At 68.4% G+C, this 54,497-nt stretch carries 56 protein-coding genes (2 of these 56 only partly in view); 36 read left to right on the forward strand and 20 right to left on the reverse strand.

Translation table 11 applies throughout. The features are described 5' to 3' along the window. On the reverse strand, positions 1-478 hold the 5' end (the start) of the coding sequence (locus HWX07_RS21750; protein WP_175877631.1) for a sulfate ABC transporter substrate-binding protein. Its footprint begins 542 nt before the window's first position; the window shows 478 of its 1,020 coding nt (coding positions 1-478); its start codon is at positions 476-478; its stop codon lies off the left edge, out of view. 451 nt (positions 479-929) lie between these two features. On the opposite strand from HWX07_RS21750, the gene dapA reads away from it, so the two are divergent. Next, entirely contained in the window at positions 930-1,823 is an 894-nt protein-coding gene (dapA, locus tag HWX07_RS21760; RefSeq protein ID WP_175877632.1) for a 4-hydroxy-tetrahydrodipicolinate synthase, read from the forward strand. Between the two features lie 56 nt (positions 1,824-1,879). On the opposite strand, the gene HWX07_RS21765 is transcribed toward dapA, so the two are convergent. From HWX07_RS21765 to HWX07_RS21775, 3 genes are all read right to left on the reverse strand, one after another. Then, the gene (locus tag HWX07_RS21765; RefSeq protein WP_175877633.1) at positions 1,880-2,260 is read right to left on the reverse strand and encodes a type II toxin-antitoxin system VapC family toxin; all 381 of its coding nucleotides are present in this window, start codon (positions 2,258-2,260) and stop codon (positions 1,880-1,882) included. Next, positions 2,260-2,469 (reverse strand): hypothetical protein, encoded by a 210-nt coding sequence (locus tag HWX07_RS21770; protein WP_175877634.1) that lies wholly within the window; start codon positions 2,467-2,469, stop codon positions 2,260-2,262. The genes HWX07_RS21765 and HWX07_RS21770 overlap by 1 nt, the downstream gene beginning before the upstream one ends. A 116-nt stretch (positions 2,470-2,585) precedes the next feature. Continuing rightward, positions 2,586-3,638, reverse strand: a complete 1,053-nt coding sequence (locus tag HWX07_RS21775; RefSeq protein WP_175877635.1) for a LysR substrate-binding domain-containing protein — start codon at positions 3,636-3,638, stop codon at positions 2,586-2,588. A 106-nt stretch (positions 3,639-3,744) separates the two neighbouring features. On the opposite strand from HWX07_RS21775, the gene HWX07_RS21780 reads away from it, so the two are divergent. Continuing rightward, positions 3,745-5,028 carry an MFS transporter gene (locus HWX07_RS21780; RefSeq protein WP_175877636.1) on the forward strand — a complete coding sequence of 428 codons (1,284 nt, stop codon included), beginning with the start codon at positions 3,745-3,747 and terminating at the stop codon, positions 5,026-5,028. Positions 5,029-5,104: 76 nt separating this feature from the next. Here HWX07_RS21780 and HWX07_RS21785 read toward each other — a convergent pair whose 3' ends face one another. Then, positions 5,105-5,743 (reverse strand): glutathione S-transferase, encoded by a 639-nt coding sequence (locus HWX07_RS21785; protein WP_011546356.1) that lies wholly within the window; start codon positions 5,741-5,743, stop codon positions 5,105-5,107. Between the two features lie 111 nt (positions 5,744-5,854). Here HWX07_RS21785 and HWX07_RS21790 point away from each other — a divergent pair, with 111 nt between their 5' ends. Further along, positions 5,855-6,775, forward strand: coding sequence for a LysR substrate-binding domain-containing protein (locus HWX07_RS21790; protein WP_175877637.1), 921 nt, complete (start codon positions 5,855-5,857; stop codon positions 6,773-6,775). Between the two features lie 21 nt (positions 6,776-6,796). On the opposite strand, the gene HWX07_RS21795 is transcribed toward HWX07_RS21790, so the two are convergent. Genes HWX07_RS21795 through HWX07_RS21805 form a run of 3 tightly spaced genes read right to left on the reverse strand, consistent with a single transcriptional unit; the run spans position 6,797 to position 10,797 of the window. Beyond that, entirely contained in the window at positions 6,797-9,022 is a 2,226-nt protein-coding gene (locus HWX07_RS21795; protein ID WP_175877638.1) for a xanthine dehydrogenase family protein molybdopterin-binding subunit, read from the reverse strand. Further along, entirely contained in the window at positions 9,019-10,020 is a 1,002-nt protein-coding gene (locus tag HWX07_RS21800; protein WP_175877639.1) for a xanthine dehydrogenase family protein subunit M, read from the reverse strand. Before HWX07_RS21800 ends, HWX07_RS21795 begins: the two co-directional genes overlap by 4 nt. 18 nt (positions 10,021-10,038) lie before the next feature. Beyond that, positions 10,039-10,797 carry a 2Fe-2S iron-sulfur cluster-binding protein gene (locus tag HWX07_RS21805; protein WP_175877640.1) on the reverse strand — a complete coding sequence of 253 codons (759 nt, stop codon included), beginning with the start codon at positions 10,795-10,797 and terminating at the stop codon, positions 10,039-10,041. A gap of 554 nt (positions 10,798-11,351) precedes the next feature. On the opposite strand from HWX07_RS21805, the gene HWX07_RS21810 reads away from it, so the two are divergent. Further along, complete coding sequence (locus HWX07_RS21810; RefSeq protein WP_175877641.1) at positions 11,352-11,636, forward strand: hypothetical protein; 285 nt, start codon at positions 11,352-11,354, stop codon at positions 11,634-11,636. 259 nt (positions 11,637-11,895) lie between these two features. Here the strand turns inward: HWX07_RS21810 and HWX07_RS21815 are convergent, their stop codons facing one another. Beyond that, positions 11,896-12,519: an alpha/beta hydrolase gene (locus HWX07_RS21815; protein ID WP_012329348.1), complete on the reverse strand. Its 624-nt coding sequence runs from the start codon at positions 12,517-12,519 to the stop codon at positions 11,896-11,898. A 347-nt stretch (positions 12,520-12,866) separates the two neighbouring features. On the opposite strand from HWX07_RS21815, the gene HWX07_RS21820 reads away from it, so the two are divergent. The 4 genes from HWX07_RS21820 to HWX07_RS21835 are packed head-to-tail and all read left to right on the forward strand — an operon-like array spanning position 12,867 to position 15,506. Then, on the forward strand, positions 12,867-13,808 hold the full coding sequence (locus HWX07_RS21820) for a glyoxylate/hydroxypyruvate reductase A (RefSeq protein ID WP_175877642.1): 942 nt from the start codon (positions 12,867-12,869) through the stop codon (positions 13,806-13,808). Positions 13,809-13,837: 29 nt separating this feature from the next. Next, complete coding sequence (locus tag HWX07_RS21825; RefSeq protein ID WP_175877643.1) at positions 13,838-14,770, forward strand: hydroxymethylglutaryl-CoA lyase; 933 nt, start codon at positions 13,838-13,840, stop codon at positions 14,768-14,770. A 26-nt stretch (positions 14,771-14,796) separates the two neighbouring features. Continuing rightward, the gene (locus HWX07_RS21830) at positions 14,797-15,303 is read left to right on the forward strand and encodes a YbaK/EbsC family protein (protein WP_175877644.1); all 507 of its coding nucleotides are present in this window, start codon (positions 14,797-14,799) and stop codon (positions 15,301-15,303) included. After that, positions 15,300-15,506, forward strand: a complete 207-nt coding sequence (locus HWX07_RS21835; RefSeq protein WP_175877645.1) for a DUF1289 domain-containing protein — start codon at positions 15,300-15,302, stop codon at positions 15,504-15,506. The genes HWX07_RS21830 and HWX07_RS21835 overlap by 4 nt, the downstream gene beginning before the upstream one ends. Before the next feature lie 254 nt (positions 15,507-15,760). On the opposite strand, the gene HWX07_RS21840 is transcribed toward HWX07_RS21835, so the two are convergent. After that, positions 15,761-16,663, reverse strand: coding sequence for a DMT family transporter (locus tag HWX07_RS21840; protein WP_175877646.1), 903 nt, complete (start codon positions 16,661-16,663; stop codon positions 15,761-15,763). A 112-nt stretch (positions 16,664-16,775) separates the two neighbouring features. On the opposite strand from HWX07_RS21840, the gene HWX07_RS21845 reads away from it, so the two are divergent. Continuing rightward, on the forward strand, positions 16,776-17,267 hold the full coding sequence (locus tag HWX07_RS21845; protein WP_175877647.1) for an Lrp/AsnC family transcriptional regulator: 492 nt from the start codon (positions 16,776-16,778) through the stop codon (positions 17,265-17,267). Between the two features lie 63 nt (positions 17,268-17,330). On the opposite strand, the gene HWX07_RS21850 is transcribed toward HWX07_RS21845, so the two are convergent. After that, positions 17,331-18,227, reverse strand: coding sequence for an alpha/beta hydrolase (locus tag HWX07_RS21850; RefSeq protein WP_175877648.1), 897 nt, complete (start codon positions 18,225-18,227; stop codon positions 17,331-17,333). 239 nt (positions 18,228-18,466) lie between these two features. Here HWX07_RS21850 and HWX07_RS21855 point away from each other — a divergent pair, with 239 nt between their 5' ends. Next, entirely contained in the window at positions 18,467-19,426 is a 960-nt protein-coding gene (locus tag HWX07_RS21855; RefSeq protein WP_175877649.1) for a nitronate monooxygenase family protein, read from the forward strand. 124 nt (positions 19,427-19,550) lie between these two features. Here HWX07_RS21855 and HWX07_RS21860 read toward each other — a convergent pair whose 3' ends face one another. The 3 genes from HWX07_RS21860 to HWX07_RS21870 form a co-directional block, all read right to left on the reverse strand. Continuing rightward, a complete protein-coding gene (locus tag HWX07_RS21860; protein WP_006477616.1) occupies positions 19,551-20,513 on the reverse strand; it encodes a LysR family transcriptional regulator in 963 nt (320 codons plus the stop codon). Between the two features lie 195 nt (positions 20,514-20,708). After that, a complete protein-coding gene (locus HWX07_RS21865; RefSeq protein ID WP_175877650.1) occupies positions 20,709-21,785 on the reverse strand; it encodes a porin in 1,077 nt (358 codons plus the stop codon). A 345-nt stretch (positions 21,786-22,130) separates the two neighbouring features. Then, positions 22,131-22,616 (reverse strand): peptide-binding protein, encoded by a 486-nt coding sequence (locus HWX07_RS21870; protein WP_175877651.1) that lies wholly within the window; start codon positions 22,614-22,616, stop codon positions 22,131-22,133. A 346-nt stretch (positions 22,617-22,962) separates the two neighbouring features. On the opposite strand from HWX07_RS21870, the gene HWX07_RS21875 reads away from it, so the two are divergent. From HWX07_RS21875 to HWX07_RS21900, 6 genes are all read left to right on the forward strand, one after another. Continuing rightward, on the forward strand, positions 22,963-23,994 hold the full coding sequence (locus HWX07_RS21875; RefSeq protein WP_175877652.1) for a bile acid:sodium symporter family protein: 1,032 nt from the start codon (positions 22,963-22,965) through the stop codon (positions 23,992-23,994). A 331-nt stretch (positions 23,995-24,325) separates the two neighbouring features. After that, positions 24,326-26,167 (forward strand): phosphodiesterase, encoded by a 1,842-nt coding sequence (locus HWX07_RS21880; protein WP_175877653.1) that lies wholly within the window; start codon positions 24,326-24,328, stop codon positions 26,165-26,167. Positions 26,168-26,549: 382 nt separating this feature from the next. Then, the gene (locus HWX07_RS21885; protein ID WP_175877654.1) at positions 26,550-27,569 is read left to right on the forward strand and encodes a LacI family DNA-binding transcriptional regulator; all 1,020 of its coding nucleotides are present in this window, start codon (positions 26,550-26,552) and stop codon (positions 27,567-27,569) included. After that, positions 27,566-28,846, forward strand: a complete 1,281-nt coding sequence (locus tag HWX07_RS21890; protein WP_027809428.1) for an AGE family epimerase/isomerase — start codon at positions 27,566-27,568, stop codon at positions 28,844-28,846. The genes HWX07_RS21885 and HWX07_RS21890 overlap by 4 nt, the downstream gene beginning before the upstream one ends. Continuing rightward, entirely contained in the window at positions 28,843-29,751 is a 909-nt protein-coding gene (locus tag HWX07_RS21895) for a carbohydrate kinase (protein ID WP_175877655.1), read from the forward strand. The genes HWX07_RS21890 and HWX07_RS21895 overlap by 4 nt, the downstream gene beginning before the upstream one ends. 123 nt (positions 29,752-29,874) lie before the next feature. Continuing rightward, positions 29,875-30,096 carry a hypothetical protein gene (locus HWX07_RS21900; protein WP_006484657.1) on the forward strand — a complete coding sequence of 74 codons (222 nt, stop codon included), beginning with the start codon at positions 29,875-29,877 and terminating at the stop codon, positions 30,094-30,096. Between the two features lie 49 nt (positions 30,097-30,145). Here HWX07_RS21900 and HWX07_RS21905 read toward each other — a convergent pair whose 3' ends face one another. Then, on the reverse strand, positions 30,146-30,340 hold the full coding sequence (locus tag HWX07_RS21905; RefSeq protein ID WP_011546377.1) for a DUF2905 domain-containing protein: 195 nt from the start codon (positions 30,338-30,340) through the stop codon (positions 30,146-30,148). A 32-nt stretch (positions 30,341-30,372) separates the two neighbouring features. Further along, positions 30,373-31,563 carry an SAM-dependent methyltransferase gene (locus tag HWX07_RS21910; protein ID WP_175877656.1) on the reverse strand — a complete coding sequence of 397 codons (1,191 nt, stop codon included), beginning with the start codon at positions 31,561-31,563 and terminating at the stop codon, positions 30,373-30,375. 13 nt (positions 31,564-31,576) lie between these two features. Between HWX07_RS21910 and HWX07_RS21915 the strand changes: the two genes are divergently transcribed. The 9 genes from HWX07_RS21915 (at position 31,577) to HWX07_RS21955 (ending at position 38,706) form a co-directional block, all read left to right on the forward strand. Then, entirely contained in the window at positions 31,577-32,320 is a 744-nt protein-coding gene (locus HWX07_RS21915) for an SDR family oxidoreductase (protein WP_175877657.1), read from the forward strand. 75 nt (positions 32,321-32,395) lie between these two features. Then, complete coding sequence (locus tag HWX07_RS21920) at positions 32,396-32,800, forward strand: dihydroneopterin aldolase (protein WP_012329363.1); 405 nt, start codon at positions 32,396-32,398, stop codon at positions 32,798-32,800. Further along, positions 32,797-33,792, forward strand: a complete 996-nt coding sequence (ttcA, locus tag HWX07_RS21925) for a tRNA 2-thiocytidine(32) synthetase TtcA (RefSeq protein WP_175877658.1) — start codon at positions 32,797-32,799, stop codon at positions 33,790-33,792. The genes HWX07_RS21920 and ttcA overlap by 4 nt, the downstream gene beginning before the upstream one ends. A gap of 134 nt (positions 33,793-33,926) precedes the next feature. Then, on the forward strand, positions 33,927-35,288 hold the full coding sequence (gene glmU / locus HWX07_RS21930; RefSeq protein WP_175877659.1) for a bifunctional UDP-N-acetylglucosamine diphosphorylase/glucosamine-1-phosphate N-acetyltransferase GlmU: 1,362 nt from the start codon (positions 33,927-33,929) through the stop codon (positions 35,286-35,288). A gap of 52 nt (positions 35,289-35,340) precedes the next feature. Continuing rightward, the gene (gene glmS / locus HWX07_RS21935) at positions 35,341-37,158 is read left to right on the forward strand and encodes a glutamine--fructose-6-phosphate transaminase (isomerizing) (RefSeq protein WP_175877660.1); all 1,818 of its coding nucleotides are present in this window, start codon (positions 35,341-35,343) and stop codon (positions 37,156-37,158) included. A 130-nt stretch (positions 37,159-37,288) separates the two neighbouring features. Continuing rightward, positions 37,289-37,654 (forward strand): type II toxin-antitoxin system RelE/ParE family toxin, encoded by a 366-nt coding sequence (locus HWX07_RS21940; protein ID WP_175877661.1) that lies wholly within the window; start codon positions 37,289-37,291, stop codon positions 37,652-37,654. Then, positions 37,647-37,967: a helix-turn-helix domain-containing protein gene (locus HWX07_RS21945; protein WP_006477596.1), complete on the forward strand. Its 321-nt coding sequence runs from the start codon at positions 37,647-37,649 to the stop codon at positions 37,965-37,967. The genes HWX07_RS21940 and HWX07_RS21945 overlap by 8 nt, the downstream gene beginning before the upstream one ends. Positions 37,968-38,035: 68 nt before the next feature. Continuing rightward, positions 38,036-38,488: a hypothetical protein gene (locus tag HWX07_RS21950; RefSeq protein WP_175877662.1), complete on the forward strand. Its 453-nt coding sequence runs from the start codon at positions 38,036-38,038 to the stop codon at positions 38,486-38,488. Continuing rightward, the gene (locus HWX07_RS21955; RefSeq protein ID WP_006477594.1) at positions 38,488-38,706 is read left to right on the forward strand and encodes a hypothetical protein; all 219 of its coding nucleotides are present in this window, start codon (positions 38,488-38,490) and stop codon (positions 38,704-38,706) included. Before HWX07_RS21950 ends, HWX07_RS21955 begins: the two co-directional genes overlap by 1 nt. Positions 38,707-38,787: 81 nt before the next feature. Here HWX07_RS21955 and HWX07_RS21960 read toward each other — a convergent pair whose 3' ends face one another. Further along, entirely contained in the window at positions 38,788-39,624 is an 837-nt protein-coding gene (locus tag HWX07_RS21960) for an FTR1 family protein (protein ID WP_175877663.1), read from the reverse strand. 12 nt (positions 39,625-39,636) lie between these two features. Next, positions 39,637-39,969, reverse strand: a complete 333-nt coding sequence (locus tag HWX07_RS21965; RefSeq protein ID WP_006477592.1) for a cupredoxin domain-containing protein — start codon at positions 39,967-39,969, stop codon at positions 39,637-39,639. Positions 39,970-40,299: 330 nt separating this feature from the next. Here HWX07_RS21965 and HWX07_RS21970 point away from each other — a divergent pair, with 330 nt between their 5' ends. Further along, a complete protein-coding gene (locus HWX07_RS21970; RefSeq protein WP_006477591.1) occupies positions 40,300-40,500 on the forward strand; it encodes a heavy-metal-associated domain-containing protein in 201 nt (66 codons plus the stop codon). Between the two features lie 59 nt (positions 40,501-40,559). On the opposite strand, the gene HWX07_RS21975 is transcribed toward HWX07_RS21970, so the two are convergent. Both HWX07_RS21975 and HWX07_RS21980 read right to left on the reverse strand, forming a co-directional pair. Next, positions 40,560-42,050 carry an aldehyde dehydrogenase gene (locus tag HWX07_RS21975; RefSeq protein ID WP_175877664.1) on the reverse strand — a complete coding sequence of 497 codons (1,491 nt, stop codon included), beginning with the start codon at positions 42,048-42,050 and terminating at the stop codon, positions 40,560-40,562. 88 nt (positions 42,051-42,138) lie between these two features. Beyond that, the gene (locus HWX07_RS21980; protein ID WP_175877665.1) at positions 42,139-42,690 is read right to left on the reverse strand and encodes a cupin domain-containing protein; all 552 of its coding nucleotides are present in this window, start codon (positions 42,688-42,690) and stop codon (positions 42,139-42,141) included. Positions 42,691-43,144: 454 nt separating this feature from the next. Here HWX07_RS21980 and HWX07_RS36995 point away from each other — a divergent pair, with 454 nt between their 5' ends. From HWX07_RS36995 to HWX07_RS22025, 10 genes are all read left to right on the forward strand, one after another. Continuing rightward, entirely contained in the window at positions 43,145-43,327 is a 183-nt protein-coding gene (locus HWX07_RS36995; RefSeq protein ID WP_006488040.1) for a hypothetical protein, read from the forward strand. A 283-nt stretch (positions 43,328-43,610) separates the two neighbouring features. Continuing rightward, positions 43,611-44,396: a gamma-glutamyl-gamma-aminobutyrate hydrolase family protein gene (locus HWX07_RS21985; RefSeq protein ID WP_175877666.1), complete on the forward strand. Its 786-nt coding sequence runs from the start codon at positions 43,611-43,613 to the stop codon at positions 44,394-44,396. Positions 44,397-44,424: 28 nt separating this feature from the next. Further along, the gene (locus HWX07_RS21990) at positions 44,425-45,762 is read left to right on the forward strand and encodes a glutamine synthetase family protein (RefSeq protein WP_011546392.1); all 1,338 of its coding nucleotides are present in this window, start codon (positions 44,425-44,427) and stop codon (positions 45,760-45,762) included. 35 nt (positions 45,763-45,797) lie between these two features. Then, on the forward strand, positions 45,798-47,240 hold the full coding sequence (locus HWX07_RS21995; RefSeq protein WP_175877667.1) for an aspartate aminotransferase family protein: 1,443 nt from the start codon (positions 45,798-45,800) through the stop codon (positions 47,238-47,240). Positions 47,241-47,302: 62 nt separating this feature from the next. Further along, positions 47,303-48,418, forward strand: a complete 1,116-nt coding sequence (locus HWX07_RS22000; RefSeq protein WP_006477585.1) for a polyamine ABC transporter substrate-binding protein — start codon at positions 47,303-47,305, stop codon at positions 48,416-48,418. A 188-nt stretch (positions 48,419-48,606) separates the two neighbouring features. Next, the gene (gene potA / locus HWX07_RS22005) at positions 48,607-49,761 is read left to right on the forward strand and encodes a polyamine ABC transporter ATP-binding protein (protein ID WP_175877668.1); all 1,155 of its coding nucleotides are present in this window, start codon (positions 48,607-48,609) and stop codon (positions 49,759-49,761) included. 10 nt (positions 49,762-49,771) lie between these two features. Next, positions 49,772-50,758, forward strand: coding sequence for an ABC transporter permease subunit (locus HWX07_RS22010; RefSeq protein ID WP_175877669.1), 987 nt, complete (start codon positions 49,772-49,774; stop codon positions 50,756-50,758). Further along, on the forward strand, positions 50,755-51,594 hold the full coding sequence (locus tag HWX07_RS22015; RefSeq protein ID WP_006477582.1) for an ABC transporter permease subunit: 840 nt from the start codon (positions 50,755-50,757) through the stop codon (positions 51,592-51,594). Before HWX07_RS22010 ends, HWX07_RS22015 begins: the two co-directional genes overlap by 4 nt. A gap of 116 nt (positions 51,595-51,710) precedes the next feature. Further along, positions 51,711-53,303 carry a DUF3138 family protein gene (locus HWX07_RS22020; protein ID WP_175877670.1) on the forward strand — a complete coding sequence of 531 codons (1,593 nt, stop codon included), beginning with the start codon at positions 51,711-51,713 and terminating at the stop codon, positions 53,301-53,303. Positions 53,304-53,402: 99 nt separating this feature from the next. Continuing rightward, positions 53,403-54,497 carry the 5' portion of an FAD-dependent oxidoreductase gene (locus HWX07_RS22025; RefSeq protein ID WP_175877671.1) on the forward strand. The gene runs 210 nt beyond the window's last position, so the window shows 1,095 of its 1,305 coding nt (coding positions 1-1,095); the start codon lies at positions 53,403-53,405; its stop codon lies beyond the right edge, outside the window.

Genomic DNA, 54,497 nt, shown 5'->3' on the forward strand with positions numbered 1-54,497 from the left:
TGCCCGATGTCTTGGGGTTCGCGATGATCACCTGAACGCCCGGCTTCGCGAGATCGCTCCAGTCCTTGATCGCCTTCGGGTTGCCCTTGCGCACGAGAAACACCATCGTCGTCGAGTACGGCGAGCTGTTGTCCGGGAAGCGCGCGCGCCAGTCCTTCGGCAGCAACTGGCCGCGCTCGGCGAGCAGGTCGATGTCGTTCGGCTGGTTCATCGTCACGACGTCGGCCTGCAACCCCTGCAGCACCGACAGCGCCTGCGCGCTCGATGCGCCGTGCGACTGCTTGATCGTGACCGTCTCGCCGGTCTTTTGCTTGTAGGCGGCGGCAAAGCTCGCGTTGATGTCCTTGTACAGCTCGCGCGTCACGTCGTACGACACGTTCAGGATCGACGTGTCCGCCTGCGCGGCCGTCGCCGCCACGACCAGCGCCGCCGCCGCGCCCGTGTGCAGCCAGCGGCCGATCCCCTTGATGCTTGCCATCGTGATATGCCCCGTTTCCAGTGGTGGTGAATGTGCGTGACCGCACGCGTACGCGCTGTCATCGAAACGTAAGCGGGCATTCTAGCGGCCGGCCGCGGCACGCCTTCCAATCAGTCGTGGAAAGCAAAGCTCGAATTCTGCTAAACGGCGGCCGAGGCTCGCGCGCGCCGCCGCCCCGGTGTTAAGATCGCCGCTCAGCCCACTCACGATTCATCCATGTCCGCTCTCCTGCGCTCGCCCTCGATCCTCGCCGCCGTCGCGGCAGGTGCGCGCACGGCCGGGCTGAAACTGAAAAAACGACTCCTCGACTGACGGGGACGTCGCGTCCCGTCAGGCGAATGCCGGACGGGATGCCCGCAGGTCGTTTCATTCTCCTTGCACGCACGCCTCGCTCCGGCACACCGCCGGCGGAACGGTTCCTTCCCACTCCGTTTCCACCATGAGGCTTTGCATGAACACACGTTTCGAAGGTATCTGGCTGCCGATCATCACGCCGTTTCATCATGGCGAGGTCGACCATGCAGCGCTCGCGCGGCTCGCGCGCCACTATGCGGCCGCGGGCATCGCAGGCTTCGTCGCGGGGGCGACGACCGGTGAAGGCGTGCTGCTCGACGCGCGCGAACAGGACGCGGTGTTCGCGACGCTGCGCGACGCGGCGCCCGCGCTGCCGATCGTCGTCGGGCTGACCGCGAGCGCCACGCACTTCGCGGCCGCCCGCGCGCGCGAACTCGCGGCGCTGCGCCCCGACGGGCTGCTCGTCACGCCGCCCGTCTACGTACGGCCGACGCAGGACGGCATCCGCCGCCATGTCGAAGCGATCGTCGACGCGGCCGACCTGCCGGTGCTCGTCTACAACATCCCGTACCGCACCGGCGTGAACGTCGAACTGGACACGCTGCAGGCGCTCGCGCGCGACTCGCGCGTCGCCGGCATCAAGGAATGCGGCGGCACGCTCGACCGGATGAGCCGGCTCGTGCACGACACGCCGCTTGCGATCCTGTCCGGCGACGACAACCAGAACTTCGCGGCGATGTGCGCGGGGGCGCACGGCGCGATCGCGAGCAGCGCGCACGTGCTGCCCGAATGGCATGTGCGCATCCATGCGCTACTGCGCGACGGGCGGCTCGCCGATGCGCGGCGCCTGTCGGTCGCGCTGCAGCCGCTCGTCGCGGCGCTGTTCGCGGAACCCAACCCGGCGCCGGTGAAGGCCGTGCTCGCCGCGCAAGGGTGGTGCGAGGACGGGCTGCGGCTGCCGTTCGTGCCGGCGAGCGACGGGTTGCGGGAGCGGTTGGCAGAGATTTGCGCGACGCTGGAAGCAATCGAGCCGGACGTCGCCACAGCATAGGCCGCTACGTCGCGAATGGCGCCGGCGGCAGATGAATCCCGACCCGACGAATTATTTCAAACTGTCAGAACCAGAGACAGGCCGTACCGAGCCAGATGCGCGTCCGCCGTCATGAGTCGAAGCGGTTCATGTCGCGCCTGCGCAACCAGAAATCGATCGAAAGGATCGCAATGGTGGTGAGGTAAATCGCGCACCGCGGCTCCATGTACGGCCCGAACCGGCAACTCGCGAATCCCGCTTGCGCCGATTGCGCGGATCAGCTTGCCCACGTCGATGTCGAGCTTTCCCAGGCCGGCCTTGATCGCAGCCTCCCAGATACTCGCGCTGCTGACGAAGCGTTCGTCAGCAGCCGAGATCAGTCTGCGCACACGCGTGCTGAGCCTGGGATCGTTGGTCACGATCCACAAGAAGATGTGCGTATCGAGCAACAGGCGCATCACCGTCCTTCGAAAGCATCCAGCAGATAATCGGGCAGTGGCGCATCGAAGTCGTCCGCGATCCAGACCTGTCCTTGCAGGAGCCCAAACCGAACGGGTAGCGAAGCAGGGGCGGAGTGATCGGCGGATTCTCCGTCACTGCGGATCGAAACATCCGTCCGTTGCGCGGGATCAATCGCGCCGGTACCGGGAATGTTCGCTTTTTGCATGATGACCTCCGTTTCGGATGACCATCACTGTAGTCAGGTTCGCCCGATCGATCCATTCAGCCGATCGGCAGAAGGGTATCGAATGACCGCGTGCAGCGACCATCTCGAATGTGTCGTCAAGCCGCCAATGCGGCGCCGCGCCCCTCCGTCGCCTCCCCCACCGCCTGCGTCACGATCCGCGCGAGCCGATCGACCGTCGGTGTCGCCGACGACGTGCGCCGCAGCAGAATCAGCGGCAGGCTCGGCAGCGCCGGCAGCCCATACGACGCCGCATCGAGCACGCGCACCGACGCGGGCAACCCGTAATGCGAGCGCACCGTCAGCCCGAGGCCGGCCGCCGCGGCCGCCCAGAGCCCGGCCAGGCTCGGCGTCGTGAACGCGACGCGCCACGGCATACCCGCGCGGTCGAGCGCATCGGTCGCCGCGCCGAAGAACCGGCACGGCCGGTCGAATACGACGAGCGGCAACGGCTCGCCCGTCGCGCCCCCGGCACGGCCGGCGGTTTCGCCGCCCCCGCCCTCTCCACCTGGTTCCGCACTGCCATCCGGCACCCCGACATCCCCGCCCGCCACCGCGCCGATCCATTGCATCGGCACCTGCGCGATCACCTCGCTGTCGACGCCCGCCCGCGACACGAGCGCCGCCGACGCCGGATCGCCCCACACGAGCGCCAGATCGAGCTGGTTCGCATCGAGCCGGTCGAGCAGATCGGCGTTACGCGCCACGCGCGCCTCGATCTTCACCTTCGGATGCGCACGCGCGAACCGCCCGAGCACGTCGGGCAGGATCGCCTCGCCGAAATCTTCCTGCAGCCCGACCCGAACCCAACCGTCGAGCTTCACACCACGCACGGCCGCAGCCGCCTCGTCGTTCAGCTCGATCATCCGCCGCGCGTAGCGCAGCATCGCGTCGCCGGCGTCGGTCAGCGCGAGGCCCCGCCCGGCCTTCACGAACAGCGGCGTGCCGGCCTGCTCCTCGAGCTTGCGGATCTGCGCGCTCACCGCCGACGACGAGCGCGCGACACGGTCGGCCGCCTTCGCGAAACTGCCGAGATCCACGCCCGCGACGAGGCTGCGCAGCGCCGCGACGTCGAAGTTGGGCCGCGCCAGCGCGGCATCGGCCCCCGCGAGCGGCTCATCGCCGTCGCGCGGAATGTCTTGTCCGGGCATCTCAATCATCCTGTTTTATCGAACGATTCATCAAAAACTTTCCGATTTTCAGGATGAATGTAGGCCGCCAGACTATGGACGTCAACATCGAACCGGGCTTGTCGCCATGGATACCTCGTGCATCGCTTCTCCCTCCTCGCCGGTCCGCGACGTGCGCGGGCCCGCCCATCGCTGGCGCGTGCTGGCGGCCGGCGTCGCCGCGAACATGAGCTTTTCGGCCGCCGCGGCCGGCATTCCGACCACGGCCGTGTGGATGCGCTCGGCCTATCACCTCGACAACGGCGCGCTCGGCCTCGTGCTCGGCGCGCTCGGCTTCGGCGTCGCGCTGTCCGAGCTGCCGTGGGGAATCGCCGCCGACCGCTTCGGCGACCGCCGCGTGCTGCTGACCGGGCTCGTCGCGACGGCCGCGATGCTCGCGCTGATGGTGTGCACGATCGTCCCGACCGCACACGCGGTGCCGCCGCTGATGCGCGTGGTCGCGGCAATGTGCTGCGTCGGCCTGCTCGGCGGCAGCGTGAACGGCTCGAGCGGGCGCGCGGTGATGCGCTGGTTCGGCGAACGCGAACGCGGGCTCGCGATGAGCATCCGCCAGACGGCCGTCCCGCTCGGCGGCGGCCTCGGCGCGGCGCTGCTGCCGTCGCTCGCGTCGCATGCCGGCTTCGCCGCGGTGTTCGGTGCGCTGATGCTGCTGTGCGCGGGATCGGCCGCGCTCACCTGGCGCTGGCTGCACGAGCCGCCCGCCGAGCCGGCCGCGGCGCACCTCGCCCCCCACGTCGCCACGCCTCGCGGGGCCCAACGGCCGCACGCCGCCAGCCCCGCGCGCAATCCGCTCGCGAGCGGCTCCGTATGGCGCATCGTGCTCGGCATCGGCCTGTTGTGCGCGCCGCAGTTCGCGGTGCTCACGTTCGCGACGGTGTTCCTGCACGACTTCGGCCGGCTTGGCCTCGCCGGCATCAGCGCGGCGATGGTGGCGCTCCAGCTCGGTGCGATGGCGATGCGCGTCTGGAGCGGCCGCCATACCGACCGGCACGGCAACCGCCGCGCCTACCTGCGCGGTTCCGTGTTCGTCGCGGCCGGATCGTTCGCGCTGCTCGCGGCGGCCACGGCCGGCAGCCCGCATGTGCCGCTCGCCGCGATCGTCGCGATTCTCGTGTTCGCCGGCATCTGCGTGTCGGCCTGGCACGGCGTCGCGTACACGGAGCTCGCGACGCTCGCCGGCGCGAACCACGCGGGCACCGCGCTCGGGATGGCGAACACGATCGTCTACCTCGGGCTGTTCGCGACGCCGCTCGCGATTCCGCCGCTGCTCGCCGCGAGTTCGTGGAGCGTGGTGTGGCTCGCGGCCGCGCTGGTCGCCGCCGCGACCTATCCGCTGTTCGCGGCGAAATAGCCGCCGCCCGTTTTACTCGGGCGACGCGGGCGTCCCACGCGGGCGTCCCGGCAACGCCCGTCGACGCCCGCCCCTGTCAAGCCGCCTCGCGCGCCAGCGCGCGCCGCGCGGCCGGCCGTTCGGCCTCGCGCTGTGCATGAGCGGTCCACGCGGGATGCCGGGTCATGTCGAGCCCGATCGCGACGCCCCAGCGATACAGCACGAGCAGGAACGGATCGACGATCGAATGCGCGCCCGGCTCGGCCCACGTGCGGCCGTCGGCCAGCAGGGCTTCGATCGACGCGTTCGCGGCGTCGATCGTGCCGCGCCCATGCGCGCTGACCGCGCCGTGCAGCGCCGGATCGTCGATGAAGCGGCCCGGCCGCCACAGCGCGCCATAACCGACACCATGCACCCAGCCGACCAGCCAGGCGAGCCATTCGTGGCACCGCGCCTCGCGCAGCGGATCGTCGAGCGGCAGCAATTGCGCATCCGGATAGCGGCGCGCGAGATACGTGAGAATCGCCGGCGTTTCGGTCAGCACGCGCGGCTCGCCCGGAATCGCGAGCACGGGCACGCGCGCTTTCGGGTTGATCGCGAGATAGCGCGCTTCGAGGTTCTGCTGCTCGCGCACGGACACGATCTCGACGTCGAACGGCGCGCCGGTTTCCTCCAGCGCGATGTGGGCGGCGAGCGAGCAGGCGCCCGGCGAAAGATAGAGACGATAGGCGTTCATGGCGGTGTGGCCCGACGGGCTGTGGAAGACGGAACCGAGTGTAGGAACGCACGCCGCTGCGCGGCAAACGATGAATTGTCGTGCTCGGACATTAGTGTTACTAATACCCGCATGCGACGCATCCACCTCCCTCCGTTGCAGACGCTGCGCGCGTTCGAGAGCGCCGTGCGGCTGCAGAGCTTCACGCGCGCGGCCGACGAGCTCGCGCTCACGCAAGGCGCGGTCAGCCAGCACATTCGCGCGCTCGAGGCGCAGCTCGGCTATCCGCTGTTCACGCGCGAACGCAACGGCGCGACGCCGACGCACGCCGCGCATGCCCTCGCACTGCAGGTTCGCCAGGGCCTGAGCGTGCTCGAACGCGCGTTCGAGCCGACGCTGGCGGTGCGCCGCCGCCCGCGCACCTGCGACGTGACGCTGAACGTGAGCGTGCTGCCGAGCGTCGCCGAGCGCTGGCTCGCGCCGCGCCTGCCGCGCTTCTCCGCCGCGCATCCGCACATCTCGATCGTGCTGCATCCGGACGTGGCGCTCGCGCCGCTGCGCAAGCGCGACCGCATCGACGTCGCATTGCGCTATGGGCCCGGCACGTGGCCCGGCGTCGTCGCCGAGAAGCTGATGAACGAGACGATCTTTCCGGTCGCGAGCCCCGCGTACCGCAATCGCGACGGCATCGCGCCGCGCACGCCGGCCGACCTCGTGCGCGCGACGTTGCTGCGCCATCCCGCGCAGCCGTGGGAACCGTGGTGTCAGGCCGCGCGGCTCGACCTCACCGAATCCGCGCGCGCGCCGCGCTTCACCGATGTGAACGCGCTGATCGACGCGGCGCTGAAAGGCCGCGGCATCGCCCTCGCGCGCCGCTCGCTGATCGAACCGGAACTCGCCGACGGCACGCTCGTGCGCGTGTCGACGGTACGCATCACCGACGTGTACGCGCACTACGTCGTGTGGCGCCCGGGCCATTCGCACGAAGCCGCGATCCGCACGTGGCTCGACTGGCTGCGCAGCGAAGTGCGGCGCAGGACGCCGCGGCGCTAACGCCGATGCCGATGCCGACACTCACGCGCGTATCGGCGTCGCGACCTTGTCGAGCGTGATCGGCAGATCGCGCACCCGCACGCCGGTCGCGTGATAGACCGCATTGGCGATCGCGGCCGGCACGCCGGTGATGCCGATCTCGCCGATGCCGCGAATGCCGAGCGGATTGAAATGCGTGTCGTTTTCGTCGACGAAACTCACGTCGAGCTCGCCGATGTCCGCGTTCACGGGCACGTGATATTCCGCGAGATTCGCGTTCGTGAAGCGGCCGTGGCGCACGTCGAGATGCGAGCCTTCCTCGAGCGCGGTGCCGAGCCCCCACACCATCCCGCCGATCAACTGGCTGCGCGCGGTCTTCGCGTTGAGCAGGCGGCCGACGCTGTAGACGCCGACGATGCGCGGGACGCGAATCGTGCCGAGCTCGGCGTCGACGTGCACTTCGGCAAACACCGCGCCGAACGAATGGGACGCATAGCGCGACTTCTCGTCGCCGGGCTTCGCCGTCGCCTGCGCGTCGATCGGCTGGCCGCCAGCACGCGCGATCACCGCCGCGGCAGGATCGCGCCGCGAGGGTTCGCCGCGATGCACGACCCAGCCGTTGTCGACCGTCACGTCGTCGGCCGCGGCGCCGTGCAGCGGCGATCCGGGGTCGGCGATCGCCAGCGCGATCAGCTTCGCGCGCGCCTGGAGCGCGGCCTCGCGCACGGCGGGCGCGACGCTTGCCGCCGATTGCGAGCCGCCCGATACCGGCGCGCGCGGCAGACTGGAATCGCCGAGCGAAAAGCGCACGTTCTGCGGCGCGAAACCGAGCGCATCGGCCGCGACCTGCGTCATCACCGTGTAGGTGCCGGTGCCGATGTCCTGCGTGCCCGACGCGACTTCGGCCGTGCCGTCCGGCAGGATGCGCGCACGCGCCGACGCTTCGCTGCGGTTCGCCGGATACGTGGCGGCCGCCATCCCGAGGCCGATCAGCGTGTCGCCATCACGCATCGTGCGCGGCGCGCCGGTGCGGCGCGACCAGCCGAAGCGCCGCGCGCCGGCCTCGTAGCATTCGCGCAGCTTGTTGCTCGACCACGGCTTGCCGTCCTGCGGATCGACCTCCGCGTAATTCGCGAGCCGCAGCGCGACCGGGTCCATGCCGAGCCGCCACGCGAGCTCGTCCATCGCCGATTCCAGCGCGAACGAGCCCGACGCCTCGCCGGGCGCGCGCATGAACGTCGGCGTGCCGACGTTCAGCGACACGATCCGGTGCGTGGTTGCCTGGTTCGGCACCGCGTACATGATCCGCGACAGCATTCCGCACGTTTCCGTCCAGTCCTCGAACGTCGACGTGGTGGCGATCGTGTCGTGGCGCATCGCGGTCAACGTGCCGTCCTGCCGTGCGGCCAGCACGATGCGCTGTTCGGTGAACGGCCGCCCGCCGACCGGGCCGAACATCTGCGGCCGCGTCAGCGCGAGACGAACCGGCCGCCCGACCTGCTTCGCGGCCATCGCGCACAACGACACGTGCGACCACGACGAACCCTTGCAGCCGAAGCCGCCGCCGAGGAACGGCGAAATCACGCGCACGTGTTCCGGTGCAATGCCGAACACGGCGGCCACCGCCGTGCTCGCGCCCGACACGCCCTGCGTCGCGTCGTGCAGCGTGAGCGTCGGGCCGTCCCAGCGCGCCATCGTCGCGTGCGGCTCGATCGGGTTGTGGTGCTGCATCGGCGTCGTATAAGTCGCGTCGATACCCACCGCGCCTTCGCGCAGGCCGGCCTCGACGTCGCCGCGCTGCGTGTCCATCGCGCGGCCCTGCTGCTTCGGCGGCACGCGCGCGCCGCGCTTCGCCTGCGCGAAATCCACCACCGCCTCGCTCGCGCGATAACGCACCTGCACCGCATGCGCGGCGTCGGTCGCCTGCTCGAGCGTTTCGGCGACGACGACCGCGACCGGTTCGTTGCTGTAGCGCACCGTGTCGTCCTGCAGCAACGTGAGCCGGCGCCCGGCGGGCGGCGACAGCGGCGGGCGGCCGCCGTTGGGCAGCCGCATCGCGTTCTCGTGCGTGATCACGATCAGCACGCCCGGCATCGCGCGGGCGCGCGCCGCATCGATCGATTCGATGCGGCCGGACGCGATCGTGCTCGTCACGAGCACCGCATGCGCGAGCCGCGCATCGGAGAATTCGGCTGCGTAGTGCGCGCCGCCCGTCACCTTCAGCACACCATCGACCCGGTCGAGCGGTTGTCCCGTCAACGTGTTCATGCGGCACCTCCCGTCGCGGCCGCTGCCGTCTTGACCGCACGGACGATCGCCCGCTGCGCGAGCGCGACCTTGAAGCCATTGCCGTCGAGCGGCCGCGCATCGCGCAACGCCAGGGCGGCCGCCTCGCGCAGCGTCGCGTCGGTCGGGCTGCGGCCCGCGAGATGCGCTTCCGCCTCCGTCGCGCGCAGCGGCTTGTGCGCGACGCCGCCGAGCGCGATCCGCGCGTCGGCGACGCGCGGGCCGTCCATCCGCAACGCGGCCGCGACCGACACCAGCGCGAACGCGTAGCTCGCGCGATCCCGCACTTTCAGATAGTGCGCATGATCGGCGAAGCGCGGCGGCGGCAAGTCCACCGCGGTGATCAGTTCGCCCGGTTCCAGCGTCGTGTCGAGATCGGGACGATCGCCCGGCAAGCGGTGAAAGGACGCGATCGGAATCTGCCGTGCGCCGCGCGGGCCGCTCACCTGCACGACGGCGTCGAGCGCGGCGAGCGCGACGCTCATGTCCGACGGGTTCACCGCCACGCACTGCGGGCTCGCGCCGAGGATCGCGTGCATCCGGTTGTGGCCGCCGATCGCCGCGCAGCCGCTGCCCGGGTCGCGCTTGTTGCACTGCGCGAACGCGGGATCGTAGAAATACGGGCAGCGCGTGCGCTGCATCAGGTTGCCGCCGACAGTCGCCATGTTGCGCAATTGCGCGGACGCGCCGGCGAGCAGCGCCTGCGACAGCAGCGGATAGTCGGCGCGCAGGCGCGGATGATCGGCCGCATCGCTGTTGCGCACGAGCGCACCGATGCGCACCCCGCCGCCGGACAGCGCGTCGACCGTATCGAGGCCCGCGATGCGCGTGATGTCGATGAGCGTGACGGGCCGCGCGACGCCGCCCTTCATCAGGTCGAGCAGGTTCGTGCCGCCGCCGATGAATGCCGCGCCGGGCCGCTGCGCCGCGCGCACGGCGCCGGCGACGTCCGTCGCGCGTTCGTAGGAAATCGCTTCCATTGCGCTGCCCTCCGTCGGCTAGCCGTGCGCCGCATGCGCGGCGCGCACGGCGGCGACGATGTTCGGGTACGCGCCGCAGCGGCACAGGTTGCCGCTCATGCGCTCGCTGATCTCGTCGTCCGACAGGTTCGCGGGACGGCGCCGCACGTCGTCGGTGGCCGCGCTCCCCGCGCCCGCCGCGAACTCGTCGAGCAGCGCGGTCGCCGAGCAGAGCTGGCCGGACGTGCAGTAGCCGCACTGGAACGCATCGCATTCGACGAACGCGCGCTGCACCGGGCTCAGCTCGCCGCCGCGCGCCAGCCCCTCGACGGTCGTGATCCGCGCGCCTTCGTGCATCACCGCGAGCGTCAGGCAGGCGTTGATGCGCCGCCCGTCGACGAGCACCGTGCACGCGCCGCACTGCCCGCGATCGCAGCCCTTCTTCGTGCCCGTGAGCCCCGCGTATTCGCGCAGTGCGTCGAGCAGCGTGACGCGCGGTTCGAGCTGCAGCGTGTACGCGCGCCCGTTGATGTCGAGACGCACCGGCTGCGCCGGCACCGTATCGCGGCGCGGCGCAGCCGGCGTGGATGCCGCGTACGGCGGCTGCGGATGAACGTGCGATGCGGCGCTGACGGTCGCGGCGGCCGCCGCGGATTGCAGGAAGCGGCGCCGCGCGGCGCTGGACGGCGTATCGTGCGGCAGCGGCGGCGCCGCCGCTGAACGGCCGGGCCCGAGCGGCGACGGGGCGGCATCGCGCGCCGGTTCGGCGGACGGAGAATCGGATCGATCGCTGGACATGACTTCTGCTCGCTCCATGGTGGATGGACGCGGATGTGCCGCCCGTGCCTGAATGGCAGCACGGTCGGCACGCGCATCGGCAAAGAGCAATTCGGGTGCCGCGAAATTGGGGGGACACGGTCCCGGTGCGGTACCGGCCACCGGTGCGCGGCGCATACCGAGGCAGCAGCCGGCCGCGTTGCCGGTGATAGCGGCTCCATGACGCCACGCTGGCACGCGGCTGGCCGTTCGCTGACGAAGCGGCAATAACGCCCGGTTTTTGGGCGTGACGGGCCGCGCATCGGTCGCAAGTTGCCGGGCGCATTGGCCATGCCGCGCATGGCGCGCGCGTCGCCGCGGCCGGGTCGCGGCGTGGCGCGCCGTGTAAATGTGCGCAGCATCCGCGTCTGCTGGAAAATTCCGCCATGCGTGCCGGCGGATCGCTGCGACGGCCTTCGGTCAGCCTGACGAAAGCCTGGCGCGATCACGCCCCGAACGCAGACGATTCACCGAAACGTCGCATCGCGGCGGCATACTCGAAAACGTTTCCCGATCAGCCTGCCAGGAGAGAAGTCATGCGTCGCGTTTCCGTCGCCGTCGTTCTGTGTGCCGCCGTGTTCGTCACAGCCTGCAGCGACGACGCACCGCACGACGCCAACGCGACCGACGCCGCGCCGCAGGCTGGCGCCTCGAGCGGCGCCGCCAGCGCGTTCAACAGCGACACGACCGCGAATACCGCCGCGTCCGACGCCGCGCCGCTCGCGCCGCCCGTCGTGCACTACCCGCCCGATGACGACGACGATGCGAAGCCCGCCGCGAATGCAGCCGCCTCCAGCACGGCCGCGTCGTCGCCGGGCTGATTCCGTCGCCACCTGATAGCAGTCGGTATCGCTCGGGAAGAGCGGCGGGCGCTCACGTCGAGCCAGCGCTGGCATGACGTAACGGTCGGCGACGGCGCGAACGGCACGGTGTCGCGCCGCCTCACGGGGCACGTCGAGCACGGCCGGCCGAGCGATTCGCACCCGGCCGCAGTCAGGCAGGCCCGCCTGCGCATTGCAAGCGCGACGGCCCGCCATGCCGCGCCAGCCACCGCACGGCATGCGCCGCGCAACCCGTCCGTCAGACCGCGTGCGCGAGCGCGCGATCGACGAGCGCGGCCTCGAAGCCGTCGTCCGCGTCGCGAAAGCGCAGCGGCGCCGCGCAATGCACCAGCGTGTCGATGAAGTATTTCGCGCGCGGCCACGGCCCGAAGCCGGCCGCCGTGTTGATGTGCCCGGCGTCGCCGAGGTTCACGAATGCGCTGCCCAGGCGCTGCGCGAGCGCGCGCGCATCGGCGAGCGGCATCCACGGATCGGTCTCACTGCCGATCACGATCGACGGCACCGCGAGCCGGCGCGCGTCGAACGGCCCGGCAAAGGTGAATTTCTTCGGGCTGGCCGGCGCGACGAACAGCACGCCCGCGACATCGCCCACATGCGGCCACTGCGCGAGCGCATGTGCAGCCGCGAGGCAGCCGAAGCTGTGCGCGGCGAGCACGAACGGGCCGCGCTCGCGATCGAGCAGCGCGCGCACCGATTGCGCCCAGCCCGCGAGATCGGGCGCATCCCAGTCGTGCTGCTCGACGCGCAACGAGCGCGGGAACTGTCGCTCGAGCCAGGTCTGCCAGTGGGCGCCTTCGCTGCCGTGCAGGCCCGGAACGGTGACGAGCCGCGGCGGCCACGCCGATTTGCTGCATGCGCGCATGATTGCCCTCGCTTGCTTGAAGACGAGGTTCGATTGTGGCGTCGGGTACGCGGCGACCGAACCAATATTTTGTGCTTTGCTTTTGCTCGGCCGACGGCCCGGCGGCGGCCCGCCGACCGCGCGATCGCGGCCCGCGCCGGCCGCTCCGCCCGCACCGACGGCGCAATGTGCTGCGAAACCGTAGAATGTGGGCTTCCCGTCAGCTTCACACGAAACCGGTCCCCGCGCCGACGCGCCGGGGCGGTCGTCAGGAGTCGCCCGATGTCCGCTACGTCCGCCGGCGCGCCGCGCCCGGCCCTACTCGTCGTTCCCGCGACGCGCCTCGCCGGCGCGCGCGCCCTCACGCAATGAAGATCCTGTTCCATTCACCGCATCAGGACGCCGGCGCATGGCGCGACGAGATCGCACGTGCGCTGCCGGAAGCCGAACTGCGCGCGTGGCAGCCGGGCGATACGGCCGCCGCCGACTACGCGCTCGTGTGGCGCCCGCCGCGCGAGTTGTTCGCGCCGCGCGACGGCCTGCGCGCGATCTTCAACCTCGGCGCGGGCGTCGATGCGCTGCTTGCGCTCGAGCACGCGCATCCGGGCACGCTGCCCGCGCACGTGCCGCTGGTGCGGCTCGAGGATTCCGGCATGGCGCAGCAGATGGTCGAATACGTGACGCACGCGGTGCTGCGCTACCTGCGCCGTTTCGACGAATACGACCTGCAACAGCGCGAGCGCCGCTGGCAGCCGCTCGAACCGCATGCACGCGCGAGCTTCACCGTCGCGGTCCTCGGACTCGGCGTGCTCGGCGCCGAAGTCGCCCGCGCGCTCGCCACGCTCGGCCTGCCGGTGCGCGGCTACAGCCGCAGCGCGAAGCAGCTCGACGGCATCGCGACCTTCGCCGGCGACGGCGCGTTCGACGCGTGCATCGACGGCGCGAAGGTGCTCGTCAACCTGCTGCCGAGCACGCGCGACACCGACGGCATCCTGTCGGCGCGCGCGTTCGCGCGGCTCGCGCCCGGTGCATACGTCGTCAACGTCGCGCGCGGCGCGCATCTCGTCGAAGCGGACCTGCTCGACGCACTCGCGAGCGGCCGGATCGCCGCGGCCACGCTCGACGTGTTCCAGCACGAACCGCTGCCGGACGACCATCCGTTCTGGCGCGCGCCGCGCATCACGATCACGCCGCACAGCTCGGCCGAGACGCTGCGCGCGGAAGCCGTCGAGCAGATCGCCGGCAAGATCCGCGCGTTCGAGCGCGGCGCGCCCGTCAGCGGCATCGTCGACTACGCACGCGGCTACTGAATTCCGCCTACACAAAACCGGAGACAACCATGACGTTCCCCACCGCCGTCAAGATCGTCGAAGTCGGCCCGCGCGACGGGCTGCAGAACGAGAAGACCTTCGTGCCGACCGACGTGAAGATCGCGCTCGTCGACCGGCTGTCGCGCGCCGGCTTCCGCAACGTCGAGGCCGCGTCGTTCGTGTCGCCGAAATGGGTGCCGCAGATGGCCGACGGCGCCGACGTGATGGCCGGCATCGAGCGCCGCGCGGGCACCGTGTACTCGGTGCTCACGCCAAACCTGAAGGGCTTCGAGAATGCGCTCGCCGCCCGCGCGGACGAAGTCGTGATCTTCGGCGCGGCGAGCGAAGCGTTCTCGCAGCGGAACATCAATTGCAGCATCGCCGAGAGCATCGCGCGCTTCGAGCCGGTCGCGAAGGCCGCGAAGGACGCCGGCGTGCGGCTGCGCGGCAGCGTGTCGTGCGCGCTCGGCTGCCCTTACCAGGGCGAGGTGCCGGTCGCATCGGTCGTCGACGTCGTCGAGCGGTTCGCCGCGCTCGGCTGCGACGAGATCGACATCGCCGACACGATCGGCGTCGGCACGCCGAAGCGCACGCGCGAAGTGCTCGCGGCCGTCACGCGCGTGTTTCCGCGCGAACGCCTGTCGGGCCACTTCCACGATACCTACGGCCAGGCGCTCGCGAACATCTACGCGGCGCTGTTCGAAGGGATCGAGATCTTCCACGCGTCGGTCGCGGGCCTCGGCGGCTGCCCGTACGCGAAGGGTGCGACCGGCAACGTCGCGACCGAGGACGTGCTGTACCTGCTGCAGGGCCTCGGCATCGAGACCGGCGTCGATCTCGCGCAGGTCGTCGCGGCCGGTGATTTCATCTCGAACGCGATCGGCCGCGCGAACGTGTCGCGCGCCGGTCGTGCACTGCTCGCCAAGGCGCAGAGCGCGGCCGACGCCGCGAACTGCGTCTGATCACCTCGTTCCACGGATTCCCCGACATGACGACACCCGCTTCATTCGATTCCCTCCCCGATTCCGCGCGACGCGTCGCGCTGCTGCTGCGCGAGCGCGGCCATGCGAAAGGCATCGTGATGCTCGCCGAAACCGGCAAGACGTCGGCCGAGGCCGCGGCCGGGCTCGGCTGCTCGGTCGCGCAGATCGCGAAGTCGATCCTGTTTCGCCGGCAGGCCGACGGCGTGCCCGTGCTGGTGATCGCGAGCGGCGTCAACCGCGTGGATGAAAGGAAGGTCGCCGAGCGGGTCGGCCCGGTCGGCCGCGCGGACGCGAAGTTCGTGCGCGACAACACCGGCTATGCGATCGGCGGCGTCTGCCCGATCGGCCATCTGGTCGAACCCGTCACGCTGATCGACGCCGACCTGCTCGCGCTCGACAGTCTGTGGGCCGCCGCCGGCCATCCGCACGCGGTGTTCAACCTGTCGCCGCACGAGCTCGTGTCGCTGACGGGCGCGCCGGTCGCGGACGTCGCGTTGCGGGAGTCCGCATGAGCGACGTGACGATGCCGGTCGCCACGGTCGCGTCGCCGTGCACCGACGTCTGCCGGATCGATCCGCGCACCGGCTGGTGCGCGGGCTGCCTGCGCACGCGCGGCGAGATCAAGGGATGGCGCGAGTCGGACGACGACGCGAGGCGCGCGCTGCTCGCGCGGCTCGACGCGCGGCGGCGCCTGATCGCGGGCAGCGAGACATAAAAAAAAGCCGTTCAACCTCACGGGCGAACGGCATCGAGATCGGAATCCTGTGAACGTGATCAACGTCACAGCCCGCATCATACGAGCGACGCGACCGCATCGCATCGGGTGTTTCCCTACAACTTCTTACAGCGCTTTTCACGGCTGCGCGCGACGTCGGCGGGGCGGCATTCGGCGTGCAATCCTCATTCCCGATTCGCGCATTCGACGGGCCGCGGCGTAACCGCGCGGCCGCGTCGAATCGTCTGACCGTTTCAGTTGCCGACCGCCGCGCGACGCGTGGGCACGATGCGCCAGCCGAGGTTCACACCGGCCGCCGCGAGCAGGATCAGCAGCGCGCCGAACACCTGCGTCCACGCGAGCGTCTGCCCGAACGCGATGCGATCGACGACGATCGCGACGACCGGATAGACGAACGACAGCGCCCCCGTCATCGCGGTCGGCAGCTTCTGGATCGCGCCGTACAACAGCACGTACATCAGCCCCGTGTTGACGACGCCGAGCACGATCAGGTCGAACCATTGCCCGGCCGTCGCGGGCAAGGTGTCGAAGTGCGCGAACGGCGCGAGCAGCAGGATACCGAGGCCGGCCTGCAGCAATGCGAGCAGATGCGGCGGCGTGCCCTTCAGGTGCTTCGTGACGATCGACGAGATCGCATACAGGAACGCCGCGCCGAGCGACAGCGCGACGCCTTCCAGATATTCGCCGGGCACCGCGAGCACGGCCGGCTCGACGCGCACCACGAACACCAGCCCGGCGAACGCGAGTGCGAGCCACGCGACCGTCGACGCCGTGATCCGCTCGCGGAACACGATGGCGCCGAGCGCGACGAGCATGAACGGCTGGGTGTTGTAGACGGCGGTCGCCATCGAGATCGACGCGCGCGAATAAGCGGCGAAGAGCAGCAGCCAGTTCGCGACGATCGCGACGCTGCCGAGCGTCGCGAGCGCGAGCATCCGCGGCGAGAACAGCGAGCGGCGCAGGAAGCCGAACGCCGCGCAGACGATCGCGAGCGTCGCGGCGCCGAACAGGCAGCGGAAGAACACGACATTGGTCAGCGGCTGCTGCGACGACATCACGAGCCAGCCGATCGTGCCGGACATCAGCATCGCGACGATCATCTCGGCGGCGCCGCGGCGCATTTCATTCGAGGCCATCATGAACTCCGTTGAAGAGAGTGGATGACTTCGATTCTAGAAACTTGCTTTCGCCGCAACCACGGCTAAACTGAAGCGAATCAGCCAATTCACCTTCGAAAGCAAAGCGATCATGCTGAAACGCCTTTCCCCGCCCGCCGTCGCGTCGCTCGACGCGACCGACCGCGCGATCGTCGCCGCGCTGGCCGACGACGCGCGCATCGCGACCAGCGAACTCGCCCGGCAGATCGGACTGTCGGCGCCCGCGACCGCCGACCGCGTGCGGCGGCTCGAGGCGCAAGGCGTGATCGCCGCGTTCACCGTCGAGCTCGATCCGCGCGCGCTCGGCTACACGCTGCAGGCGATCGTCCGCGTGAAGCCGCTGCCGGGCCAGTTGCATCTGGTCGAGGGGTTGCTGCGGCGGATTCCCGAGTTCGTCGAATGCGACAAGGTCACCGGCGACGACTGCTTCATCTGCCGGCTCTACCTGCGCACGATCGAGCATCTCGACGACATCCTGTCGAAGGTGACGGAGCGCGCGGAGACGAGCACCGCGATCGTGAAATCGACGCCCGTGCCGCGCCGCCTGCCGCCGCTCGTCGAGGACGACCACGCACACCGCTGAGCCGCGACGGCAAGCGTCCATCCTGAGCCGCGGGCGGCACGCGCCGCCCGCGCGCCCGCACCGTCATGCCGCCGCGTCGCGCGCCTCGAAGAACGCGAGCAGTTCGTCGATCAGCGCGGCGGGCGCCTCTTCCGGAATGTAGTGCCCGCAATCGAGCGCACGGCCGCTGACGTCGCGCGCGACGCGCCGCCATTCGTCGAGCGGATCGAAGCAGCGGCCGACGACGCCGTGCTCGCCCCACAGCACGCGCAGCGGGCACGCGACCTTGTTGCCGCGTTCGAGATCCGCACGGTCGTGCTCGAGGTCGATCGTCGCGGACGCGCGGTAGTCCTCGCACATCGCATGCACGGCGCCCGGTTGCGCGAGCGCCGCCCGGTACGCGTCGAGCGCCTCCGGCGCGAACGGCGCCAGCCCGGCCGAGCGGTTGCCCATCACGCGCTCGATGTACGCATCGGTGTGCGCGCCCACCAGCGTCTCGGGCAGCGGCTCCGGCTGAATCAGGAAGAACCAGTGGAAATACGCGGTCGCGAACGCGCGATCGGTTTTCTCGTACATCGCGAGCGTCGGCGCGATGTCGAGCAGCATCATCCGCTCGACGGCCTCCGCGTGGTCGAGCGCGAGCCGGTGCGCCACCCGCGCGCCGCGATCGTGCGCGCACACGTGGAACTGCTCGAAGCCGAAATGCCGCATCACGGCGACCTGGTCCGCCGCCATCGCCCGTTTCGAATACGGCGTGTGCCGCGCGTCGCTCGGCGGCCGGCCCGATGCGCCGTAGCCGCGCAGATCGGTGGCGATCACCGTGAAGTGATTCGCGAGCGTCGCCGAAACGCGATGCCAGATCATGTGGGTCTGCGGATGGCCGTGCAGCAACAGCAGCGGCGGACCCGTGCCTCCTTTGACACCGAAAATGTCGGTGTCCTGCACCGTCACGCGAAACGGTGCAAACGCCTCAAACGACATGGTTTGTTTCTCGTTGGTTTGTTATGGCGGCTATTTTAGGAGCGCCGACGCGTCTTCACAGCGCGCCAAGCACCCGAAACCGTAGAAAGAGAACACTCACTCGATTGCCGGCACACCGCGCAGTTTGTTAAGCTCGCGTAGAATCGCACGACCGTTCGTATTAATATGAACGGACCGCTTGTGGGGCTACACTCGAATCACCGTCCGATCGCAACGCCCCCGGAGACTGGAGACATCACATGGCATTGCCCACCGTCCTGCAGAACCTGACGCTGCCCGTCATCGCGTCGCCGATGTTCATCGTCAGCTACCCCGAACTCGTGCTCGCGCAATGCAAGGCGGGCATCGTCGGTTCATTCCCCGCGCTCAACGCGCGCCCGGCCGATCTGCTCGACGAGTGGCTCACGCAGATCCAGTCGGCACTCGCCGACCACAAGGCAAAACATCCCGATGCGGTGATCGGTCCGATCGCGGTCAACCAGATCGTCCACCAGTCGAACGCGCGGCTCGAACACGACGTGCGCGTGTGCGTCGAGCACAAGGTGCCGATCTTCATCACGAGCCTGCGCGCACCGGCGCGCGAGATCGTCGACGCGGTGCACAGCTACGGCGGCATCGTGCTGCACGACGTGATCAACCTGCGCCACGCGCAGAAGGCGCTCGAAGCGGGCGTCGACGGGTTGATCCTCGTCGCGGCCGGCGCCGGCGGCCACGCGGGCACGACGTCGCCGTTCGCGCTGGTCGGCGAAGTCCGCAAGATCTTCGACGGCCCGATCGTGCTGTCCGGCTCGATCGCGAACGGCGGCTCGATCCTCGCCGCGCAGGCGATGGGCGCCGACTTCGCGTACATGGGCACGCGTTTCATCGCGACGCAGGAAGCGCACGCGATCGACGACTACAAGCACGCGATCCTGAACGCGAAATCGTCGGACATCATCTACACGAACCTCTTCACGGGCGTGCACGGCAACTACATCCGCGAGAGCATCGAGAAGGCCGGCCTCGATCCGGACGCTCTGCCGGAATCCGACAAGACCAAGATGAATTTCGGCAGCGACAAGACCAAGGCGTGGAAGGACATCTGGGGCGCCGGCCAGGGCGTCGGCCTGATGGACGACCTGCCGAGCGTGGGTGCGCTCGTCGAGCGGCTCAAGCGCGAGTACGACGACGCGAAGGCACGGCTCGGCATCCCGCGCTGACGGAGGCGGCGGCCGTCGCGGCCGCCATCGACGCGAGATCGTCGAATCAAACAAAAAAGCGCGAACCGTTGCGGTTCGCGCTTTTTTGTTGCCCCGCCACAGTGGACGGGCCAGACGATCTGGCTCAGACGGCGCGCTTCATCCGCGTGATCGGCAGCACGCGCAGCCGCGATTCGATCGACGGGCACAGCGACTGCCCTTCGAAACGCGCGGCCAGGAAATCGACGAACGAGCGCACCTTCGCGGACACGTGGCGGCGGCTCGCGTACACCGCATAGATCGGCGCCTCGTGCGGCGGCACGGAATCGAGCAGCACCGGCACGAGCCGGCCCGACTCGATGTCGTCGCCGACCACTTCGGTGCCGAGCAGCGCAATGCCCGCGCCGGCAAGCACCGCCGCGCGCAGCCCTTCGAGATGATTCACGATCAGGTTGCCGTTCAGGCTCACGCGCGACGCGGCGGCCGCGTCGATCACGAGCGAATCGAGCATCGTCGAATTCGAATCGCGCCGCAGGTAGTTGTGGTTCGCGAGATCGGCGATCGTCTGCGGCGTGCCGTGCTTCTCGAGATACTCCGGCGACGCGACCAGCAGGATGTGCGCGGTCGCGATCTGGCGCGCGACCAGCGACGACGATTTCAATCCGTTCGGCGCCGCGCGCACCGCGACGTCGTAGCCTTCCTCGATCAGGTCGACCACGCGATCGGACAGCGTCATGTCGACGGTCACGTCCGGGAACCGGCCCGCATAATCGGTGACGGCCTGCATCACGTGCCGCAGCCCGAACGCGGACAGCGACGTCACGCGCAACCGGCCCTGCGGCACCACGCTCGCGGCGCCGACGGCCTGGCCGGCTTCGTCGAGTTCGGACAGCGCCTGCACGAGGCGCTCATAGTATTCGCGTCCCGCCTCGGTGGGCGCGACGCGTCGTGTCGTGCGATGCAGCAGCCGCGCGCCGAGCTGCTGCTCGAGGTGCATCACGTGCTTGCTCGCCATCGCCGCCGACATCTGCATGCGCTCCGCCGCGCCGACGAAGCTGCCCACTTCGACGACGTAGCGAAACACATTCATGCTGACGAGGGTATCCATCGAACTAGCTCGCAATCCCGGGGGAATCAACCAATTACGAGATAGGGTAACAAAGGCGAGGAAACAGAAAGGTCAAGAAAGGCAAAACGGCGCCGCGAGTGACGGCGCCGTTTTGGGTAGCAATGACGGACGGAAAACATGCAGCCAAAACGCGCGATTGACGCGCGCGTCCGGCGCACCGATCGCGCGTGCGCGTCAGAACTTCGCGCGGATGCCTGCGCCGAACGTGTTGCCGGTCGACAGGCCGCTGATGTGGTCGTTCATGTAGGCCGCGTAGACGTCGGTGCGCTTGGACAGCGGATAGTCGTAGCCGACGGCCCAGGTCTGGCGCGTCTGGTCGAGGCCGCCCGCGTCGCGCGAATACGCATACGACGCCATCGCGTTGCCCACGCCGATCGGCACCGACACGCCGCCCTGCGCGGTGTTGACGTGCCAGCTGCCCGCGACCTGGTCGTTCTTCGTATACATGTATTGGCCGAACAGCTTCACGAGCTTCAGGTCGTAGGTCGCGCCGACCAGCGCGATGCCCTGGCTCTTCATGCCGGTCACGAGCGCGCTCAGGTCCTGCGGGCCGTTGTTGAAGTTCACGTACTGATACACGGCGGTCGCCGCGAACGGGCCGTTCGCGTAGTTGAACTGCGCGCTCCACTTCTTCGAACGGTTGTCGCCGGCCTGGTTGCCGAGGGCGTACATCGCGCCGAAATTCAGGCCACCGAACGAAGGCGACGTGTAACCCACCGCGTTGTTCCAGCCCGAATCGCCGACCGCGCCCTGGTCGCTCGGATAGGTCGGGAACGTGCCGAGGCCGAGGAACACGTGATACACCATCGGCGAGAAGGTGTACGAGTCGTAGAACGGGTTGAACAGGATCGTCGACAGGAACAGGTGCGTCGTCAGGCGGCCGGCCGTCACCGTGCCGTACGGCGAGCTGATGCCGACGTACGCGTTGCGCGCGAAGAACGTGTCGCCCTGGAAGCGGCCGTACTGGCCGTTCTGCGCACGGAAGAAGCTCTCCAGGGTGAAGATCGCCTTGTAGCCGTCGCCGAGATCCTCTGCGCCGTGCAGGCCCCAGTACGACGTCGACATGCCGCCGCCCGACACGTTCCACGCACGATCGCCGCCGGGGAACTTGGTGGCGCCCACCCATTCGTCAACCTGCCCGTAGAGCGAGACGCTCGATTGCGCATGGACGGGTGCGGCGGCCACCACGCAGGCGGCCGCGGCGATCAGCTTGACGGACGTGCGCGACGCACGGCGAGCGAATGCTTTCATGGGATCTCCAGGTTTTGTCGGATAGTCGATAAGTGGCGCGAGCGTTGTTTTTTGGAGCCGAGTGCTTGCGTCGTATGGGGCGCAGCCATCTTTACGGATCATTCGTCCGGTCAAAATTGCGCACACTTATTGCGGGTATAGCGCCGGCATTAACTTCGCGGAATGTATCCATGGCCGGATGCACCGCGGCGACCCGGCGCGAGCGCGGTCGCACGGGCGGGCGGCGGCGTGGCATGCGCGTGCCGGGCGCGAAAGATAGCGCAATGCGGTCGGAAAATCAGCGGAAATCTGCGCGCGACTGTGGCGAATTCGCATCAGCCGGCAGGAAGACGAGCGCCGAGGCGCTCAGTTTCGGTAGAACGGGGAGAAAGAAGGCGAGTGTGCAGGCTCTTCCTGCGAGCGGGGCGGCGGCATCGGGCGACCGCCGCGCTCCTCGTTGTAGCGGGCGACGTCGGCGCGGATCGAACCGGCCCGCAGCGGGACGTTGCCGCCGCCCGGCGGGCGCGGCATCTGGCGGACTTCGGCGCTGATCGGCCGATACGGGCTTTGCGCGGCGTAATGGCCGTACGACGGCGTGGGGCGCAGCCCCCACCGGGAACCCGAGCCGCTCACGCCGCCCGGACGCACGTCGGCAGGCGGCGCAACGCGGCGCCAGACGGGACCGGCGCCGGGGCCGCCGGCCGGCTGGCCGTACGCGCGCATGTCGCCGCCGCCGAAGCCGCCGAACCCGTGACCGCCATGGGGCGGCTGGGCGAGCGCAAGCGGCATCAGCAGCGCGCCGAGCACGCCTGCCGCCCATCGTCCGATCTTCCGTTTCACCCGTTCCGTCATCGTTCCGTGCCCATCGACGCCCGCCGTCGGTTCCTTTCGGCCGACCCAAGGCTTTCAGCAGTAATTTATGGGCGGGTGGAAAGTGTGTCGAGCCAAAAAGTGTTATGTCGCCGGCATCGGTGTAACACCATGTTACTGCTAGGTTTTTTCGCTTCGGCGGGCGGTCGCGACAGAACATTCTTCTGCGGTTTCGAGTGCGGCCGGGCAACGGCGGCGGCCGCCGCCTCATGCAATCGACTCATCAATCGATTCACACAATGAATTTGTGTAGTGAATCGCCAACCGGGACAATAACGCCATCCGCGCGCGCGACGCGCGCCTTCGCCATTTCCGAATCGAGTTCCCGATGGCCCGTCCCCGTTTTCTGCCCGACAACTTCACACTCGCGCTCGTCGGCACCGTCGTGCTCGCGAGCCTGCTGCCCTGCCGCGGCCCGGCCGCCCATGCGTTCAACTGGGCGACCAACCTCGCCGTCGGCCTGCTGTTCTTCCTTCACGGCGCCAAACTGTCGCGCGAAGCCGTCGTTGCCGGCGCGACGCACTGGCGGCTGCACGCGGTCGTGCTGCTCAGCACGTTCGCGCTGTTTCCGCTGCTCGGCCTCGCGCTGAAACCCGTGCTGCAGCCGCTCGTCACGCCGACGCTGTATGCGGGCGTGCTGTTCCTGTGCACGCTGCCGTCGACGGTCCAGTCGTCGATCGCGTTCACGTCGATCGCGAAGGGCAACGTGCCGGCCGCCGTGTGCGCGGCCTCGGCGTCGAGCCTGCTCGGGATCTTCGTCACGCCGGCGCTCGTCGGGCTGATGATCACGTCGCAGTCGGCCGCCACGGCGTCGCCGTGGAGCACCGTCGGCAGCATCGTGATGCAGCTGCTCGTGCCGTTCATCGCCGGCCAGCTGCTGCGGCCCGTGATCGGCGGCTGGATCGACCGCAATCGCGGCGTGCTGCGCTTCGTCGACCAGGGCTCGATCCTGCTGGTGGTCTACGTCGCGTTCAGCGAGGCCGTCAACGAGGGGCTGTGGCACCAGATTCCGCCGCGCGCGCTCGGCGGCCTGCTGGTCGTCAACCTCGTGCTGCTCGCGATCGCGCTGCTGCTGACCGCGTTCGTCAGCAAGCGGCTCGGCTTCAACCGCGCGGACCAGATCACGATCATCTTCTGCGGCTCGAAGAAGAGCCTCGCGGCCGGCGTGCCGATGGCGAAGGTGATCTTCTCGGCGAACGCGGTCGGCGCGATCGTGCTGCCGCTGATGCTGTTCCACCAGATCCAGCTGATGGCGTGCGCGGCGCTCGCGCAACGCTGGGGCGCACGCGACACGAGCGGCGAGCACGACGAGGGCGGAGCGGCAGCCGCGTCGGGAGCGCTGAGCACGGGCAAGCGCTGACGCGTCGGAGGGCGCGAGGCCGCCTTCCGCCTTCCGCCTTCCGCCTTCCGCTTTCCGCCTTCCGCTTTCCGCTTTCCGCCTTCCGCTTTCCGCTTTCCGCTTTCCGCTTTCCGCTTTCCGCTTTCCGCTTTCCGCTTTCCGCTTTCCGCTTTCCGCTTTCCGCTTTCCGCTTTCAACGCGCCGCCTCCCATCCGTCCCCTTCGCACCGCGCGCCCACCCGGGCCCGGCGCGATGCACCGGCAACGCCCCCTCGTGTCACGAAATCTTCATTCAACTCTCCGCGAGCGGTGCCGTTAAGCCGGGCGTCCCGTCGATTCGGCTGCCCTCGCCCATGCCCGCGCTCCCCTCCGATTCCGCTGTCGCCCGCACTACGCGCCTGATCGCGGAACGCGCGCTCGCCGCCGTGTTCCAGCCGATCGTCGACCTCGGGTCGGGGACGGTCATCGGCTACGAAGGGCTGATCCGCGGCCCGCGCGGCACCGAGCTCGAGCCGCCCGCCGCGCTGTTCGCGCAGGCCGCGCGCGACGGCGAAACCATCGCGCTCGAACGGGCCGCCGCGCTCACCTGCCTCGACGCGTTCGCGGCGCTCGGCTGCGACGGCAAGCTGTTCCTCAATTTCAGCGCGGGCACCATCCTCACGCTCGCCAGCGAACGCGAGCGCGCTCGTCAGTTCCTCGGCCGCGCGCGGATCGGCGCGGAGCGCATCGTGATCGAGCTCACCGAGCAGAACGCGATTCCCGATCTCGCGGACATCGGGCCGGCGGTCGCATCGCTGCGCGACGCCGGCGTCCAGTTCGCGCTCGACGACTACGGCACCGCGAACGCGAGCATGAACCTGTGGCTGCGCCTGCATCCGGACGTCGTGAAAATCGACCGCTTCTTCATCCACGACATCGCGCGCGATCCGCTCAAGTTCGAAGCCGTGAAGGCGATGCAGCACTTCGCGCAGGCGAGCGGTGCGAAGCTGATCGCGGAAGGCATCGAGAACGAATGCGACCTGATCGTCGTGCGCGACATGGGGATCTGCTGCGTGCAGGGCTTCCTGCTCGGCCGGCCGAACGCGCAGCCGTCGCGGGTGGTCGCGCCGGCCGCCCGCGACGCGATCCGCGCGCCGCACATCGCCGTGTTTCCCGGCGTGACGCGCGCGGTGCGGCCGGCCGGCACGATCGCCGGGAAGATGCTCGTGCCCGCCCCGGCGCTGCCGCGCGACGCGACCAGCAACGACGTGCTCGACCTGTTCAACCGGATGCCCGACCTGCACGCGGTCGCGCTCGTCGAGCGCGGGCGGCCGGTCGCGCTCGTGAATCGGCGCGGCTTCATCGACCGCTTCGCGCTGCCGTATCACCGCGAGGTGTTCGGCAAGAAGCCGTGCCTGCAGTTCGCGAACGATGCGCCGCTGATGATCGACAACGCGACCACCTTCGAGCAGCTCGCGATGCTGCTCGCGAGCCACGACCAGCGCTATCTCGCCGACGGCTTCGTGATCACCGAACACGGCCGCTATGTCGGGCTCGGCACCGGCGAGAGCCTCGTGCGCACGGTGACCGAGATGCGCATCGAGGCCGCGCGCTACGCGAATCCGCTGACCTTCCTGCCCGGCAACATCCCGATCAGCGCGCACATCGACCGCCTGCTCCAGCGCGACGCCGGCTTTCACGCGTGCTACGTCGACCTGAACCAGTTCAAGCCGTTCAACGACCAGTACGGCTACTGGCAGGGCGACGAAGTGCTGAAGTTCGCCGCGACGGTGCTGGCCGGCGTGTGCGATCCGCAGCGCGACTTTCTCGGCCACGTCGGCGGCGACGATTTCCTCGTGCTGTTCCAGCGCGACGACTGGCGCGAGCGCGCCGCCGACGCGATCGCGCGCTTCAACGACGGCGCGCAACTCTTCTACACGCAGGCCGACCGGCAGGCGGGCGGGCTGCGCGGCGAGGACCGCCACGGCAACCCGGCATTTTTCGGCTTCGTGACGATGGCGATCGGCGCGGTCGGCGTGCCGGCCGGCGCGCACGGCGCGAAACGCTACGGCAGCGACGAGATCGCGTCGGTCGCGGCGCTCGCGAAGCGGCGGGCGAAGCAGCAGCCGGACGGGCTCGCGGTCGTCGATCTCGATGCCGGCCGCGCCGCGCTGCGCGATCGCGGCGAACCGCCGGCCATGGCGGCGGCAGGCTGAACGGCGCGCAGTCGCCGGGGACGCACGGAAAAGCACCTGCACATCGTGCGACGGACCGATGCGGAGGCAGCGCAAGGTTCGGCCGGTGCGCAACGGCACGTCGTCGTCACGCGCGTAGGCCAAGGGCGCCGCGCCCTCACGCTCGCCACCGTCCCGCAGCCGAACTGCGGCCCTTTTCCGGCGACGCCATCCGCGCCCCCAGACAGCGCACCCCCACCTTGCCTTTTTCGCGTTTTGTTTAGTATTTTTAGTAACGGCGTTTTCGCAGATTAGCGCTTAAAAAACCCGTTATTCGCGGGTATTCCCCGGTTATCCGGCCCGAATTCCGCCATACGTTTTACTATACAATCGCTTTCAACCTAAACAAACCAGACCCCGAACGATGGGTACGACCATTCGCGATGTGGCGCGGGCAGCAGAGGTCTCGATCGGCACCGTCTCCCGCGCGCTGAAAAACCAGCCCGGCCTGTCCGAAACCACGCGTGCGCGCATCGTCGGGATCGCACAGCAGCTCGGCTACGATCCCGCCCAGCTGCGGCCGCGCATCCGCCGGCTCACCTTCCTGCTGCACCGCCAGCACAACCGCTTTCCCGCGAGCCCGTTCTTCTCGCACGTGCTGCACGGCGTGGAGGACGCCTGCCGCGAGCGCGGCATCGTGCCGACGCTGCTCACGGTCGGCCCGAACGACGACGTGCTGCGCCAGATGCGCCCGCACGCGCCCGACGCGATCGCGGTCGCCGGCTTCATCGAGCCCGAGACGATCGAGGCGCTCGCCGCCACCGGCCGGCCGCTCGTGCTGATCGACCTGTGGGCGCCCGGGCTGCGCTCGGTCAACATCGACAACGCGACGGGCGCGGCGCTCGCGATGCGCCACCTGCTCGCCACCGGCCGCTCGCGGATCGCCTTCATCGGCGGCTCGGCCGCGCACTACAGCATCGCGCAGCGCGCGATCGGCTACCGGCGCGCGTTCTTCGAAGCCGGGCGGCTGTTCGATCCCGCGTACGAAGTGACGATCGACGCGGGACTCGACCCGGACACCGGCGCCGCGCGTGCGATGGAGCAACTGCTCGACGCGCCCGGCCCGCGGCCCGAAGCCGTGTTCGCGTACAACGACGCGGCCGCGCTGGCCGCGCAGCGCGTGTGCATCGCGCGCGGCCTGCGGATTCCGGACGACATCGCGATCGTCGGCTTCGACGACATCCCGGCCGCCGCGCACGCGAACCCGCCGCTCACGACGCTCGCGGTCGACAAGGAAGCGCTCGGCCGCCGCGGCGTCGAGCTGCTGCTCGCCGAAGCGCCCGAGCGCACCGAGATTTCCCTGCCCGTCGAGCTGATCGTGCGGGCCAGCAGCCAGCCCGCCGGCTCCCCGGCACTCGATACCGTAACGGCCACCGAATCATGAACATGCCCCCGGTCCAACCCTGCACGGCCGCGCCGGCCGCCCACACGCCAGCCGTACCGTTCGTCGCCAGCTTCCGCGATCCGTCGTTCCTGCTGTCGCACATTGAAGACACGCTGCGCTTCTATGCGACCAACGCATTCGACCCGACCGGCGGCTTCTACCATTACTTCCGCGACGACGGCAGCATCTACAACCGCACGTCGCGCCATCTCGTCAGCACCTGCCGGTTCGTCTTCAACTACGCGATGGCGTACCGCCATTTCGGCGATCCGCGCCACCTCGACTACGCGCGCCACGGGCTGCGCTTCCTGCGCGACGCGCACTGGGACGACGCGCTGCAGGGCTACGACTGGGAGCTCGACTGGCGCGACGGCGGCAAGCGCGCGACGCTCGACGGCACGCGTCACTGCTACGGGCTCGCGTTCGTGCTGCTCGCGGCCGCGCATGCGACGATGGCCGGCATCGACGAAGCACGCCCGCTGATCGCCGCCACCTACGAGCTCGCCGAGCATCGCTTCTGGGATGCGGCCGCGGGCCTGTATGCGGACGACGCGACGCCGAACTGGATCGTGTCGTCGTATCGCGGCCAGAACGCGAACATGCACATGACGGAAGCGCTGCTCGCCGCCTACGAGGCGACCGGCCACCTCACGTACCTCGATCGCGCGGAAAAGCTCGCCTCGCACATCACGCAGCGCCAGGCCGCGCTGTCGGGCGGCCTCGTGTGGGAGCACTACCATGCGGACTGGTCGGTCGACTGGGACTACAACAAGGAAGACAGCTCGAACATCTTCCGGCCGTGGGGCTTCCAGCCCGGGCACCAGACCGAATGGGCGAAGCTGCTGCTGATCCTCGAGCGGCACCGCCCGCTCGACTGGCTCGCGCCGCGCGCGGCCGAGCTGTTCGACGCGGCGCTCACGCACGCGTGGGACGCCGATCACGGCGGCCTCTGCTACGGCTTCGGCCCCGACTTCACGATCTGCGACCACAACAAGTATTTCTGGGTTCAGGCGGAAACCTTCGCGGCGGCCGCGATGCTCGGCGCGCGCACCGGCAGCGAGCGCTTCTGGGACTGGTACGACGAGATCTGGCGCTACAGCTGGGCGCATTTCGTCGATCACCGCTACGGCGCGTGGTACCGGATCCTCACCTGCGACAACCGCAAGTACAGCGACGAGAAGAGCCCGGCCGGCAAGACCGACTATCACACGATGGGCGCCTGCTACGACGTGCTCGCGACCCTCGCACGCATGCAACGCAGCGAGCCGACGCAATGAGCGGCGGCACGTTTCCGGCTTTCGTGTCGGCGGGAGACATCCTGACCGACATGGTGCGCGCGGGCGACGCGCAGTGGACGTCGGTGCCGGGCGGCGCCGGCTGGAACGTCGCGCGCGCGGTCGCCCGGCTCGGCGTGCCGAGCGCGCTCGCCGGCTCGATCGGCGAAGACTGCTTCTCCGACGTGCTGTGGCACACGAGCGAAGCGGCCGGGCTCGACCTGCGCTTCCTGCAACGGGTCGCGCGGCCGCCGCTGCTCGCGATCGTCCACGAGACGCGCCCGCCCGCGTACTTCTTCATCGGCGAAGCGAGCGCCGATCTCGCGTTCGATCCCGCGCGGCTGCCGGCCGGCTGGACCGAGCACGTGCAATGGGCGCATTTCGGCTGCATCAGCCTCGTGCGCGAACCGCTCGCGGGCACGCTGGCCGCGCTCGCGGCCGACCTGCACGCGCGCGGCGTGAAGATCAGCTTCGATCCGAACGTGCGGAACCTGATGACGGCCGCGTACCGGCCGACGCTGGAGAAGATGGCCGCCCTCGCCGACCTGATCAAGGTGTCCGACGAAGATCTGCGGCACCTGTTCGGCGGCGACGGCCCCGACGCGATCGCGGCCGTGCGCGCGCTGAACCCGCGAGCGGCGGTGCTCGTCACGCGCGGCGCGCAAGCCGCCACGCTCTACGCCGACGGCGACGTGCACGAGGCCAGCCCGCCGCGCGTCGAGGTGGCCGACACCGTCGGCGCGGGAGACGCGTCGATCGGCGGCCTGCTGTTCAGCCTGATGGCCGCACCGCAGCGCGGCTGGCGCGAGCATCTCGCGTTCGCGGTGGCGGCCGGCGCCGCCGCGTGCCGGCACACGGGCGCGCACGCGCCGACGCTCGACGAGATCGTCGCGCTGCTCGAAGGGTGAAGGGACGTTGAAGGCACGACGCGGGCAGTACGGTGGCCGATCGCCGATCGGTCACCGATAAGCGGCGCTGTACATGTTGCGCCGCAGTGCTACGATGAAGTGTCCTTTTCGCGGGAGAGCACGATGGACACGAACACGTTCACCAAAGGCATCTATACGGCCAAGGCGCATACGCACCGCGCGGACAACGGCGAGTTTCAGGGCTACGTGATCCTCGCGCGGGACGACGGCGACGAGACGGAGAACATGCGCTACGACGTTCACACGACGAGTTCGAGCGAGGAAGAAGCGTTCGAGGAAGCGAAGGCGCTTGCGCACCGGATCCTCGGCGAAATCGAGCTGTAACGCGCGAACTGTCATGCGCGCGCCGCGGCCCGGCCGCGCCGTCTTCGGCTCAGAGCAGCCGCGCCACCATCGAGACCAGCATCGTCAGCACCAGCGTCGACATGAACGGGAACGGGTAGCGCCGCCCGCCGAGCGTCAGCGTGACGTCGCCCGGCATCCGCCCGATGCCGAGCTTGCCGAGCCACGGCCAGCAGCGCGTCAGAATCATCACCGCGATGAACGTCGTCAATAGCCAGCGGAGCATGTGCGTTCCATATGGAAACAGGCCCTGGCCCGTCAGAGCGCGTGCGAGCGGTCGCCGCGCGCGAACGCGTCGAGCGTGCCGTCGATCCCGCGCGAAAACGCGATCACCTTGAACAGCTCGCCCATCTCGGCTTCCGAGATCAGCTTCTGCACCGCGTTCGCGGCCGGCAGGAACTGATGGACGTCGGACGGGTCGATCGCGGCCAGCGCGTCGGTGATGCCCGCGTTCAACAGAAAGCGCGCCTGCGACGTGTAGCCGAGCAAGTCGACGCCGGTGGCGACCGCCGCCTCGTAGATGCCGGTGAATTCGACGTGCGCGGTGAGGTCCTGCAGGCCCGGGTAGACGAACGGGTCGTCGTGCGCGTGGTGACGGTAGTGGCACATCAGCGTGCCGCGGTCGCGCTGCGGATGGTAGTACTCGTGCGCCGGAAAACCGTAGTCGATGAGCAGCACCGCGCCGCGGCCGAGCATCGTGCAGACGGTGCGCGTGAACGCGAGCGCGGCCTCGTGCGTTTCGGTCACGTAGCCGTCGCCGACGTCGAGCGTCGCGAGCACCGCCGGCAGGCCGGCTGCGCCGACCGGCCGGTCGTCGAACACGAACGCGTGCCGCGCGTCGAGCGCGACGCCGCGCTCGCGCCACGCGCCGTTCGCCTTCGCGAAGAGGCGCACTGGCATCGCGTCGAGCACCTCGTTACCGACCACGACGCCGTCGAACCGCTCGGGCAGTGCGTCGAGCCAGCGCACCTTGCCGGCCAGCGCCGGCACCGCGGCTGCGATCGTGTCGCGCTGCCGTTCGCGCAACTCGCCGGACAGATCGACGATCAGGTATTCGTCGAGTTCGGCGCCGAGCGCGTCGAGCGCCGCGAGCAGCCCGGCCGCGAGCTTGCCGGTGCCGGCGCCGAATTCCATCACGCGGCGCGTGCCGCTCGCCGCGAGCGCCTCGGCCACCGGTTGCGCGAGCGTCTGCGCGAACAGCGGAGACAGCTCGGGCGCGGTGACGAAGTCGCTGCCGTCGTCGGCGCGGCGCCCGAACTTGCGCGCGCCGCCGCTGTAATAGCCGAGGCCCGGCGCATACAGCGCGCGCTCCATGAAGCGGTCGAACGGCAGCCAGCCGCCGGCCGCCGCGATCTCGTCGCGCAGTTGGGCGGCGAGGGTTTCGGACTGCGCGAGCGCGTCGGGGCCGGGAGCAGGTAAACTAGCGGGTTCGTGAGCTTTCGGGTTCATCCCGGCATTGTAAATGACCGTTTCAGCCGATACGTCGACCCCACGCGTGGTGCTCGTCACGGGCGCCCTGGGCAGCGCGGCCGACGCCGCGTCGATCGGCCGCGCGCTCGCGACGGGTTTCGCCCGCCGCGGCTGGGACGTCGCGCTGCAGCGCGGCCATGGCGCGCCGCGCGCGGCCGCCGACGCGCTTGTAGCCGAAGTCGCGGCGCTAGGCCGCCGCGCGGCCGTGCTCGACGCCGACCTGGCCCTGGAAGCCGATGCCGCGGCCCTCGTCGCCGCATGCGGCGAAGCGCTCGGCCGGCCCGCGTGCGCGGTGTTCGTCAGCGCCAGCGCCGGCGCGGACGACGCGCACACGGTGGACGGCGCGTCGCTCGCCGCTGCGCTCGCGCGCAACGTGACGGCGCCGCTCGCGCTGGCCCGCGCGCTCGCCGATGCGACGCCCGACGCCGCGCGCGAGCATGAAGCACTGCGCGCGTGCGCGATCCACGTACTGGATCAGGCCCTGTTTCACCCCGCACCAGCGCAGTTGTCGCACGCGCTGATGCAGGCCGCGCTGAACCGCGCGACGTCGGCGCTCGCGCTGGCGCTCGCACCGAAGGTGCGGGTCGCGGCGCTCGTGCGCGGCCACGCGCCGCACGCGGACGACATCGCGGCGGCCGCCTGCTATCTCGCGAGCGCGCCCGGCGTGACGGGCGCGACGCTGACCGTCGACGGCGGCGAGCACCTGGTGCCGCCCGCCGCCGGCCCGAATGAATGAACCGCGCGGGCGCGGCCTGAGCGCCGCCGCCCGCGCCGCTTTGCGTGCGCGCACGCCAATTTGACTGGGACGACCATGTTTTCCGCTCTCCTGCACCCCCGCCTCGCGGATTGCCGCAGGCTCTACCTGCGCGACTACGAGGTGCACATCAACATCGGGGCCTTCGAACACGAGAAGCGCGGCGAGCAACGCGTCGTCATCAACATCGACCTGTTCGTGCCGCTCGCGCTGTCCACCCCGGTCGACGACCGGCTGCACGAAGTCGTCGATTACGACCTGATGAAGCAGAGCGTCGCGCAGAGCCTGGCGCGCGGCCACATCCACCTGCAGGAAACGCTGTGCGATTCGATCGCCGCGCACCTGCTGGCGCACGATACCGTGCGCGCGGTACGCGTCCGTACCGAGAAACCGGACGCCTATCCGGACTGCGACGCCGTCGGCGTCGAAGTCTTTCGCATCAAGGACGAGGAGCGCGCATGAACGCCCCCCACATGAACGACACGGCGGCCGACGCCGCCACGCTGGACGACGCGGCCGCGCCGGCCGGCCGCCCCGCGCTGACGCGCCGCGAGCAGAAGGAAGCGTACGAGAACAACAAGCTGTTCAAGCGGATCGTGCGCCAGGTCGGCCAGGCGATCGGCGACTACAACATGATCGAGCAGGGCGACAAGGTGATGGTGTGCCTGTCGGGCGGCAAGGACAGTTACGCGATGCTCGACGTGCTGCTGCGCCTGCGCGAGCGCGCGCCGATCGACTTCGACATCGTCGCGGTGAACCTCGACCAGAAGCAGCCGGGCTTCCCCGAGCACGTGCTGCCCGAATACCTGAAGCAGGTCGGCGTGCCGTTCCACATCGAGAACCAGGACACCTACAGCATCGTCAAGCGGCTCGTGCCGGAAGGCAAGACGACCTGCTCGCTGTGCTCGCGGCTGCGCCGCGGGATCCTGTACCGCGTGGCCGGCGAGCTCGGCGCGACCAAGATCGCGCTCGGCCATCACCGCGACGACATCGTGCAGACGCTGCTGCTGAACATGTTCTACGGCGGCAAGCTGAAGGGAATGCCGCCGAAGCTGCAGTCGGACGACGGCAAGAACATCGTGATCCGCCCGCTTGCGTACGTGAAGGAAACCGATCTCGAAAAATACGCGGAACTGCGCGAATTCCCGATCATCCCGTGCAACCTGTGCGGCAGCCAGCCGAACCTGAAGCGCGCGGAAATGAAGGCGCTGATCCGCGACTGGGACAAGCGCTTCCCGGGCCGCGTCGACAACATGTTCAACGCGCTCGCGAAGGTCGTGCCGTCGCACCTGATGGACACGACGCTGTACCCGTTCCAGTCGCTGCGCGCGACGGGCGAGGCCGATCCGCAAGGCGACATCGCGTTCGACGAGGAACCGTGCGCATCGGGCGACGACGCGGCCGCGCCGGGCGCGTCCCAACCGATCTCGATCGTCCAGTTCGACGACCTGTAAGCAGGGGCCGAACACCCGCCGAAACCGGGGCCGGCGGCCTCGTTTCGGCGTTGTCGCCCCGCCGCGACCGGCCCGGAGCGACAAGGGCCGCATGCTAAAATGGTCGGCTTCGAACTCTGACCCACGCGCGCGCCATGAATATCGTGATTTTGGCGGCAGGCACCGGCAAGCGCATGCGTTCCGCGCTGCCGAAAGTGCTTCACCCGCTGGCCGGCAGGCCGCTCCTCTCCCATGTCATCGACACCGCGCGCACGCTGCAGCCGTCCCGGCTCGTCGTCGTCGTCGGCCACGGCGCCGAGCAGGTCCAGGCCGCGGTCGCCGCACCCGACGTCCAGTTCGCGGTGCAGGCCGAGCAGCTCGGCACCGGCCATGCGGTGCGCCAGGCGCTGCCGCTCCTCGATCCCGCGCAACCGACGCTCGTGCTGTACGGCGACGTGCCGCTCACCCGTGCGTCGACGCTGCAGCGCCTCGTCGATGCCGCGCGCGACGGCCGCTACGGGATCCTGACCGTCACGCTCGACGACCCGACCGGCTACGGCCGCATCGTGCGCGACGCATCCGGTTTCGTCACGCGCATCGTCGAACAGAAGGATGCGGCGCCGGAAGAGCTGAAGATCGCCGAGATCAACACCGGCATCATCGTCACGCCCACGGCGCAGCTGTCGATGTGGCTCGGCGCGCTGAAGAACGAAAACGCGCAGGGCGAGTACTACCTGACCGACGTCGTCGAACTCGCGATCGAGGCCGGCTTCGAGGTCGTCACGTCGCAGCCCGACGACGAATGGGAAACGCTCGGCGTGAACAGCAAGGCGCAGCTCGCGGAGCTCGAACGCATCCATCAGCGCAACGTCGCCGATGCGCTGCTCGTCGACGGCGTCACGCTCGCCGATCCGGCGCGCATTGACGTGCGCGGCACGCTGCGCTGCGGCCGCGACGTGTCGATCGACGTGAACTGCGTGTTCGAAGGCAACGTGACGCTCGCCGACAACGTGACGATCGGCGCGAACTGCGTGATCCGCAACGCGTCGGTCGGCGCCGGCACGCGCATCGACGCGTTCACGCACATCGACGGCGCCGCGCTCGGCGCGAACACCGTGATCGGCCCGTACGCGCGGCTGCGCCCCGGCGCGCAGCTCGCGGACGAAGCGCACGTCGGCAACTTCGTCGAGGTGAAGAACGCGGTGATCGGCCACGGTTCGAAGGCGAACCACCTCACGTACATCGGCGACGCCGACATCGGCGCGCGCGTGAACATCGGCGCGGGCACGATCACCTGCAACTACGACGGCGCGAACAAGTTCCGCACCGTGATCGAGGACGACGTGTTCGTCGGCTCCGACACGCAGCTCGTCGCGCCCGTGCGCGTCGGCCGCGGCGTGACGATCGCCGCCGGCACGACGATCTGGAAGGACGTCGCCGAGGGCGTCCTTGCGTTGAACGAGAAGACGCAGACCGCGAAGAGCGGCTACGTCCGCCCGGTCAAGAAAAAGAGCTGAACCTTTTGCGGGCGCCCGCGGCGCCCGCTTCGACTGACAGGATTGACCATTCATGTGCGGCATTGTCGGCGCAGTTGCGCAACGTAACATCGTTCCGGTGCTGATCGAAGGATTGCGGCGCCTCGAATACCGTGGCTACGACTCGTGCGGCGTCGCCGTGCTCGAGCCGGGTGCACCGAAGCGCGCGCGCAGCGTCGCGCGCGTCGCCGATCTCGACACGCAGGTGCGCGAGACGCACCTCGAAGGCACGACGGGCGTCGCGCACACGCGCTGGGCCACCCACGGCGCGCCCGTCACGCACAACGCGCACCCGATCTTCTCGTCGAACGCGCTCGCGCTCGTGCACAACGGCATCATCGAGAACTTCGAGCCGCTGCGTGAATCGCTGCGCGCGAAGGGCTACGAATTCGTGTCGCAGACCGACACCGAAGTGATCGCGCACCTCGTGCACAGCCTGTACCGCGGCAACCTGTTCGACGCGGTGCGCGAAGCCGTGCAGCAGCTGCACGGTGCATACGCGATCGCCGTGATCCACAAGGACCAGCCGCACACCGTCGTCGGCGCGCGCCAGGGTTCGCCGCTCGTCGTCGGTCACGGCGACGGCGAGAACTTCCTCGCGTCCGATGCGCTCGCGCTCGCGGGCAGCACCGACCGCTTCACCTTCCTCGAGGAAGGCGACGTGTGCGAGCTGTCGCTCGACGGCGTGACGATCGTCGATCGCCACGGCGCCACCGCGCAGCGTGAAATCCGCGTGGTCAGCGCGTACGGCGGCGCGGTCGAGCTCGGGCCCTATCGCCACTTCATGCAGAAGGAAATCTTCGAGCAGCCGCGCGCGATCGGCGACACCGTGCCGCAGACGGAAGCCTTCGACGCCACGCTGTTCGGCGAGGCCGCGCCCGCCGCGTTCGCGGACATCGACAGCCTGCTGATCCTCGCGTGCGGCACGAGCTACTACTCGGGCCTCACCGCGAAGTACTGGCTCGAATCGATCGCGAAGATCCCGACCCAGGTCGAGATCGCCAGCGAATACCGCTATCGCGAGTCGGTGCCGAACCCGCGCCAGCTCGTGCTCGTGATCTCGCAGTCGGGCGAGACGGCCGATACGCTGGCCGCGCTCAAACATGCGCAGTCGCTCGGCCACACGCACACGCTCGCGGTGTGCAACGTCGCGACGAGCGCGATGGTGCGTCTGACCGAAATGCAGTTCCTGACGCACGCGGGCACCGAGATCGGCGTCGCGTCGACGAAGGCGTTCACGACCCAGCTCGTCGCGCTGTTCGTGCTGGCCGCGACGCTCGGCAAGCTGCGCGGGCACGTCGACGCCGCGCAGGAAGCGCAATTCCTGAAGGAGCTGCGCCACCTGCCGGCCGCACTGAACAGCGTGCTCGCACTCGAGCCGCAGATCATCGCGTGGTCGGAGGAATTCGCGCGCAAGGAAAACGCGCTGTTCCTCGGCCGCGGGCTGCACTACCCGATCGCGCTCGAAGGCGCGCTGAAGCTGAAGGAAATCTCGTACATCCACGCCGAGGCCTATCCGGCCGGCGAACTGAAGCACGGGCCGCTCGCGCTGGTCACGGAAGCGATGCCGGTCGTCACGGTCGCGCCGAACGACACGCTGCTCGAGAAGCTGAAGTCGAACATGCAGGAAGTGCGCGCGCGCGGCGGCGAGCTGTACGTGTTCGCGGATGCCGACACGCAGATCGTCAACGACGACGGCCTGCACGTGATCCGGATGCCGGAGCACTACGGGCAACTGTCGCCGATCCTGCACGTCGTGCCGCTGCAGCTGCTCGCGTATCACACCGCGTGCGCGCGCGGCACCGACGTCGACAAGCCGCGCAACCTCGCGAAATCGGTGACGGTGGAGTAATACGCGGCGACGGGATGGCCCCTCGCCGGGCCCTCCCGACCGCTTGCGGGTGTGAGGCAGGCCGTTTGGCCAGGTCGAAATATGTACCACGTAGTGGTATATAATCCTGTGCTAACTCGACCGGCTCGACATGTCTGCTTCCGTACGACGCGTCTTCAAGACGAAGTGGTTTCACAAGGCAGCCGGGAAAGCGGGAATCGCCGATGGCGAGCTCTGCCGCGCGGTGCGGGAACTGGCCCGCGGCCAGGGCGTCGATCTCGGCGGCAACGTCTGGAAGAAGCGCCTCGACGGGAATCGGCAACGCGGGATCGTGCTGGGCAAGGTCGGGCACACATGGGTGTTCGTGTTCCTGTTCGCGAAATGCGACCGCGACGACATCGACGCACACGAACTGCGCGCCTTCAGAAAGCTCGCGGCGGATGTCGGCCGACACACCGACAGCGGCATCGCGACGCTGGTCGCACTGAAAGAGCTTGTGGAGATTTCCGATGGCTAAGAGTCGATTCAAGAGCGATGCGACGGAGGCGATCCACAGCGCCGCGTCCGGCCTGTATCGTGCGCAACTGATCGACAAGAAGACGATGCGGGAATACGACGATCTCTGCATCGAAGCCGCGCCGCAGTTCGATCCGGAAGCGATCGCCCGCATCCGCAAGTCGGTCAACGTCAGCCAGAGCGTGTTCGCGCTCTACCTGAACACGACGACATCGACGATCCGCCAATGGGAACAGGGTGACAAGCGGCCGAGCGGCATCGCCGCGCGCATGCTCCAGATCGTCGAGAAACACGGGCTCGAGGTGTTCTCCTGAGCCGGCTTCCCCGAATGCCCCTGCACGGCCCCGACCGGACGCGCCGCAACGAATATGACGGAGAGACAATGGTAAGACTGTTTGGATGCGGATTGCTGGCGCTGACGTTCGCGTCGACGGGCTGGGCCGCGGAGCACTATGTCGAGGTCTGGAACCCGCCCGAGGCGCGGCAGCCGGCAGCCCGTATGCCGACCGCACGCCCGGGCGCCGACACGCGCACCGGCAAGAGCGCGGAGAAGCACGCGAGCGCCACGCCGAAAGCCGCCGCGAAACCACCCAAGCGCCGCGTCGCGCAGGCCGTGAAAGCGGGCTCGCATCGCCCGGCCGCCACCGCGACCGAAACCCGGGCCGCCCCGCGCCCCGTCGCGCAACCCGCGCCCGGGCGCCTCACGGTGATGCAACCGGCCGCACCGGACGCGACGCGCGCGCTCACCTTCTCCGACATCCCGCGTCAATACACGCCGGACGGCAACGTGCTGCAGGTCGGCACGCACGGCCGCTCCGCGGAGGTGACTCGATAATGGAAGCGCAGACCTACCACGGCTACCAGATCTGGGGCCACGCGATCCTGCAGCAGGACGAGATCATGCAGCCCGAGCGCTTCGCGGCGAGCGGCACGATCACGCAGAACAACCGGCTCGTCGAGGCGTCGGGCGTGCTCGGCGTGTTCGACACCGAAGACGATGCGCGCGATGCGGGGCTCGAATGGGCGCGCGCGTGGATCGACAACCACAGCTGACCGAGCGCAGGCGCGTCGCGCACCGCAAATGAAAGAAGGGGCGTCCATGACGCCCCTCCTTTCATTCGAACCGGGAAACACTCACGCTGCGGCGTGCGGCGGCCTCACCGTCTGCTGCGGCCGGCCGACGAGCCGCGCCAGCACGAGGATCGCCACGAGCGTCGCGACGTACGCGGCGATCTGGATGCCTGCCGGCCGCGCCGTATAGCCGATCAGCGTATGCAGCGCCTTGCCGACGATGCTCGATTCCTTGAGCAGCCACGACGTGTCCCAGACCGCATCGCCCCACGACGGCACGAGGCCGGCCGCCAGCAGGAAGCCGACGCACTGGCTCGCCATGCCTGCGGCGAGCAGCACGATCAGTCCGTTGGTGACGGAGAACAGGCGCTTCAACGGAATCTGCAGCAGGCCCGCATACATCGCGTAGCCGAGCCCCGCCCCGCCGAGCACGCCGAGCAGCCCGCCGGCGATCATCTGCGGCGTCTGGCCCGGATCGCCCGCCGCGATCCCGTACAGGAACAGCACGGCCTCGGAGCCTTCGCGCAGCACGGCGACGCCGACCACGATCGCGAGCCCGGTCAGCGGCCGGCTGCCAGCCGCGACCGCCCGGCCGACCTCGCCCATGTGCAGCGCCATTTCGCGGCCGTGCCGGCTCATCCAGATGCAATGCCACGCGAGCATCAGCGTCGCGACGAACATCACGCCCGCGTTGAAGACTTCCTGGCCCATGCCCGAAGCCCATTGCGAGATCACGTCGGCGAACGCCGCGATCAGGCCGGCGCCGACCACGCCGCCGACCAGCCCGCCGCCCACCCACCAGCCGCGCCGCGGCACGCCCTTCGTGGCGGCCATCACGATCGAAACCACCAGCGCGGCCTCGAGCACTTCACGAAAGACGATCAGGGCGGTAGACAGCATGTCGGTATCGGCTTACTTGACGGTCAGGTGCGTTTTCGACTGCGCTTCGTGATACTCGTCGTGAAACTCGTAGGTCCCGGCCTTCAGCGGCCCGACCAGGATCTCGACCGACTTGCCGGCCGGCACGACCTTCTCGGCCTTGAAGTCGTCGCTTTCGAATTCCGCGGGCGTCGCGTCGAGGTTCTTCACGACGAATTTCACCTTCTTGCCAGCGGGAATCGTCACGCCATCGGGCGAAAACTTGTGGTCCTTCAACGTCAGGTTGACGACGTCGTCGGCAGCGAAGGCGGACGTTGCCGAGGCGCCCAGCAGGGCCAGCGCGAAACCGAGAGCGAAACGGGTCATGTGCGTAATGATTTGAAATATCGAAGGGAATCGATACTAAGATCGATTCGCATTTTCACCTCGAAGTACCCTTACTCCGCCCAGGGAGATCGTGGGCAGTCGATCCCGCACGCCCTTTGCCACGCAAGGCTCCGCCGGATTTCGCCGATAACGGGCGGTCGTCAATCGGGAAAAATTCGGACTGACGCGCGCACGCGAATGAAGATTCGTCAGACCTCAGCATTACAAATGACTGATGCGATGCACGTCGCCTCATGTGGCGCTTGACCTTCCCACCATGGCAAGCTTCATGCTGAACCTACTCGTCAACCATCAACCCGGGAGAACACGATGGAATTCGAAGTCCAGGACATGACCTGCGGCGGCTGCGCCAACGCCATCACGCGCGCGGTGACGGCCGCGGACCCCGCCGCGAAGCTCGACATCGACGTCGCGGCGAAGATCGTCAAGGTCGACTCGGCGCAAGGCGCCGAGCGCGTGCAGTCGATCATCGAGGCCGCCGGCTTCCATCCCGCGCTGCGCACCGCGTAACACGCGCCGAAGGCCGCGGGCGCAGCGCCGCACGGCGACGCGCCCGCCCCGGCCTCGCGTCAGCGCAGCCGGATCAGCGTCGACTTCAGTTCCGTGTACTTCTCGAGCGCATGCAGCGACTTGTCGCGGCCGTTGCCCGACTGCTTGTAGCCGCCGAACGGGAAGTTCATGTCGCCGCCCTCGTCATAGCAGTTCACCCACACGGTGCCCGCGCGCAACCGGCGCGACACGTCGTGCGCGGTCGTCAGGTTCGACGTCCACACGGCCGCGGCCAGCCCGTATTCGGTGTCGTTCGCGATCCGCACGGCTTCGTCGACGTCGTCGAACACGATCACCGACAGCACGGGCCCGAAGATTTCCTCGCGCGCGATCTTCGCATCGGGCTTCACCTCGAACACCGTCGGCTCCACGTAGAAGCCGCCCGTTTCCGCGTTCACGCGCGCACCGCCCGTGCCGAGCCGGCCTTCGCCGCGCCCCGCTTCGATGTAACCCAGCACGCGCTCGAGCTGGATGCCGTCGACGATCGCGCCCATCGATACCGACGGATCGAGCGGATTGCCCGGCACGTACGCGCGGGAGGCCGCGACGAGCTTCTCGATGAACGCGTCCTTGATGTCGCGATGCACGAGCAGCCGCGAGCCAGCCGTGCACATCTCGCCCATGTTGTAGAAGATCGCGCCGGCCGCCGTCTGCGCCGCGCGGTCGAGATCGGGGCAATCGGGCAGCACGATGTTCGGCGACTTGCCGCCGAGCTCGAGCCACGCGCGCTTCAGGTTCGACTGCGCCGCGTACTGCATGATCAGCTTGCCGACCGCCGTCGAGCCCGTGAACGCGATGCAGTCGACGTCGCGATGCAGCGCGAGCAGCTTGCCCGGTTCGCCCGCGCCCGGCACGACGTTGAATACGCCTGCCGGAATGCCGGCCTCGAACGCGAGCTGCGCGACGCGGATCGCGGTCAGCGGCGATTTCTCCGACGGCTTCAGCACGACACTGTTGCCGGCCGCGAGCGCGGGGCCGAATTTCCACGCGGCCATCAGGATCGGGAAGTTCCACGGCACGACGGCGGCCACCACGCCGACCGGCTCGCGCGTGACGAGACCGACGAGATGGTGATCGGCCGGCGCGACCTCGCCGCCGACCTTGTCGATCGCTTCCGCAAACCATTCGACGCAGTACGCGGCGCCCGGCACGTCGACCGTGGTCGTGTCGCCGATCGGCTTGCCCGCGTCGAGCGTCTCGAGCAGCGACAGTTCGTCGAGATGCGCGCGCATCAGCGCGGCCCAGCGCAGCAGCACGGCCTTGCGCTCGCGCGGATTCAAGCCGGCCCACACACCCGCGTCGAACGCGCGGCGGGCCGCCGCGACGGCCGCGTTCACGTCCGCTTCGCCGCAGTCGGCGACCTTCGCCAGCACGCGGCCGTCGATCGGGCTCACGCAGTCGAACGTCTTGCCGCCGTGCGCGTCGCGCGACGCGCCATCGATGAATGCGCGCCCTTCGATCTCGAGCGACGCCGCCTTGTGTTGCCAGTCAGCCAAAGTCAACTTGTTCATGAGGATGCCTCAATGTTGTGGCATTCGCGATGCGGCACGCCGCGCACGTGGCACGCAGCCGGCCTGCAGCGAATGCGGTGACGCGCGGTCAGAAGGTCGCCGGCGAATTGGCCGAGACGACCTCGCAGATCAGTTCCGCGCTGGGATTGCGAAAACGATGCGGCAAACGGCTCTCGAAGTAGTAGCCGTCTCCGGGGTCGAGCAGCCACGTCGCGCCGTCGACGGTCAGCTCGAGCCGGCCCGACACGACGACGCCGCCCTCGTGCCCCGCGTGCACCAGCATCTCGGGCCCCGTGTCCGCCAGCGGCTGGTAGATCTCGCGCAGGATGCACATGTTGCGATCCTTCACGTTCGCACCGACCAGATGAAACGCGAGCGACTCGTTGCCGAGGTTCGGCATCTCGTCGCGACGCGACACGACCGCGCGCGATTCGACGAGCTCGAACGTGAAGAATTCCGCGAGACTCATCGGGATGCATTCGAGCAGCTTCTTCAGCGAGCCGACCGACGGGCTCACGCGGCCCTGCTCGATCAGCGAGATCGTGCCGTTGGTGACGCCGGCGCGCTTCGCGAGTTCGCGCTGCGACAGGCCATGCTTGTTGCGCACGAAACGCAGGCGCTCGGCGACTTCGGTGGACATCGATTCGGTTTCGGACACGATAAGTGCGGTGACAAAGTGAAACGACGCGGCGGACTGCCGTTGAATATTCTAATCACTTTATGCCGCACATCAGCGGGGAAAACCCTGAAAGGCGTTCGAAATAATGGACACCGTGTCGATTATTCCTTTTATGAATCTTTTGTTTTCACGCTCGGGAAAGCCCTGATGCAGGACCTTAAAAAAACATTTGACGCCGTTATTGGCTCGTATATGCTGGCTCTCAGGTCAGCGTCATCAGGCTTTCACAGGCATCGAAAAGCGTTATCGCAACGCAACAATCGATACCAGCGAATGTAAATGATGCGGGGCCGGCACCTTGATTATTTTAAACGCCCAGCGCGTCGAAACGATCGGGTGTTCAATACTTTCAACAAACCAGTCGAGTGTAATCGTGAGAGTCCGTGGCCCTCTGGTGAGGTGGGATCGAGGCGATGTGCGAAGTTTGCGCAGCGCCGTTCCCGCTTCCGACGGCAGTTGCGGCTGGCATAGTCCTCGCCTGCTTCACCTGTCGATCTACACCATCCTGTCCCGTCGTTCCGTTCGGCGCCACAACGCCGTTTCCGCACGCGCATTCGTCGCCGTCGATACCGACGAAGTGGCGTCGCTGCTGCCGTAGCGCCTCTCCTTTCTTCACGTCGTTCGTTTTTTCTGTCGATTCGCCAACCGCATCGTCCGTGCGGTGACGGCACGCGTTCGCGCATGCGTTGCCGCGTCGCGTATCGCAATGAAACGAACGACGGCCTGACCGTCGCGCGCAGCGCGGATCGCCACGCCATCCCGTTGCGCCCATTCACCAGCGGCCGTGCGCCTTGCGCCCGGCTGCGGGGTCGTGTCGCGCCTGCGTTTTGCCGCATTCGGGCCGACGCGCGTCACGTCCCTACGGATTACTGATTGACGTCATGGAAAGGAAACCTCTCGTCGGCATTACCGCCGACCTCACCCAGATCGGCGCGCATGCGTCGCATACGGTCGGCGACAAATACGTCGCCGCGATCGTCGATGGCGCGCATGCGCTCGCGATGGTGCTGCCGGCGCTCGGCGAGCGGCAGTCGAGCGCCGACGTGCTCGACGCCGTGGATGGGCTGCTGTTTACCGGCAGTTACTCGAACGTCGAGCCGCATCGGTACGGCGGCGAGCCGAGCGAGCCCGGCACGAAGCACGACCCCGCACGCGACGCAACGACGCTGCCGCTGCTGCGCGCGGCCATCGTCGCGGGCGTGCCCGTGCTCGCCTTGTGTCGCGGCTTCCAGGAGCTGAACGTCGTCTGCGGCGGCACGCTGCACCAGCGCGTACACGAAGTGCCCGGCTTCGCCGATCACCGCGAGGACGACGACGCGCCGATGGATACGCAATACGGCCCCGCGCACGTCGTGCGCCTGACGCCCGGCGGCAAGCTGCATGCGCTCGCCGGCGGCCGCGACGAAGTGCACGTGAACTCGCTGCACAAGCAGGGCATCGCTCAGCTCGGCTCCGGCCTCGCCGTCGAGGCCGTCGCACCGGATGGCCTGATCGAGGCCGTGAGCGTCGTCGATGCACCGGCGTTCGCGCTGGCCGTGCAGTGGCATCCGGAATGGCGACACGCGCAGGACCCGCTGTCGAGCGCGATCTTCCGCGCGTTCGGCGATGCGTGCCGCGCCCGCCGCGCCGAACGCACGCGCGCCATCGCCGCCGCCGCGCTCGCCTGAGCGCGCCCACCAGACAACGAGAACAGACATGCAAGACATCGAAGACTTTCTGAAGCAGCATCGGATCACCGAGGTCGAGGCGATCATCCCCGACATGGCCGGCATCGCGCGCGGCAAGATCACGCCGCGCAACAAGTTCACGTCCGGCGAATCGATGCGCCTGCCGCAGGCCGTGATGGTGCAGACCGTTACCGGCGAATACCCGGAAGACGGGTCGCTCACCGGCGTGACCGACCCCGACATGGTGTGCGTGCCCGACACGTCGACGATCCGCCTGATCCCGTGGGCCGTCGATCCGACCGCGCAGGTGATCCACGACTGCGTGCATTTCGACGGCTCGCCGGTCGAGATCTCGCCGCGCTACGTGCTGCGCCGCGTGCTCGACCTGTACAAGGCGAAGGGCTGGAAACCGGTCGTGGCGCCCGAGCTCGAGTTCTATCTGGTCGACATGAACAAGGACCCCGACCTGCCGCTGCGCCCGCCGGTCGGCCGCACGGGCCGCCCTGAAACGGGCCGCCAGTCGTATTCGATCGAGGCCGTCAACGAATTCGATCCGCTGTTCGAAGACATCTACGAGTACTGCGAAGCGCAGAACCTCGACATCGACACGCTGATCCACGAAGTCGGCGCCGCGCAGATGGAGATCAACTTCATGCACGGCGACGCGCTGTCGCTGGCAGACCAGGTGTTCCTGTTCAAGCGCACGGTGCGCGAGGCCGCGCTGCGTCACAACATGTACGCGACGTTCATGGCCAAGCCGATGGAAGACGAACCGGGCTCGGCGATGCACGTGCACCAGAGCATCGTCGACGAGGAAACGGGCCAGAACCTGTTCACTTCGCCGGAAACCGGCGGCGCGACGTCGATGTTCTACAACTACCTCGCGGGGCTGCAGAAGTACACGCCGGCGCTGATGCCGATCTTCGCGCCGTACATCAACTCGTATCGCCGCCTGTCGCGCTTCATGGCCGCGCCGATCAACGTGCAGTGGGGCTACGACAACCGCACGGTGGGGTTCCGCATTCCGCATTCGGGCCCGGCCGCGCGCCGCATCGAAAACCGCATCCCGGGCGTCGACTGCAACCCGTACCTCGCGCTCGCCGCGACGCTCGCGGCCGGCTATCTCGGCATGACGCAGCGCCTGGAGCCGACCGAGCCGCTGGTGAGCGACGGCTACAGCCTGCCGTACCAGCTGCCGCGCAACCTCGAGGAAGGGCTGACGCTGATGGCCGCGTGCGAGCCGCTCGGCGAGATCCTCGGGCCCAAGTTCCTCAAGGCGTACTTCGCGCTGAAGGAAACCGAATACGAAGCGTTCTTCCGCGTGATCAGCTCGTGGGAACGCCGCCATCTGCTGCTGCACGTTTAAGCGCGCATCACAGCATACGGAATCACGGAGGAAACATGACTTACCGCAACGAATCTGCCTGGGTCCAGCCGGCCGCGCCGAGCGCCGCGGCCGCCGCGCCGCGCGCGACGCAGGCGCGCTCGACCGCCGAATACCGCGCGCTCGACGCCGCGCACCACATTCACCCGTTCTCCGACATGGGCGCGCTCAATCGCGCCGGCAGCCGCGTGATCGTGAAGGCCGACGGCGTCTATCTGTGGGACTCGGACGGCAACAAGGTGATCGACGGGATGGCCGGCCTCTGGTGCGTGAACGTCGGCTACGGCCGCAAGGAGCTCGCCGACGCCGCGTATCGCCAGATCCAGGAACTGCCGTTCTACAACACGTTCTTCAAGACCACGCACCCGCCGGTGATCGAGCTTTCCGCGATGCTCGCCGAAGTCACGCCCGCCGGCTTCAACCACTTCTTCTATTGCAACAGCGGCTCGGAAGGCAACGACACCGTGCTGCGGCTCGTGCATCAATACTGGCGCGTGCAGGGCAAGCCGCAGAAGAAGTATGTGATCTCGCGCAAGAACGGCTATCACGGCTCGACGATCGCGGGCGGCACGCTCGGCGGGATGGGCTACATGCACGAGCAGATGCCGTCGAAGGTCGAGCACATCGTGCACATCGACCAGCCGTATTTCTTCGGCGAAGCGCAAGCAGGCGAGACGCCCGAAGCGTTCGGCCTCGCGCGTGCGCAGCAGCTCGAAGCGAAGATCCTCGAACTCGGCGCGGAGAACGTCGCGGCGTTCATCGGCGAACCGTTCCAGGGCGCGGGCGGCGTGATCTTCCCGCCGTCGACGTACTGGCCGGAGATCCAGCGGATCTGCCGCAAGTACGACATCCTGCTGGTCGCCGACGAAGTGATCGGTGGGTTCGGGCGCACCGGCGAATGGTTCGCGCACCAGCACTTCGGCTTCGAGCCGGACCTGATCACGATGGCCAAGGGCCTCACGTCGGGCTACGTGCCGATGGGCGCGGTCGGCATTCACGAACGCATCGCGCGCCCGATCATCGACAACGGCGAATTCAATCATGGCCTCACGTACTCGGGCCACCCTGTGGCGGCCGCCGTCGCGGTAGCGAACCTGAAGCTGCTGCGCGACGAAGGCATCGTCGAGCGCGTGAAGACCGACACCGGCCCGTACTTCCAGGCGCTGATGCGCGAAACCTTCGCGCGTCATCCGATCGTCGGCGAAGTGCACGGCCACGGGATGGTCGCGAGCCTGCAACTGGCCGAAGCGCCGGCCGAACGCCGCCGCTTCGCGAACGGCGGCGAAGTCGGCACGATCTGCCGCGACTTCTGCTTCAACGGCAACCTGATCATGCGCGCGACCGGCGACCGGATGCTGCTGTCGCCGCCGCTCGTGATCTCGCGCCAGGAAATCGATGAACTCGTGTCGAAGGCGAAGAAGGCCGTCGATGCCACCGCCCGGCAACTGGGCGTTTCGTAACGGTTTTGCCTACAGGCGTGCGGCGGGCGCCGCACGCCGCCATCACTCAAGGGAATTCCACCATGCGTGCCTGCATTCTTCGCCAAGCCTGTTCCGTCGCCGCCCTCGCCGCCGCGGCCGCGCTCACGTCGGTCGCCAGCCCGTCGGCGCATGCCGACGAGCTGAACGTCTACAACTGGTCCGACTACATCGCGCCGGACACGATCCCGAACTTCCAGAAGCAGACGGGTATTCACGTCAAGTACGACAACTACGACAGCGACGACACGCTCCAGGCGAAGCTGCTCGCCGGCAGTTCGGGCTACGACATCGTCGTGCCGACCTCGAACTACATGGCCAAGCAGATCCAGGCCGGCGTGTACCAGAAGCTCGACAAGTCGAAGATTCCGAACCTCGCGAACCTCGACCCGCTGCTGATGAAGATGATCTCGGACGCCGACCCGGGCAACCAGTACGGCGTGCCCTGGGCGTACGGCACGGACGGCATCGGCTACAACGCGCAGGCGGTGAAGAAGGCGCTCGGCGACAAGGCGCCCGTCGACAGCTGGGCGCTGGTGTTCGACCCGGCCAACATGGAGAAGCTGAAGAGCTGCGGCGTGTCGTTCCTCGACCAGGCCGTCGACGTGTTCGCCGCCACGCTGCAATACATGGGCAAGGACCCGAACAGCAAGAACCCTGGCGACTACCAGGCCGCATTCGAAGTCCTGAAGAAAGTCCGCCCGTACATCACCCAGTTCAACTCGTCCGGCTACATCAACGACCTCGCGAACAACGACGTGTGCGTCGTGCTCGGCTGGTCGGGCGACGTCGGCATCGCGCACCGTCGCTCGGCGGAAGCGAAGCGTTCGTACGACATCAAGTTCTCGAATCCCAAGGAAGGCGGCCTGCTGTGGTTCGACGTGATGGTGATCCCGAAGGATGCGCCGCACCCGGAAGCCGCGCTGAAGTGGATCAACTACATTTCCGATCCGAAGGTCAACGCGGCGATCACCAACACGGTGTTCTACCCGACCGCGAACAAGGCCGCACATCAGTTCGTCACGCCGGCCGTCGCGCAGGACCCGACCGTCTATCCGCCTGAAGACGTGCTGAAGAAGATGGTACTGATGAAGCCGATGCCGGCCGACATCCTGCGCCTCGAGAACCGTCTGTGGGCCCAGTTGAAGACGGGCCACTGATCGCCATGCATCACGGCGGCGCAGGCATCGCGGTACGCCTGCCCGCCTGAAATTCGCGGACGTCCGTCCGCTCGCGCGCACCGCGCGCCCAGTTCCATCCGGCACGAGCCGTTGCTCGCGAGTCGCGTTTCGCGCCTCGCGCGGGGACGCTCACGCCTGCAATCCGTGAAGAACGAATGGTGAATCCCATGCAATCGATACCCGCTTCCGCTGCCGCACGCCAGACCCAACCGGCCGCCGCGCCCCGTACGCAAAACGACGCATTCGTGCGCATCGAAAACGTCGTGAAGAAATTCGGCGACAGCACGGCCGTCGACAACGTGAACCTGACGATCGCGAAGAACGAACTGTTCGCGCTGCTCGGCAGCTCGGGCTGCGGCAAGTCCACGCTGCTGCGCATGCTCGCCGGGCTGGAAACGGCCACCTCCGGCAAGATCTTCGTCGACGGCGAGGACCTCGCGTCGCTGCCGCCGTACCGCCGCCCCGTCAACATGATGTTCCAGTCGTACGCGCTGTTCCCGCACATGACGGTCGAATCGAACGTCGCGTTCGGGCTGAAGCAGGAAGGCACGCCGAAAAACGAGATCAAGGAACGCGTGGCCGACGCGCTCGCGCTCGTGCAGATGAGCAAGTACGCCAAGCGCAAGCCGCATCAGCTGTCCGGCGGCCAGCAGCAGCGCGTCGCGCTGGCCCGCTCGCTGGTGAAGCGCCCGAAGCTGCTGCTGCTCGACGAGCCGATGTCCGCGCTCGACAAGAAGATCCGCCAGAAGACCCAGCTCGAACTCGTGAACATCATCGAGAAGGTCGACGTGACCTGCGTGATGGTCACGCACGACCAGGAAGAGGCGATGACGATGGCGAGCCGCCTCGCGGTGATGAGCGAAGGCAAGATCGTGCAGATCGGCTCGCCCGGCGAAGTCTACGAATACCCGAACAGCCGCTTCTCCGCCGAATTCATCGGCTCGACCAACCTGTTCGAGGGCCGTGTCGTCGAGGACGAGCCCGATCACATCTTCGTCGAAAGCGACGACCTCGAAACGCGCATGTACGTGAGCCACGGCGTGACCGGCCCGCTCGGGATGCCGGTCGGCATCTCGGTGCGCCCGGAACGCATACACGTATCGCGCGAGAAGCCGGGCTCGAAGCACAACTGGGCGCGCGGCGTCGTCACCGACATCGCGTACATGGGCAGCTATTCGCTGTACCACGTGCGTCTGCCGAGCGGCAAGACGGTGGTGTCGAACCTGTCGAGCTCGCACCTGATGAACGACGGCGCACCGGCGTGGAACGACGACGTGTTCGTGTCGTGGTCGCCGGCCAGCGGCGTCGTGCTGACGCAGTGAGGACGCCACGATGAGAACCTCCGCTTCCACCCCTTCCGCGCCGGTGTCGACCGGCGCCGCGCGAACCGGCGCGGGTCATGCCCGCCGCGGCCGCTTCGCCGCGCTGTCGCGCTTCCTGCCGTCGGGCCGCGACGTCGCGATCGGCGTGCCGTTCCTGTGGCTGGCCGTGTTCTTCGCGCTGCCGTTCGTGCTGGTGCTGAAGATCAGCTTCGCCGACCAGGTGATGGGCATCCCGCCGTACACGTCGCTCGTCGAGATCAAGGACGGCGTCGTGCACTTCGCGCTGCAGATGTCGCACTACGCGTTCCTGCTGCAGGACGACCTGTACATCGCGACCTATCTCAGCTCGCTGAAGATGGCCGCCGTGTCGACGGTGCTGTGTTTGCTGATCGGCTATCCGATGGCGTACTACATCGCGCGCTCGGAGCCGAACCGCCGCAACGTGCTGATGATGGCCGTGATGCTGCCGTTCTGGACGTCGTTCCTGATCCGCGTGTACGCATGGATCGGCATCCTGAAGGACGACGGCCTGCTGAACCACACGCTGATCGCGCTCGGCATCATCCACACGCCGCTGCGGCTCTACCACAGCGATGCGGGCGTCTATATCGGCATGGTCTATTCGTACCTGCCGTTCATGGTGATGCCGCTCTATGCGCACCTCGTGAAGATGGACCTGACGCTGCTCGAAGCCGCGTACGACCTCGGCGCGAAACCGTGGGTCGCGTTCACGCGCATCACGCTGCCGCTGTCGAAGAACGGGATCATCGCCGGCAGCCTGCTGGTGTTCATCCCGGCGGTGGGCGAGTACGTGATTCCGGAGCTGCTCGGCGGCGCCGACACGCTGATGATCGGCCGCGTGATGTGGGATGAATTCTTCAACAACATGGACTGGCCGATGGCGTCCGCGGTGACGGTCGCGATGGTGCTGCTGTTGCTGGTGCCGATGGCGCTGTTCCAGTACTACCAGGTCAAGGAACTGGGAGACGCGAAATGATCAAGCCGAGCAAACCGCTGTCGACGGGCGTTCTCGCCTTCGGCTTCCTGTTCCTGTACATCCCGATCATCAGCCTCGTCGTGTACTCGTTCAACGAGTCGAAGCTGGTCACCGTGTGGTCCGGCTTCTCGCTGAAGTGGTACGCGGCGCTGCTGGACGACGACGAGCTGCTGACCGCCGCGTGGCTGTCGCTGAAGATCGGCCTGCTGACGGCCACCGCGTCGGTCGTGATCGGCACGTGGGCCGGCTTCGTGCTCGCGCGCTTCGGCCGCTTCAAGGGCTTCACGCTGTACACGGGGATGATCAACGCGCCGCTGGTGATTCCCGAGGTGATCCAGGGGATCTCGCTGCTGTTGCTGTTCGTCGCGCTCGAGCAGATGTTCGGCTGGCCGAAAGGGCGCGGGATGCTGACGATCTGGATCGGCCACGTGATGTTGTGCGTGTCGTACGTGGCGATCATCGTGCAGTCGCGCGTGAAGGAGATGAACAAGTCGCTCGAGGAAGCCGCGCTCGACCTCGGCGCGACGCCGCTGAAGGTGTTCTTCGTGGTGACGCTGCCGCTGATCTCGCAGGCGCTGCTGTCGGGGTGGCTGCTGTCGTTCACGCTGTCGATCGACGATCTGGTGCTGTCGGCGTTCCTGTCCGGTCCGGGCTCGACGACGCTGCCGCTGGTGGTGTTCTCGCGCGTGCGGCTGGGGCTGAACCCGGAGATGAATGCGCTGGCGACGCTGTTCATCACGGCCGTGACGATCGGCGTGATCGTCGTGAACCGGATGATGATCGCGCGCGAGCGTCGCCGGATGGCCGACTTGAAGGCCGCGTTCGCGGCGGCTTGACCGCTCGTCTCCCGCTTCGAGGATAACAAGCACTGCAGACAAGCAAGGCGCGCTGCCCCAGGGGGGGCGCGCGATTCGATCCCGATTTGACAGGCGCACGACTAGGAGAATCCGCAATGAAGAAGAAACTGATCTGCCTGCTGGTGGCCGGCGCGTTGCCGGGCATCGCGCTGGCCGGCTCGACATCCGCCGAAATCAAGGCGCTGCAGGCGCGGGTCGCGGCGCTGCAGAAACAGATGAAGGCGATGCAGGCGCAGCTCGCCGCGAAGCCGGGCGGCGCGGGTGTCGTCGCGACGTCCGGCGCGAGCGGCGGCATGGCCGGCGGCGGCAAGGCCGTCGCGGCGACCGCCGATCCGGGCTCGCCGGACTACGGCAAGGCGCAGGCCACGCTGACCAACGACGAGGTCAGCGAAATGAAGCAGCAGATCGCGAACCAGCAGCTGAAGGTCGATTCGCTGACCGACGCGGCCAACACGGGCCCGCTCGCCGGCCTGTCGGTCACCGGCTACATCGATCCGACCTACATCTACAACCGCGCGGCCGGCACGTCGTCGTTCCTGTTCGCGAACCACGAGAACGCGTACAACTACTTCAACAGCACGTTCGGCGATCTCTACCTCGACATCAAGAAGACCTTCGGCGTCGGCCCGATGGCGCCGTCGGCCGAGATCACGTTGATGCCGAACCGCGGCAACGGCATCACGCTGCTGCAGAACTCGCGCGGCTCGATCACCGACAACCTGCTGAACACGGCGGTGATCAACGTGCCGATCACTGCCGAGACGACGCTGGTCGCCGGCCTGATCCCGAGCTTCGGCGGCTACGAAGTGCAGCAGTCGAACCAGATGCTCACGCTCACGCACAACCTGCTGTACGATTTCTCCGATCCGGGCAGCTACGTCGGTATCGGCGCGAACTACACGAAGGGCGCATGGGCGTGGAAGTTCTTCCTCGGCAACGAGCAGTACCGCACCTACGGTTCGGTCACGCAGACGGGTACCAATGCGCTCGGCGACCCGATCACCACCAGCAACAAGGTGCCGACCTTCACCGCGCGCGCCGACTACACGTGGTCGAGCGCGCTCGATCTCGGCGGCTCGTTCAACATCGGGCGCCAGACGCTGGCGAGCGCGATCGACCCAACCACTGGTGCCGTCAGCTACGGCCCGGGCGGCGCGGCGCCGAGCGCGTACGGCTCGTTCTTCTTCGGCGAACTCGACGCGACCTACACGCTCGCCGACATTCAGTACAACGCCGAAGTCGACTACGGCCGGCAGCAGCATGCGGCGTTCAACGGCGGGCTCGCGCAGTGGTACGGGCTGTCGCTGCTCGCGCACCGCAAGTTCAACGCGCCGGTGGTCGGCCGCATGGGCGTGACGCTGCGCTACGACCTGCTCGCGAACTCGAAGAACGGCGGCGGCGGTGGCGGCATCGCGCTGAACGGCAACGGGATGGACCCGAGCAACGGCTTCGGCGTCGATGCGGACTGCCTGGCGCAGTCGAAGGCCGGCGGCGGCCTGGGCTTCGAGTGCAAGGGCGCGGTGCGCCAGGACGTCGCGCTCGACCTGCTGTTCTATCCGACCCAGCAGATCACCGTGAAGGTCGAATACCGGCACGACTGGGCGAACAACAAGGTGTTCCTGCGCAACGACGGGTCGTACGGCAAGTCCAACGACCTGCTCGCGACGCAGTTCATCTATTCGTTCTGATGCGGCACGCGCGGGGCGCCGTGCCGTGCGCACGGCGTCCCGCGCCGTTTTCAGGGGTGGCTGCGGGCGGGTTGCAGCCTTTTCGAGGGAGTCGTTTTGATGACGCAGTCTTTCACCCGCCGCGCCGATGCGCTCGCGCGCGACTCGTATTACGAAGCCACGGCCACGCGGCCCGCGGCCGACGATCCGATCCTCGAGGCGGCGATCGACGTCGACGTCTGCGTGATCGGCGCCGGCTTCGCGGGCCTGTCGACGGCGCTCGACTGCCGCGCGCGCGGGCTGTCGGTCGCCGTGATCGACGCGCAGCGGCCCGGCTGGGGCGCGTCGGGCCGCAACGGTGGCCAGGCGATCACCGGCTTCGCGAAAGACGACGTGATCGAGAAGCAGCTCGGCCCCGACGGCGCGCGCGCCGCGTGGTCGTTGTCGCTCGACGGCGTCGCGCTGATCGCCGAGCGCATCGCGCGCTACGGGATCGACTGCGACTTCACGCGCGGCTACCTGACGGTCGCGACGAAGCCGCGCCGCATCGACGACCTGCGTGCGTGGATGAACGCCGCGACGTCGCGCTGGGGCCATCCGTCGCTCGCGTGGCTCGATACCGGCGAGATCCACGCGCGCATCGCATCGACGCGCTATCTGGCCGGCGTGCACGATCCGCTGTCGGGCCATCTGCATCCGCTCAGGTACTGCCTCGGTCTCGCCGATGCCGCACGCCGCGAGGGCGTCGCGCTGTACGCACACACGCCGGCGCTCGACGTCGCGCGCGGCGCGCGGCCCGTGGTGCGCACACCGTCGGGCGAGGTGCGCTGCCGCTTCGTCGTGTCGTGCTGCAACGCGGGCCCCGGCGGCGTGCTGCCGGCCGCGACCGCCGCGCGCATCGCGCCCGTCGCGTCGTACATCATCGCGACCGAGCCGCTCGGCCGCGCGCGCGCCGACGCCTTGATCGCCCGACGCGAAGCCGTGTGCGACAACAACTTCTTCCTCGACTACTTCCGGCTGTCGGCCGACCACCGGATGCTGTTCGGCGGCCGCGCGAATTCGGCCGGCGCGTCGCCCGCCGCGCTCGCCGAAACGATCCGGCAGCGCATGGTCGGCGTGTTCCCGCAGCTCGGCGACGTGCGCGTCGACCACGCATGGGGCGGCTTCGTCGACGTCACGCGCAACCGCGCGCCGGATTTCGGCGCGATCGATCCG

Origin of the sequence: Burkholderia sp. BCC0097 (assembly GCF_902832985.1) — a bacterium.
Taxonomy (GTDB): Bacteria; Pseudomonadota; Gammaproteobacteria; order Burkholderiales; family Burkholderiaceae; genus Burkholderia; species Burkholderia orbicola.

Coding starts and splice junctions, on each gene's coding strand:
- HWX07_RS21785 (WP_011546356.1), bottom strand. CDS start 5,743: ATGAACGCCTATCGTCTCTATCTTTCGCCGGGCGCCTGCTCGCTCGCC.
- glmU (WP_175877659.1), top strand. CDS start 33,927: ATGAATATCGTGATTTTGGCGGCAGGCACCGGCAAGCGCATGCGTTCC.
- HWX07_RS22015 (WP_006477582.1), top strand. CDS start 50,755: ATGATCAAGCCGAGCAAACCGCTGTCGACGGGCGTTCTCGCCTTCGGC.
- HWX07_RS21780 (WP_175877636.1), top strand. CDS start 3,745: ATGGATACCTCGTGCATCGCTTCTCCCTCCTCGCCGGTCCGCGACGTG.
- HWX07_RS22020 (WP_175877670.1), top strand. CDS start 51,711: ATGAAGAAGAAACTGATCTGCCTGCTGGTGGCCGGCGCGTTGCCGGGC.
- HWX07_RS21900 (WP_006484657.1), top strand. CDS start 29,875: ATGGACACGAACACGTTCACCAAAGGCATCTATACGGCCAAGGCGCAT.
- HWX07_RS21815 (WP_012329348.1), bottom strand. CDS start 12,519: ATGCGCGCATGCAGCAAATCGGCGTGGCCGCCGCGGCTCGTCACCGTT.
- HWX07_RS21955 (WP_006477594.1), top strand. CDS start 38,488: ATGGAAGCGCAGACCTACCACGGCTACCAGATCTGGGGCCACGCGATC.
- HWX07_RS22000 (WP_006477585.1), top strand. CDS start 47,303: ATGCGTGCCTGCATTCTTCGCCAAGCCTGTTCCGTCGCCGCCCTCGCC.
- HWX07_RS21825 (WP_175877643.1), top strand. CDS start 13,838: ATGACGTTCCCCACCGCCGTCAAGATCGTCGAAGTCGGCCCGCGCGAC.
- HWX07_RS21790 (WP_175877637.1), top strand. CDS start 5,855: ATGCGACGCATCCACCTCCCTCCGTTGCAGACGCTGCGCGCGTTCGAG.
- HWX07_RS21880 (WP_175877653.1), top strand. CDS start 24,326: ATGCCCGCGCTCCCCTCCGATTCCGCTGTCGCCCGCACTACGCGCCTG.
- HWX07_RS21820 (WP_175877642.1), top strand. CDS start 12,867: ATGAAGATCCTGTTCCATTCACCGCATCAGGACGCCGGCGCATGGCGC.
- ttcA (WP_175877658.1), top strand. CDS start 32,797: ATGAACGCCCCCCACATGAACGACACGGCGGCCGACGCCGCCACGCTG.
- HWX07_RS21840 (WP_175877646.1), bottom strand. CDS start 16,663: ATGGCCTCGAATGAAATGCGCCGCGGCGCCGCCGAGATGATCGTCGCG.
- HWX07_RS21915 (WP_175877657.1), top strand. CDS start 31,577: ATGACCGTTTCAGCCGATACGTCGACCCCACGCGTGGTGCTCGTCACG.
- HWX07_RS21995 (WP_175877667.1), top strand. CDS start 45,798: ATGACTTACCGCAACGAATCTGCCTGGGTCCAGCCGGCCGCGCCGAGC.
- HWX07_RS21875 (WP_175877652.1), top strand. CDS start 22,963: ATGGCCCGTCCCCGTTTTCTGCCCGACAACTTCACACTCGCGCTCGTC.
- HWX07_RS21860 (WP_006477616.1), bottom strand. CDS start 20,513: ATGGATACCCTCGTCAGCATGAATGTGTTTCGCTACGTCGTCGAAGTG.
- HWX07_RS21910 (WP_175877656.1), bottom strand. CDS start 31,563: ATGAACCCGAAAGCTCACGAACCCGCTAGTTTACCTGCTCCCGGCCCC.
- HWX07_RS21855 (WP_175877649.1), top strand. CDS start 18,467: ATGGCATTGCCCACCGTCCTGCAGAACCTGACGCTGCCCGTCATCGCG.
- HWX07_RS21970 (WP_006477591.1), top strand. CDS start 40,300: ATGGAATTCGAAGTCCAGGACATGACCTGCGGCGGCTGCGCCAACGCC.
- HWX07_RS21980 (WP_175877665.1), bottom strand. CDS start 42,690: ATGTCCACCGAAGTCGCCGAGCGCCTGCGTTTCGTGCGCAACAAGCAT.
- HWX07_RS21775 (WP_175877635.1), bottom strand. CDS start 3,638: ATGCCCGGACAAGACATTCCGCGCGACGGCGATGAGCCGCTCGCGGGG.
- HWX07_RS21830 (WP_175877644.1), top strand. CDS start 14,797: ATGACGACACCCGCTTCATTCGATTCCCTCCCCGATTCCGCGCGACGC.
- HWX07_RS21870 (WP_175877651.1), bottom strand. CDS start 22,616: ATGACGGAACGGGTGAAACGGAAGATCGGACGATGGGCGGCAGGCGTG.
- HWX07_RS21920 (WP_012329363.1), top strand. CDS start 32,396: ATGTTTTCCGCTCTCCTGCACCCCCGCCTCGCGGATTGCCGCAGGCTC.
- dapA (WP_175877632.1), top strand. CDS start 930: ATGAACACACGTTTCGAAGGTATCTGGCTGCCGATCATCACGCCGTTT.
- HWX07_RS21890 (WP_027809428.1), top strand. CDS start 27,566: ATGAACATGCCCCCGGTCCAACCCTGCACGGCCGCGCCGGCCGCCCAC.
- HWX07_RS21805 (WP_175877640.1), bottom strand. CDS start 10,797: ATGTCCAGCGATCGATCCGATTCTCCGTCCGCCGAACCGGCGCGCGAT.
- potA (WP_175877668.1), top strand. CDS start 48,607: ATGCAATCGATACCCGCTTCCGCTGCCGCACGCCAGACCCAACCGGCC.
- HWX07_RS21965 (WP_006477592.1), bottom strand. CDS start 39,969: ATGACCCGTTTCGCTCTCGGTTTCGCGCTGGCCCTGCTGGGCGCCTCG.
- HWX07_RS21885 (WP_175877654.1), top strand. CDS start 26,550: ATGGGTACGACCATTCGCGATGTGGCGCGGGCAGCAGAGGTCTCGATC.
- HWX07_RS21990 (WP_011546392.1), top strand. CDS start 44,425: ATGCAAGACATCGAAGACTTTCTGAAGCAGCATCGGATCACCGAGGTC.
- HWX07_RS21810 (WP_175877641.1), top strand. CDS start 11,352: ATGCGTCGCGTTTCCGTCGCCGTCGTTCTGTGTGCCGCCGTGTTCGTC.
- HWX07_RS21765 (WP_175877633.1), bottom strand. CDS start 2,260: ATGCGCCTGTTGCTCGATACGCACATCTTCTTGTGGATCGTGACCAAC.
- HWX07_RS21835 (WP_175877645.1), top strand. CDS start 15,300: ATGAGCGACGTGACGATGCCGGTCGCCACGGTCGCGTCGCCGTGCACC.
- HWX07_RS22010 (WP_175877669.1), top strand. CDS start 49,772: ATGAGAACCTCCGCTTCCACCCCTTCCGCGCCGGTGTCGACCGGCGCC.
- HWX07_RS21770 (WP_175877634.1), bottom strand. CDS start 2,469: ATGCAAAAAGCGAACATTCCCGGTACCGGCGCGATTGATCCCGCGCAA.
- HWX07_RS21795 (WP_175877638.1), bottom strand. CDS start 9,022: ATGAACACGTTGACGGGACAACCGCTCGACCGGGTCGATGGTGTGCTG.
- HWX07_RS21850 (WP_175877648.1), bottom strand. CDS start 18,227: ATGTCGTTTGAGGCGTTTGCACCGTTTCGCGTGACGGTGCAGGACACC.
- HWX07_RS21800 (WP_175877639.1), bottom strand. CDS start 10,020: ATGGAAGCGATTTCCTACGAACGCGCGACGGACGTCGCCGGCGCCGTG.
- HWX07_RS21940 (WP_175877661.1), top strand. CDS start 37,289: ATGTCTGCTTCCGTACGACGCGTCTTCAAGACGAAGTGGTTTCACAAG.
- HWX07_RS21905 (WP_011546377.1), bottom strand. CDS start 30,340: ATGCTCCGCTGGCTATTGACGACGTTCATCGCGGTGATGATTCTGACG.
- HWX07_RS21895 (WP_175877655.1), top strand. CDS start 28,843: ATGAGCGGCGGCACGTTTCCGGCTTTCGTGTCGGCGGGAGACATCCTG.
- HWX07_RS21975 (WP_175877664.1), bottom strand. CDS start 42,050: ATGAACAAGTTGACTTTGGCTGACTGGCAACACAAGGCGGCGTCGCTC.
- HWX07_RS21960 (WP_175877663.1), bottom strand. CDS start 39,624: ATGCTGTCTACCGCCCTGATCGTCTTTCGTGAAGTGCTCGAGGCCGCG.
- HWX07_RS21865 (WP_175877650.1), bottom strand. CDS start 21,785: ATGAAAGCATTCGCTCGCCGTGCGTCGCGCACGTCCGTCAAGCTGATC.
- HWX07_RS21945 (WP_006477596.1), top strand. CDS start 37,647: ATGGCTAAGAGTCGATTCAAGAGCGATGCGACGGAGGCGATCCACAGC.
- HWX07_RS21985 (WP_175877666.1), top strand. CDS start 43,611: ATGGAAAGGAAACCTCTCGTCGGCATTACCGCCGACCTCACCCAGATC.
- glmS (WP_175877660.1), top strand. CDS start 35,341: ATGTGCGGCATTGTCGGCGCAGTTGCGCAACGTAACATCGTTCCGGTG.
- HWX07_RS21950 (WP_175877662.1), top strand. CDS start 38,036: ATGGTAAGACTGTTTGGATGCGGATTGCTGGCGCTGACGTTCGCGTCG.
- HWX07_RS21845 (WP_175877647.1), top strand. CDS start 16,776: ATGCTGAAACGCCTTTCCCCGCCCGCCGTCGCGTCGCTCGACGCGACC.